The organism is Thermococcus eurythermalis, assembly GCF_000769655.1.
GTDB classification, from domain to species: domain Archaea; phylum Methanobacteriota_B; class Thermococci; order Thermococcales; family Thermococcaceae; genus Thermococcus; species Thermococcus eurythermalis.
Map to the genome: position 1 here is coordinate 671,804 of NZ_CP008887.1, position 57,671 is coordinate 729,474.

A 57,671-nucleotide genomic window follows, 5' to 3' on the forward strand; every position below is an offset into this window, starting at 1 on the left:
AGGTGATGTCTCCTTTCCTTTTCCTTATCTATACAACAAACGCGGTGGGGGTAACAATGGGGTTCAAGAAATACCTCGCACGAAAGGTCTTTGTGTATGTGATAACCCTCGTGTTTGCCGTGACTCTCAACTGGCTCCTCCCAAGGCTTATGCCGGGAAACCCAATCGAGGCGATGATGTCGCGGAGCGGTAGCGCCGCGGGCCCTCAGCTCGTGAAGTTCTACGAAGAGCTCTACGGCTTAAACCAGCCGCTCTGGAAGCAGTTCATAAACTTCTGGTCCAACCTCTTCCACGGGGATTTGGGGTACAGTATGCTGTACAACGCCCCAGTTTCGAGTATAATCGGGCACGCCCTCCCCTATGATATAATCGTCCTCCTGCCTGCAATCGTTCTGAGCTGGCTTGTTGGAAACTGGCTCGGTGCAATCGCGGGTAAAAACAAGAAGTATGACAGGTACACGATGCCGGTCTTTTACTTCCTCGCGAGTATGCCCTACTTCTGGTTCGCGATGATTCTCGTCTACGTTATAGGTGTTAAACTCGGCTGGCTCCCGTATTCTGGCGCCTACGCGCCCGACATGGTTCCAAGCTTCTCGTGGGCGTTCATCAAGAGCTTCCTCAGCCACTGGATTCTGCCCTTCCTGAGCCTTTTCATAGTCATGATAGGCAGCTGGGCGATAGGAATGCGCAACATGATAATCTACGAGCTTGAAGCCGACTACGTCCGCTACCTTGAGGCCCTTGGCGCGAGCGAGAAGCTGATGACCAAGCACGCCTACAGGAACGCTATTCTGCCCCAGGTCACGGGTCTGGCCTTACAGCTCGGAATGATGGTTGCTGGGGCTATTGCGACGGAGATAGTCTTCAACTACCCGGGAATAGGAGTGCTCATAATGAACGCCGCCCTCAACCAGGACTACTTCCTCCTCCAGGGAGCGTTCCTGATCGTCGTCATCTCAGTCCTCGCGGCCAACTTCCTGATTGACATAATTTACGCCTTCATAGACCCGCGCGTCAGGGCCAGCTACACGGAGGGTTGAATATGCCCAGGAGGAAACGGTTCGAGGTCGTTAAAATCGCGTTCAGGAACAGAAAGTTCCAGTTTGGCTTTGGCCTCCTGATGTTTTTTGTAGTGTTCTCTCTCATAGGCCCGCTCCTCACTCCGTTCGCGTGGGACGGCCTCTACTATACAAAGGTCGAGGGCGTTAAAATAGCCTCCTACGGTGAGAAGACCCTCCCGCCGATGAGCAGGGAGGTCATAACGACGTACACGGGCAAGGAGGTCGAGGTTCTCCATATCCTTGGCACGAACATCAACGGCCAGGACCTCTACGCGAGGCTCGTCTACGGCCTGAGGACGAGCCTGTGGATAGCGTTCCTCGCGGCGGTTATAGGAACGGCCCTTGGAATAACGATAGGCCTTTTCGCGGGCTACAAGGGTGGCTGGGTGGACGAGCTCCTGATGATGTTCACCAACATAATGCTCGTTATCCCCTCTATCGTGCTCCTCATCTTGGTCGCGGCATACCTGTCCGCAAGGACGCCGGAAGTCCAGGCGGTCATCATAGGCCTCACCGGCTGGCCCTGGGTCGCAAGGGCCGTTAGAAGTCAGACCCTCTCGCTCAAGAACAGGGAGTTCGTCCACCTATCAAAGCTTGCTGGACTCAGCGACCTGAAGATTGTCTTCACAGAGGTAATGCCCAACATGATTTCCTATGTCTTCATGGCCGGAATCCTGCAGTTCAGCGGGGCAATCCTCGCGAGCGCCACCCTCGACTTCATAGGCCTGGGCCCGACCACAATGGTCTCGCTCGGAAACATCCTCCAGAGGGCAATAGCCTACAACGCGCTCCAGTTTGGCTGGTGGTGGTGGTTCATTCCGCCGGGGCTGATAATCACCCTCATCATCACGGCGTTGTTTTTCATCAACATCGGCCTTGAGGAAGTGTTCAACCCGCGCCTCAGGAGGGAGTAAAATGGCAATGCTCAACGTTGAAGACCTCAGGGTGTACTACTCAACGCCCCTTGGACACGTTAAGGCCGTTGATGGCGTCTCATTCGAGGTGAGGGAGGGGGAGGTCTTTGGAATAGCCGGCGAGAGCGGCTGTGGGAAATCGACGCTCGTCCACTCCTTAATCCTCAGAAAGCCCCCGATGGTGCACATGGGCGGTAGGGCCCTGTTCAAGGGCAGGGATTTGATGACGATGGACGTTAGGGAGTCCCGGAAAATCCGCTACACCGAGCTCTCCATCATCCCCCAGTACGCCATGAACGCCCTCAACCCCACGAAGAAAATCAAGGACATCGTTTGGGACTTGGCGAGAGAACACGGCCGCACAGACCGCGAGGAGGTTGAGAAGCTCCTCCGTGAGAGGCTTGAGATGGTCAAGCTCTCCCCAAAGGTCGCCGAGATGTACCCCGTTGAGCTCAGCGGCGGCATGCGCCAGCGCGCGACAATGGTGGTCTCTACCCTGCTGAACCCCGACCTGCTCATCGCGGACGAGGTCACCTCTGCCTTAGACGTTACCACGCAGCGCGTCGTCATCGAGCTCCTCCACTACTTCATGGAAGAGGGAATCGTCAAGTCAATAATCTTCGTCACCCACGACTTAGCGTTGCTCGACAAGATAGCGGACAGGATAATGGTGATGTACGCCGGCAAGGTCGTCGAAATCGGCCCGACGGAAGAGGTCATCAACGAACCGAGCCACCCCTACACCCAGCTCCTCCTCAACTCCCTGCCGAGAATGGGCGTGCAGTACAAAAAGCAGAAGCTCAAGGGAATTCCCGGCTACCCGATAAGCCTTCTCAACCCGCCGAAGGGCTGCCGCTTCTACACGCGCTGTCCCTACGCCCTCGACAAGTGCCCGCACGTCGAGCCTGGGCTCGCCAAAGTGAGTGAAGAGCACTACGCGGCCTGCCACCTTCTCGGGGGTGAGGACTGATGAGCGAGCTTCTGAGGGTTGAGCACCTCACGAAGACGTTCACCTCCGGCCTAATCGGGGGCTTTGAAATCAGGGCCGTTGATGATGTCAGCTTCACCATGAAGAAGGGGGAGATAGTTTCCCTCGTTGGAGAAAGCGGCAGCGGGAAGACGACCATCGGAAAGCTCATCCTGCGCCTAATCCAGCCGACGGGCGGGAGGATACTCTTCGAGGGCAGGGACGTCCTCCAGATGAGCAAGAAGGAGCTCCGGCGGGACTACTACCGCCAGGTTCAGGCCGTCTTCCAGGACCCCTTTGCGAGCTTTAACCCCCTGTACCCGATAGACAGGTCCTTTGACCTTGTATTTGACTCGTACCTCCCTGACGTCAGCAGGGGCGAGAGGGACGAGGCAATCAACAAGGCCCTCGTCCAGGTCGGCCTCAACCCAGACCAGATTCGCGGAAAGTTCCCGCACCAGCTCAGCGGCGGCCAGCTCCAGAGAATCCTCATAGCGAGGGCCCTGCTGTTGAAGCCGAAGCTCCTCATAGCGGACGAGGCCGTCTCGATGCTCGACGCAAGCACGAGAATTGACATTCTCAACCTTCTCGGCGACTTCAGGGACAGGTACGGGACTTCTATCCTCTTCGTCACCCACGATTTGGCCCTCGGCTACTACATCAGCGACTCTACGATTATCATGTACCGCGGGACAGTGGTGGAGATGGGCGACACCGAGAAGGTCTTCTACAACCCGCTCCACCCGTACACGAAAATGCTCCTTGAGAGCGTCCCGGATTTGAACGTCAAGTGGGAGTTCAAGGGCATAGAGCCGGAGAAGGAAGAGGAAACCGTGTATTCCCTCCAGGGGTGCCGCTACGCCCCCAGGTGCCCCAGAGCCAGGAAAACCTGTTTCAGGTCGCGCCCGGCCCTTCTTGAGGTTGAAAAAGATCACTGGGTTGCCTGTCATCTTTACGGGGGTGAGTGAGGTGCACTCGACGATTAAGGAGATTAGAAAGACTCCTGAGGGAATAATGAAGGCCCAGAAAGCGTTTGAGGACTTCGTGGCCAATCACGACTTCCGGTTACCGAGAGAGATAGTGTATACAGGTTGCGGCAGTTCCCACTTCCTGTCGCAGCCGCTGGCCATGGCAACCACCCGCCTCGGGGGCAGGGGGTTCAGCGCCCCCTGCTCCGAACTTCTCTATTCACGCGAGTGGTACAGCATTGGGAGCCCCGAGCTCCTCGTTGCGATATCCCGCTCGGGGGAGACGACCGAGGCCGTTGAGGCCCTTAGGGTTCTTGATGTCCCCAAGTTCGCACTGACGGCCTACGAGAGCACCCTTTCAAGGGAGGCAGACTACGCCCTTGTCGTCCCGGCCCACGAGGAGAGCGTCGTCATGACTCACTCGTTCCCGGCCTTTTACTTCGCTTACCTCCAGCTACTGCTCCACTCCTACGGGGGGGAGACCCTCGACGCCGGTCACGTTGCAACCCTTACAGAAGAGGTTCTCGGGAACGAGGGCTACGTAAGGGAGCTGGTTGAGGGCTTCGATTTCAGAAACGTTATCTTTCTCGGCTCCGGGATACTCTACCCGATAGCCCTTGAGGCCATGCTGAAGATGAAGGAGATGGCCCTCTTCTGGAGCGAGGCGTACCCGACGTTCGAGGTCAGGCACGGATTCAAGTCAATCGCCGACGACGGAACCCTCGTTGTTCTCCTTGTAACGGAGCCCTTTGACTGGCACGAGAAGCTCACTAGGGAGTTCCAGAACCAGGGGGCGAAGGTTTTCACCGTCGGAAGGCGCGACACCGGGGCGGACTACTTCATCGAAGTCCCCGAACTGGACGAGCTTGCAAGTCCCGTCATCTACCTGCCGATAATTCAGCTCCTCGCCTACTACAAGGCCGTATCGCGCGGTTTGAATCCGGACAATCCAAGGTTTCTCAGCAAGGTGGTCAAGTGGTGATGGTGATGAAGGTTGGCTACGATGGTAAGACTTACATACTGGACGGGGAGCGCTTCCTCATCTACGGGGGGACGCTCCAGTTCTTCAGGGTGCCGAGGGAGAGCTGGCGAGACAGACTGGAAAAAATGAAGAGGCGCAACCTCAATACCGTGGACACCTATGTCGCCTGGAACTGGCACGAGCCGGAAGAGGGGAGCTTCGACTTCACGGGCGAGACGCACCCCCAGAGAGACCTTGTGGGGTTCCTTGAGCTGGCGGACAAAGTTGGCCTTAAGGTCATCATAAGGCCCGGCCCGTACATCTGCGGCGAGTGGAGGAACGGCGGAATCCCGGACTGGCTTATCCAGAAACACCCGGAGATACTCGCCAGGGGCCCCAACGGCCCGCTTCCTGGAGACATCTACTACCCGCCGATTACCTATCTCCACCCGACCTACCTGGAGGCAGTCTCGAAGTGGTATGACGCTGTCCTCCCAATAATCAGGGAGTACCTCTACACCAACGGCGGACCGATAATAAGCGTGTCAATAGACGATGAGCCGTCCTACTGGGAGACAATCTTTCAGCCCTTCCTGACGGACTACAACGAGGTCATAATAAGACCCGGCGGCCTATGGGAGAGGTGGCTGAGGGACAACTACACCCTTGACGAGCTGAGCGAGCGCTACGGGACGCCCGTGGGGGACTACTCGGAAGTCCGCGCCCCCGCGAGCGAAGACGAGCCCCTGCCGAAGATACTCGACTGGCACCACTTCAAGATATGGATGACCAACCGCTACGTGGAAACCCTTTACGACCACCTCAGGCGCTACGTGGACGTCCCAATAAGCATACTCGACCCGTACCTGCTCCTCGCGGCGTGGAGGCACTTCTACCGCTATGTAACTGAGAGGGGCCTCAGCGTCCACCTGTGGACTGAGTTCTGGTACTCATTCTACCGCTCCTTCGACCTCAAGGAGGACAGGCTCGGCCACATCTACTACAAAACTGGAATCTACCGCTTCTACCAGAAGAGGCTCGGAACGCCGCCGCTGAGTATAGAGACCCAGGCTTCGCTCGCCCACACCATCGAGCCGGACGAGGCCGAGCACCTCTACTCGCTGATAGCCGCCCTTGGAATCCACAACATCAACTACTACCTCTACGTCGGCGGTGAGAATCCCAAAGGCTACGAGTCCCACAACGGGGTGACGTGGGACGTTTATTCGCCCCTCAGCCTTGACGGGGACGAGCGCCCTCACGTGGAGCCAATAGAGTGGCTCGGCGAGTTCCTGCTCAACAACCCCGGCTTTGCCGGCTCAGAGCTCCGGCCTAAGGTCGCCTTCGGTACCTACGAGCCGTACGAGGCTCTCTCAACCTTCGGACTCCGGGACGGTCTGACGGAGAGCGTGAACCTCAACGAGTACCTTTTCGGCGAGCGCGGGCTCTTGACGCTCCTGGCAATGAGCAACGTCCCCTTTGACGTCCTAGACCTTGAAGAGGCAAGCGTGGAGGAGATGCTGGGCTACGGCCAGCTCTGGGTTTACTCCCTCGACTTCATGTCCCGTGAAGTCCAGGACAAGCTCGCTGAGTTCGTCGAGAGGGGCGGAAACCTCGTAATCCTGCCGATGCTTCCGTATCTCGACGAGAACATGAAGCCCTACTCGTCCCTGGCAGAGTTCCTGGGCGTCGAGGTTGAGAGGGTTGAGGCGAGGGACAACGTTAGGCTTATCCAGTTCACGAGCGTTGAGAGCGACGGAATAGACAGAATGCTCGTCAGGAACACGGTTCGGGAAGTCAGGGGAGGGGAGCCCTTCGTCTTCCACTACGGGAAGCCCGCGGGAACGCTCGTTAGGAAGGGGAGGGGGAGTGCCATCGTCCTCGGCTTCAGGCTCCAGTACTACACAAGCTACCACGACCTGCACCGGAAGTTCGTTGACAGGCTTTTGGAGATGCAGGGGGTGGACAGAGACTTCAGCGTGACCGACAGGGACATGATAGCGATTCCGCGCGGCAACTACCTCGTCGTGCTCAACCCCCGCGGCCACAGGGTCTTCGGAAAGGTGAAGTATAGGGGAATCGAGGTTCCGAAGCTCCTAGACGGCATCGAGATGAGAAAGCGCGGGGCTCTCTTCATGCCCTTTGGCGTTAAGGTCGGGGGGGTTGAGGTCGTTTACTCGACTGCCACCCTGCTCGGCGGGGACAGCAGAACCCTCCGCTTCAGGAACCACCTGAGCGGTGCAAGCGAAGTCGCGCTGAGGGGCGTTGAGGAAGTCAAGGCGATTGAGGGTAGAATCGTGGACGAGAGCTTTGAGAATGGGGTTCTCAGGGTTGCCGTTGAGCATGGGGACGAGTTTGAGCTCCTAATCTGACATCTCTATTCGTTTTTTCTGTTTTCACTGCCCTACCTGTTACAATTCAAGATTTCTTTTGGGTGGCATGACTCCTTTCAGGAGGATTGAGAAAAGTTGTCTGCCTTATTAGGAATACCAGCATCCATGCGGGTCTTTGTTAGGGACTACCTCATGCCGTGGCTCCTCACCGTGGGCTTCTGGGTTGTGCTCTGGACGATTTCATCAGAGATGAGGGACAACTTAAGCCCCCTCGGCGTCATTGCAGTCGTGGTCCTTCTGGTGCCCTTTCTCATCGCGGCCCTTCACTTCGTCGGGAAGGCCTTAGAAAGGTACGGCTACTCGCGGGAGGACTTAAAGCGCCTTCCAGAAATCATTGAGAAGACCCACGGCAGGCTCTACCTCGCCAAGGAGATTTTTGATATTATTGGAAAAACCCTCGTGTTCTGGGGCCTCTTCTCGACTGTCGTACTGCTGGCTGGCGACCCTGTTAGGGGACTCCTCAACGGAATAGCCCTTTGGGCATACATCTTTGCTTTCTTCATTGTGCTCGTCTCCATGGTTATCTGGGTGATGGTATTCCCGCTTTCCCTCTACAGGCTCATTACCGGCAGGGAGCCAGATAGAGGTTTGCTTATTGAGGTCACAATAAAGCAGAACCTCCTTTATACGGCAGTTCTCGTTACTGTCAGGCTCATCGCGCTTCACTTATCTTACCCCAGCGGTGACGATTTAATTGGTCGGCTCTTTGCCCTTGGCAGAAGTACGAGGTTGTGGAGTTTCTCCTCAAGCTGGCGGGTCTAAACTTCCTCTTTGGCCTTGTGGGTCTCTACGGGTCGAAGAAGAGTAGAGTAATGACTGCGTTAGCGCTTGCACTGATCGTCGTCGCCCAGCTGTGGATTACGTGGAAGATGTTTGCCGGCAATCTTTAAATATTTCGTGTGTGCATGCACTTATAGGTGAGGGGATTTGGGAAAGACGATAACCATAGCCGATGACGTTTACTATGAGCTCGTGAAGATGAAGGGTAACAAGAGCTTTTCCGAGATACTGCGGGAGCTTATAGGCAAAAAAAAGAAGGGCAACCTTGACGTGCTCATGATAGCTTTTGGAACGAGAACCCCCGAAGAGCTTGAAGAGCTCAAGAAGGAATTGAAGGAGGTCGAAGAATGGATGGACTCCTGGACACCAGCGTGGTAATCGAGCTCTTCGGCGGGAACGGAAAGATTGTGGAAGAGCTCTATCAAGAAGGGAACAGGGAATATCATTTACCAACGATTGTCATTTTTGAACTTCACTGTGGTCATCTCAAAGAGAGGGAGGAACTAATGCTTGAGATGATGCCCAAGGTTGAATTCGATGAAAACTCCGCAAAGGTAGCGGGAGCGATTTTCAGAGACCTCATGAAGAAAGGAAAACGACCTCCCCTGAAAGACCTTCTCATAGCTTCCACTGCCATAGCCAACAACGCAACGCTCTACACCTGCGATGAGGGCTTCAAGCGCTTCGAGGAGTACGGATTGAAGGTGAAAATTTTGGAAAAGTGATGTGACTGAATGGAAAAGGAAAAGCAAAAGCCCAACCAGTGCAATCAGGCTCTATGACCCTCTCAGGATTAGCTTAATCACTGGGTCGGCCAATCTGTACTCCCCGTTCTCCTCCTCAATCCACCCCATCTTCTTCAGGTTCTTGAGAAGTTCGTATAACCGTGGTTCGGGAGTTCTCATACCCTTCACGGCGAGGTAGTCTCTTATCAGGCTCCACCTGTTGTAGCCGAGGGCTATCGCCCGTAAAATCTCAGTGTACCTCCTGCTCCTCCTTTCAAGCTCCTCCAGCTCACCGAACAGCAGGCCCTTTGCAACGTTGAGCGTTGCTTCCATCGCCTTTTCGAAGTCTCTCGTTTCAAGGTATTTCACGCCGAAGAGGACGAGCCAGCCAGGGATTCCGTCAATGATTGATACGGCGCGGTTTATGGTGTCGTCATCCACATCGAGGCCGGCTTCTCTAAAGCCTGTTCTCAGGAACTCCTTTGAGGTTTTTTCGTCGAAGGGCCTGACGTAGATTTCGCCCCCGACCCTGCCGTAAAGCGGGCTCTCGTAGTCGTCTATGCCAAGAAAGTCATGGAGCAGGCCAACTTCCGAGCCGGTTAAGATAATCCTGAGGTTTGGCAGAGTGTCGTAGGTGTGGGCAAACAAAGCCAAAAGCTCCTTCCCGCCCCGTGAGCCGTAGAAGCGCAGGTACTGGGCCTCGTCAAAGGCTATTATGAGCCTCCCCGTTTTCTCGCCGACTTCGTTCAGCCCCCTGAAGACCTCCCTCAGCGAGGCCTCTTCCGGTTCTATCTCAAGAAACCGGAGGTTCAGCTTTACCCTGAACCGGGCAAGGGTTCTCTGAAGGGGTCCCCTTTTCGACTGAATTTCTCTTATGAGGTCATCTTTCGTTATGTGCCCGCTCTCGGCGTAGAGCTCCCTGCAGTCTATCAGAATCCCGGGGTTCTCGTTGAGGTAAGCCCTGAGTATCGAGCTCTTGCCCACGCGCCTTATTCCGAGAAGGAGAGTCAGAGGATACCTCTCAACGCTTTTCTCAAGGTCCTTGAACTCCTTTTCCCTGTCGAAAATATCCTCTCTCCTCTCCTTCGGTCTGAGGTCAAACAGCACTTACGCCACCGTAAGTAACTTATGGGGGCATAAGTTATAAGGGTTTCGAAAGGATTAGTTAACTTCTACGCGCCAAGAAAAGTTGAAAAACTGACGGTTCCCCTACTTCTAACCATAATCGTTGCCCAGCCCTGGGTGGTGTGGAGGCTGGGGTTTTTGGATGAGGGGAAACGTTAAGTAAGCGAGAGATCAATTTTTGACATGACAGAGGATGAGAAACGCACTTCCAAGCGGAAGAAGGAGAAGAAAGGTAACATTGACGTTCTGATGATTGCGTTTGGAAGTATGGCCTGGGAAGAAGTTGAGGAACTCAGAAAAACGCTGAAAGAAGTTGAGGAGTGGATGAATGAGTGGAGCCCTCAACATAAGTGCTAGACGTATTTGGCGATTTCTGTAATCTTGTCCGTTAGGTATTTTTCAAATGCCTTTTTGTTTAATACGATGAAAGGTGCAGCATCTGGCCGTGTAACTAGCCGTGAAGTGATTCCAAGTCTGTTCATATCTGCCAACACCTCGGCTACTGCTGTCTCAGGGAGTTCTAATATCTGTAGGAGTTCCTCATAGGTTCTCCGGGCAGTTTGTGCATGCACTATTTCGGAAACTCTAGCAATCACATAATAAGCACTCAGCTTTTGGGCGTAATATGCTAACTGTGGTGGCTCTTTCGTGCGCGAGATAAAGAACTCAAAGAGCTCTCTGGGAGCTTTATAAACTTCCTCAATGGGGTGCCATCTTGAGTCATACAGGTAATCCTTTATTGCAAGTCCAAATCTTTCTAGTTCTTCAAAGAGGCTAAGCGCAAAGTCTCTTAGTGTTGTATACGCTACAAACTTTGTGAATAGTGCTATGGATGGGGAGGTAAGACGAATGTATGAGCTTCTTCCTATATAGATTGATTTCATGATTTTCAGTGGATTTTTCTCATAGGGTTCTGGTTTGTATAGTACTCCGTCGTAGAGTTTCCTCATTGGATTTATTGGATAGCTTATGTAAAAGTCATCTTGGCCTGGATACCTTGTTGATAATGAACCCATCAAGACAATCCATATCTGGGAGCCATAATTTTGAATGAGCCTGCCAAGTTCGTCCTGATATTTACTGATTGTTTTAGTAACAATTGCGTGACCTGCTTCTCTCCCCCGTTCGTTCGGGAATAACACCAACTTTCTGCTGTATCCAGTTCCGACTCGTTGAGTGTTAACAAGTTGTAGTTTCTCAAGGATTGCTAACACTTCCGGTGGAATGTTTACAGTTTGATATTCCCCAGGCATCCTTGCCGCAGGGTTATATCCCACTCGTTTTTCCGCTTGGAGTTCCCCCGAAATGTAGACTCTTCTCAGTGCATCAAACACGTCTTTCTCGTACATCTCCAAGCCAATGTCATAGAGTTCATCTCGTATCTCTTGGAGGATGGAAGAGGCTATGTTTTCTATCTCAATCTCTGGTTCTTGTTGGAGTCCCCCTCTAAAATACGGGTGAGTTGGAGGTATTCTTAGGTCCCGGCGAAGCTCATGTTCAAAGGAAGTCGGATCGAGAACCTTTACAATTTCTCCATCAACCAAAATTTTATCCACGTGTTTTGAAGGGCGAAGGACGATAATGTATTTGTATGTGTACCCATTCATTACCAGCTTCTTGGCATCTCTGGCGACATCCCCGCTGTCTACAATCTCCACTCCTATTGTTATATGGCCCTTTTTACCGACGACGTCGGTTCTTCCGTATCCTCCTTCTGGGATTCTCGCAGGTGTTTCTTCTTGAGCCGTGAATCCATAGAATCGAAGAATCTGCACAACGTCTTTTTGTATTAAGTTATGGTCAGAAAATGTCCATTCAGTCATAGCTGTCACCGTAATTGATGTCTGAGAATTTAATTTTAACTTTTACGATTAAAATGGTGAAACAAGTGAAGGCTGAAATAAAAAAATTCCTCACTCCACCTTCTCAATCCCTATCTTCGCCTGCACTTCGGGCCACTCGACGACGAATCCCTTCGCCTCTCCGAAGACCACCTCGGTTGCCCTCGTCTCCTTCTTTATGTAGTCGAGGTTCTCCTCGAGCAGTTCGCGGTTCTCGTCGGTGGTCTCGATGGTGACGGCAATTCTGTCGTTGACGTCCAAATCAAGGCGCTTGCGCATCTCCTGTATCCTCCTGACGAACTCTCTGGCGAGGCCCTCGGCGAGGAGCTCCCTCGTGAGGGTCTTGTCCACGAAGACCCTTCCTCCCTCGAACTCCTCGCTGACGAAGAAGTCGGGCAGTTTCTCCTCGATGGTCAGGTGCTCCCTCGTGAGGTGGAAGGTCTTTCCTTCGAGTTCAACGTCCATCTCACCCTTCTCGTAGAGTTCCCTTCCGTGCTCGTTTATCCAGTCTATCACGAGTTTTGCGTCGCCCTTGAACTCCGGCCCGACCTTGGCGAAGTTGGGCTTGATGACGAGCTCGCGCTCGACCTTTCCGACGACCACTTCTTTGGCGTTGAGCTGGTCGCGCAGGATTCTGTTGAGCCTCTCAACGGCCTTCTTCACGGTCTCGTCCTCGGTCTCGACGATTATCCTCCTGACCGGGTAGCGGAGCTTTATCTTGGCCCTCTGCCTCGCTGAAGAGCCAGCCTCGACTATCTTCCTTACCGCCTCCATCTCGCGCTCAAGCTCCTCGTCTATGGCTTCCTCGTCGGGCTTTGGCCAGTCGAGCATGTGGACGCTTTCCACGCCGAGGAACGGCCTGAGCATGTTCTGGTATATCTCCTCGGCTATGTAGGGCGTGAACGGGGCCATCAGCCTCAGCAGGACGTCGAAGACCTTCCAGACGGTGTAGTAGGCCGCCAACTTGTCCGGGTCGTCGCCCTCGACCCACATGCGCTTCCTGATTAAGCGAACGTACCACCTGCTCAGGTCCTCGACGACGAAGTTGTAAATGGCTCTCGTCGCTTTCGTCAGCCTGAAGGTCTCTATACCCTCTTCGACGTCCTTTATGAGCCCGTTGACCCTGCTGAGTATCCACCTGTCTTCCTCGCGGAACGGAAGCTCCTCTGGCTTGAGCTTCGTCGGGTCAAAGTTGTCGAGGCTCATGTATGTGGCGCTGAGCACGTAAACGTTCCAGAGTATGTTGAGCATTCTCTTGACCTGAGCCAGGCCCTTCCAGCTGAAGCGGAGGTTCTCCCAGGGGTTGGTGGCCCAGAGCATGTAGAACCTGAATGGGTCCCTTCCCTCCTTCTGGACGACCTCCTCGGGCCTTATGATGTTGCCGAGGCTCTTGCTCATCTTGTCTCCCTTCTCATCGAGGACGTAGCCGTGCATGGCCACCTTCCTGTACGGCACGGTGTCGAAGGCTATGACGCTCGCGGCCTGCTGGGAGTAGAACCACTTGGTGACCTGGTCTTCGCCCTCGACTATGAAGTCGGCCGGCCAGAGCTTCTCAAAGAGCTCCTTGTTGCGTGGGTAGTCGAGCGACGCCCAGCTCGCTATTCCGCTGTCGAACCACACATCAACGACGTCTTTAACGCGCCTCATTTCCTTGCCGTTGACCTTTATGATGAAGGCATCGACGTAGGGCCTGTGCAAATCTTCTGGGCCAAGCTTCTCCTCTATGACCCTGAGCTTCTCGTTGTAGTCCTCCGGAAGTTCTATCCTCTCGCCGTTAACCTCTATGGCCACAGAAAGTCTTACAAGCTCCTCAAAGCTTCCAACGACGTATATCTCGCCGTCCTCGCTCTGCCATATCGGGAGCGGTATTCCCCAGTACCTCTGCCTGCTTATGACCCAGTCGCCCGAGTTCATGACGCCGTTGTCGTACCTTACTTTGACCCACTCGGGATACCACGTAACCTTCTCGTCGTTCTCCTTGATTATCTTGTCCTTCACCTTGCTGACCTTGAGGAACCACTGGTCGGTCGCCCTGAAAATCAGCGGGGTCTTACAGCGCCAGCAGTGCGGGTACTTGTGCTCTATCGTTCCGGCCTTCACGAGGTAGCCCTTCTCCTTTAGGTGCTCTATTATCTCCGGGTCGGCGTCCTTGACGTAGACGCCCTTCCACCTGCCCTCGGTGTAGCGACCCTGGTCGTTGACCGGGCTGTAAACAGGCAGACCGTACTTCTGCCCGACCTCGAAGTCCTCCTCACCGTGGCCCGGCGCGGTGTGAACCAGTCCGGTACCGTCCTCAAGCGTAACGTGCTCGCCGAGGATTACGCGGTGCGCCCACTCGTACTTCTCGCGGAACTCCCTCTGCCTCGGGTACTCGTCGAGAAGGACGTGAACGTATCTCACTCCCTCAAGCTCCTCGCCCTTGAACTCCTCGACCACCTCGCCCCTGACCCCAACCTCAGCAAGAACGCGCTCGACGAGAGCCTTCGCGATTATCCAGTACTCCTCGCCGTTCTCGGTCTCGACCCTAACCCTCGCGTAGTCGTACTCGGGGTGAACGGTAACGGCTAAGTTGGCCGGGAGCGTCCACGGTGTGGTAGTCCAGATGAGGAGATACTCGTTCTCCTTGCCCTCGACCGGGAACTTGACGTAGATGCTCGGGTCCTTCCTGACCTTGTACTCACCGCGAACCTCGTGCTCGGCCAGAGCGGTCTCACAGCGCGGGCACCAGTGGAGGACGCGCTTGTCCTTCTCCAAAAGCCCCTTCTCCCAGGCCTTCTTGAGCGTGAACCAGCCGGACTCTATGTACTCGTTCTTTATGGTCATGTAGGGATTGTCCCAGTCCATCCAGATTCCGAGCATCTTGAACTGCTCGGTCATTATCTTCAGGTTGTTGAGGGCGAACTCCTTACACTTCTTGATGAAGTTGTCAACACCTATCTCGGTCTCGATGTCCTTCTTGGTTTTGAGCCCGAGGGCCTGCTCGACCTTGACCTCTATCGGCAGGCCGTGCATGTCGAAGCCCGGCTGTCTCCTAACGTTGTAGCCCTGCATGGTCCTGAAGCGGATTATCATGTCCTTGATTATCTTGTTCCAGGCCGTTCCGAGGTGTATCGCACCGCTCACATAGGGTGGTCCGTCGAGGAAGTAGTACTTCGGGCCGTTCGCCCTGCTGGCCTTGACCTTCTCGTAGGTGTTGTTCTCTTTCCAGAACGCCTCTATCTTTTCCTCAAGCTTGCCTGGGTTGTATTCTCTAAACTCTGGCTCCTTAATCATCCCAGAACCCTCCAGAAGTGATAGTTACGGCTAACCCAGAAGAGGGCTTAAGCCTCGAAACGGGCGGAGCGAAGGATAAAACACTCCCCCCTCATGGGTATCGGGCCAGAATTGGGAAGCGAGCTTATAAGGTTTTCTACCAACTGGCTTCGGTGGTGGTATGAGAATCGCGGTCGGCTCAACCAACCCAACGAAGGTCAAAGCCGTTGAGAACGTGATGAGACGGATTTATGGCGACGTTGAGGTCTTTGGCGTTGAAGTGGACAGCGGCGTTTCAGACCAGCCTATCGGTCTGGAGGAGACAACGCGGGGAGCAGTTAACAGGGCAAAACAGGCCTTGGAGAAGACCGGTGCCGACCTCGGCGTGGGAATCGAGGCGGGGATATACCCGTTCCCAAAAACGCTGACGGGCTACCTCGATATTCAGGTCTGCGCGGTGGCGAGCCCAGATGGGATGATAACCGTCGGCCACGGGCCGGGCTTTGAGTACCCGCCGGTCGTCATCGAGAAAGTCCTCAATGAGGGCGTTGAAGTGGGAATCGCTATGGGCGAGCTCGTCAAAGACCCTGAGCTCAAGAAGAAAATCGGCGCGATAGGCGTCCTGAGCAAAGGGTTGCTCACGAGAACGGAACTCAACGAGATTGCAGTCCTGATGGCGATGATACCGAGGCTGAACCGTGAGCTCTATTTCGAGAAGGAATAACGGGAGTGTACCCTCCCCGACCGTCCCCCGCTCATTCATCACGGGGGTGTGAGAGGGGAGGGCGGTTACGGTTAGGCTTTCGGGTTTTAAGATTTTATGGAGTTTTAGCCAAGCACTGTCAACGGTAGAGTTTTATAATCCGTCGCGGATAAAAGAATGGGGAGAGTTATGGCGTCTGATGTAAGGGCGATTGAGTTAATGCTTAAGACCGACGAAGAAGCCAGGCGTTCGGTTAGTGAATGGATTGTCCAGCTCGCGAGGAAAATTCATGAGAAGCCCGAGGACATAGTGTGGTTTTTTGAGATGAAACGACTGATGAGGGAAGTTGAAAGGCTGGCCACTACCGTTACTGATGAAGAGCTTGAAAAGTGGGAACGTGAACTGGAGGAGGAGCATGTTGGGATAGATTACAACCTTGAGGAACTTATGAAGATAGGTGAGCGGAGCTTTAAGAAGTTTAAACGCATCGAGGTGAAGTTGAGAGAGTTAGGAGTTGTTTGAGATGGCGGGTAAAATCAAAGTTGTGTTAGATACATCCGTCCTTATTAGTGCGTTGAAGTCTAAGGACCTTCCAAAATCTCCAGCGTGGCATATATTAAAGGCCCTTCAAAGGGGCTATATCGTAAATTTTGTCTCAGATGAAATCATCGAGGAAATGAAAACTCAGGTTCTCGGCATCGGTATGGAAACGGGGTTTACGAGACGTGCATTGCGGATTTTGGCGATGGTTATTAAAAACAGTGTCATGGTTCGTCCTCGGCGAAAGTTCTCCGATGACCATGAGTTCCTAAAGAACCTGGGGGACCCGAATGACGCTAAGTTCTTTGACGTGGCCTACGCCAAGAAAGTGGATTATATTATCTCGGAAAACACGAAGCACATCGTCCAGATGAGGGATGAAGCCACCAAAACTTATCGTTTTGATGGAAGAAAAGTTAAAATCCTGAGGGCGGGAGAATTTGTAAGAGAAGCCTTACGATGAAGCTTTCTCCTCGACCTGTCTCTCCTCCTCGGGCTCGCCCCTTCTCCTGCTCTCGTTCTTGATGACCTGAATGACGTAGTCGATGAACTTCCTGACCTCCTCAAGGTCTTCCTCGGGGATGTCCTGGATTTTCTTGTTCTTGGTCTTGTACGTCAGCAGTTTAAGGAGCGCGAGCCTTCCGAGGGCCGTCTTGGTGCTTATCTCTCCGTTCTTCCAGTCGCGCCATATGGCGTTTGCTATGCCGTAGAACTCCGGGATGCTGTCAAGCCCGGGATCGTCAACGTCTATGACTTCCTTTCCCAAGTACTTGTAGCGCTTCTCCTTTTCTTCCTTTGAGAACTCTCTGGTCTTCTTCTTGATGTAAGCGTGCACCATGGCAACCACCTCCGGAAAATGGTTCGCTCTGATAATTTATTAACCTTTTGTTTCCAAATCTCTCTACCGGTGGTTCCGTATCTCGTTCCAAACGCCTGCCATGATTAAAGCCGCACCGAGGTAGCCCTTGAGGCTCAGGACTTCTCCTATCGTCAGAAAGGCCGATATGTGGCCGAATATCGGCTCGGCAGAGTATATCAGCGCCGCTTTATGGGCCTTCGTGTTCCTCTGGTGCTTCACCTGGAGTGTGAACGCTATAACGGTAGCGAATACCGAGGTGTATAAGATGCCGAGCCAGGGGAGGGGGTTCTTTGGAAGTACGAAAGGTTCAAAGATGAGGGCAAACGCCAGCGAGAGGACGAAGTTCCAGAATATCTGCCAGAATGCCAGGCTGAGGTAGTCTTTCTCCCCGAACTTCTGGATGAGAACTATCTGGAAGGCGAAGCTGAGGGCGCAGAACACTGTGAGCAGGTCGCCGTAGTTGAAGTCCAGGCTCGCCCCTGAAATCAGGTAGAGACCTGCCAGGGCCACCGCCAGCGAGATTACATCCCGTGGCTTGAGCCTATCTCTGAGAATGAAATACGCTATGAACGGTGTAAAGACGACGTAGAGCGAAGTGATGAAGGCTGAATTCGAGGCTGTAGTGTATTTGAGGCCCACTATCTGGAACCCGTGGCCGAAGAACAGAGTGAGCCCAACGATAAACCCCTCCTTGAGTGTCTCCTTCTTCAAGACCTTTGACCTGAAAACGAGGAGCATCAGGAGGGACGCCAGACCGAAGCGGTAAGCTAGAAAGAGTATCGGCGGGAGGTAGTCAAGGCTAACCTTCATCGCGGGGAATGTAAAGCCCCATATCGCCGTGATGCCGAGGAGTATGAGCTCCGAGCGGTTCATCGCGTTCGTTACTGTCCCTGTGTGTTTATAAACTATTTCATCGAAGAAGACAATTCAGATGAATATTGGGTCGTTAAGGCAGGAGAAGCTGAGGAAATCAAAAAGCGCCTGAGTCTTTAACCTTTTCTTTTAAACCTCTGGTTTTGGTGGCCTTTTTAAGGCATTACTGCCAAAGTAATAACGGTGATGTTATGGTCGAGTATAAGGACATGGTTCTAAAGGTTGTTGGAGAGAGGCTCTCCCCGACCAAGATGAAGGTCAAGGCCGGAGATTTTGAGATAGTGATGGACAAGCTCGGTGGAGAGGCTCCTAGCCCAATAGACTACGTTCTTGCCGCCCTCGCCGGCTGTATAAACATAGTTGCCACCCTTGTTGCCAAGGACATGGGGATAAACATCGAAGACCTGAGCGTTGAGGTCGAGGGCGTCTTCAACCCCGGGAAGCTCTACGGCAAGGGGGACCAGAGGGCCGGATACAAGGAGATAAGGGTCAAGGTTAAGGTGAAGACCGACGCGGACGAGGAGACCCTCAAGAAGTGGCTTGAGCAGGTCGAGGAGCGCTGTCCGGTCAGCGACAACCTGGCCAACCCGACCCCCGTAAAAGTCGAGTTCGAGAAGTGCTGAAGGTTCCAGCTCTCCTTCTTTTGTATTCCTCTTGGGTAGCTTGAAAAGTTTGAGTGCGGTTTATTGAACTGACCTCCTCCCCGCCCTAAAGGGCGAGGGTTCCAACGAGTTAACCCCTCGCCAGTGATGGGGAGGTTTGAGGGGTTCTCATTAGGGCAACCCTTGAAAAGGGTTCTTCGAACCCCTCGGGGAGGGTCTTCCCCCCGTTACCCCTCCTCTGAGCATAAAGCCCGCCCAGATTCGGGGTTATGGTTTTCACAACCTTCTTCAAAATGTTGAAAGCACCAACTAAATCCGCGTTAAAAACAAGCCCCGTTGCGGGACACTTAAACAAACCCCTAACAAACCTCGCCCCCTCGTGAGGCTTCCCGCAGACAGGGCAAACCTTAGAAGTGAAAGCCTCACCAACAATCAAAACCTCAATACCATACTCTTCCGCAACTTCCCTAAGACGCTTAATAACCGTATTGAACCGCCACACGTGGGAGAGGAGGAAGTTCTGCCTTTTGCCCCTATCAGAATTCCGAGCTATGCTCTTAGGATAACCAACGACAATTTTAGAAACTCCCAACTCGTAGAGCTTTCTAACCGTTCCTCTTACGGCAGTGTTAATGTAGTGTTTAGCCTGAAGTTTCGCTTTATCGTGCATTCTCCTGAGTTTTCTACTCGCTTTAGCTCCACTCTTGTTGAGTTTTGACTGGTAGTCAGCAATTTTTCTCCTCCAGTAGAAGTCAATGCTTTTAAGCGGTCTTCCATTGACCAGGAAACTCTCGCCATTCTCCACGTAAACGGCCATGAGATTGTTCACTCCCAGGTCAATGCCCGCTGAAAGGCTCCCTTGTGGCGTTCTTGGAACGCTTACCCATTCCCCACCCTCAAGTTTTTCCTCGACAGTAAGGCTAACGTGAGCATACCATTTCCGCTTAACGGGGTCGTAGGTTATCTCTAACCGCCCCTGCTTGCCCTTCAGGTGAATTCTTCCCTTAAACTGGACTTCAAGGCGTTTAAACTTGCCAAGGCCTTTGAAGATTAGTTTGTTCCCTTCAACCTTGTACTGGTCGTTCCTGAGAACGATTAAGGGTTTCCTCCTCCCGTCTTCTTTGAGGTAGAGTGGAGGTTTTGGTTTGAGCCAAGAGGGGAGTTCTCCATTCCTCTTCTTCCTCAGGAGTGAGAAGAAACTCCGCCAGGCTTCAGCGTTTTTTCTCGCTATCTGCTGAACCGTGGCAGAACCGATTTCTCGTTTAAACTCTTCGTAAACGGTTTTTTCAGTTGAATTGAAGTCCACGATTTTGTGTTGGAAGAATTCTTGTCGCCTCAAGTAGTTTACTCGGTTCCAGGCTTTGGCTCCTGAATCGGCTAACTGGTGGAGGATTTTTGCTTGTTCTTTAGAGGGCTGGAGTTTTACTGTTACTGAGCGCTTCATATCAAGGCATGGTATAAATTTTAGGCTTTAAAATAGTTTTGCCTTCCTGCCTAAAGGCCGGTTGGGTGGTTTACTGCATCCCCGCCGTGAACGGCGAGGCTTTCAAAAGAAAAATGTAAGTTCCGGGTTGCTTTCTCACTCGCCAGGCCCATTGACACATGACATGTTCATAGCCAGGAGCATCTCGACGTAGCCTGATTCGAGGTTTTTCTTTATTTTGTCCGCCAGCTCCCTGAACTCCTCAACTGTGAGCGGCCTCTTGGTTTTGAGCCACTTAATCTTGCCATCGTTCTTGTCGAGGACTACCACCTCTTCTTCAGTTATGAGCGGGACGTAGTTCATCTTCACCCCGTACAGCTCCTCGGCAAAGGCCAGCTTCGCCCTCAGAAGCTCAAGGTAGTTGGCAAGGTCTTCCCCCAGAATCTTCCTGAACTCGCGCTCCATCTTTCCACCGCTGAAATTTCAATGCACAGGTTTATTAATCTATCGGGCACATCTGTGTAAAAATGCCCTTTAATTTTTCCGAAACTGAGATAAGGCCGAGGGATGTATCACCACAGGTGAGACAATGAAGATGAAGTATGCCCACCACTTCCACGCATACCAGCCTGGTGACATAGTTTACGTTAAAGATGGAGACGGCTCCGGGCCGATAGAGTATGAGGAAAGAAAGAGCCCCGTAGCGATAAAAATCCGGGGGGAGGAAGTTAAGGGTGAGAACTGGACGAGGGCGATGCTCTACTCCTATGAGCACATAGCGGACACGCTCTCGCGCATGAAGGGCATCAGCGTTGACATAGAGCCCTTCACGTTCCTTATGCTCCTCCACTACCATAAGAGCGCCTTCGAAGACGCCGTTGAGCTTCTGGGGAAGTTTGACGCTGTTCCAACGACCCCGTTCCACCCGATAGTCCCCCACTTTGACGAGTTCGAGCAGAGAATCCTCGCGAGAGTTTCATTCGACTTCTACGCCCCCCTTATTGGAAACGAACCTGTAATCGGCTACTGGCTCCCCGAGGCGGTCATAACACGCCGCAGTGCCGAGCTCATCGAGTCCTCAACCGACAGGAAGCTTGTGTTCCTCCTCGACGAAAGGCAACTCCTCTACGACTTCCCCCAGGCCAAGCACTCCTGCAACCGCTACGGCAACTCCTTTGTCTTCGGGAGGGAGTGGAGCATAAGCGACGCCTTCGCCTTCAACACCCTCGACGTCCCCGGCCTGGTTTCGGCCACCCTCGCCCTCAGGGATGGGCACAAGGAGAAGCTCGGCGTCCCCTATTTGGTCTTCACCGCGAGCGACCTTGAGAGCCTCCTCGGGAACCCCGCCCAGCTCGACCGCTTCACCGCCTGGATGGAGGGACTTGAGAGGAACGGCGTCGAACGGGTCTCGGCAATGGAGTTCGTGAGGAAGAAGCTCACCGGGGGGTTCAAGCGCTTGGACGGCGAGTGCTCCTTTGAGATGGGCGTCAAGGACTACTCAAGCTGGAGCGACTACTTTGACCTGAGCACGGACGGCAAGACGAGCGACTGCCGGTGGCTTGGATACAGGAGGGCAGACGGAAAGGTCTTCGCGAGAGAAGTGAACGGCAGGAAAATCTCTCAGCTCTGGAAGGTCGCCTTCACACGCCTCTTCGAGGAGCTGAACAGGGTGGTGAGGCGGGGAGTCTTGAAGGGCCTCGAAGGGCTTGGGGCCAACGCTGAGGAGTTCCTCGTCCGCTACGCTAGGGTATTCTTTAGGGACTACTACGATTACTTCGGCATGGATACTTCGCTCGACTACGTGCTTGAGCCTGCTGGCGGAGACAGAAATGCCCTGAAGCTCGGAAGGGTTTACTACCTCATGCTCCTCGCAAACCACTCCTGCCCGCGCTTCTGGGAGAACCTCGACACCCGCGTCGCCTTCGGCAACGTCGCGGTAATGACGAAGGCTTTAATAGAACTCATAGACTACTTTGACGGGGATGAGCTCCAGAACCTCTTCGTGGAAGCCTACCTGAAGCTACTCAACTTTGAGAGCCTATATCACATCTGGAACTTCGGGGCGATGCCTTCCCTGGAGGGCTGGGAGACGAGTGAAGACGCCTGGAGGGACGCTCTTAGACCGGAAGTCCCCAACAGCGGCTACAACGTGGTGACGAGGGCCGCTCTATACGTCGGCAGGCGCGACCTTGGGGGCGAACTGAGGGCACTCATTGAGGGCTATAACCTCGACTGGGCAGTGGCTGATACCGGCCACATACCGGGCGAGAGGCACGGCCACTGGGAGAACCAGGAGTGGTGCGAGCACAGGAGATGAGCCTTGTGTTATCTCCTCTTTCCAATCCTGTGGAGGTGGCGGTGTTGGAGGAGAAGAAAAAGGAGTGCCCCGAAGAAGTGCCCTCCGACTGCATTTCCCTGCTGACGAAGCTCGGTGGAGAGGATTGCTTGAAGCTCAAGCGTATACTGGAAGACATTAAAGAAAAGATGGCGAGGAAAGAAACCCTACTGCTGGCCCTTCAGGTTCCACTTCTCTCTGCTCAGGAAGAGATATGCGTCCTCCTCCAGCTCCTTGGGAACGTAGTCTAGCAGGATTTTTGCGTTTTTTATATCTTCCCTCACGTTCTTTCCCAGCGCGACCTGGTTCTTCTCTATGAGCTCCAAGATGACGTCAATGATGTTCTCCTTAACTCTCTTCTCAGCGTAGAGTCTCTTGCCGATGACCCACACCTTCTCGTTCTTCCTGTAGAAGTCCCAGCCCCTCTCGGTGAAGAACTCCGGCCCGGGCTTTATCGTGACCTTCTCCCTTTCTCTCCTGTCCACCTCAAGCATCACGAACGCCTCCCCGGCCCTGTGCCCGGCGTCCCAGCCGAGGACTCTGAACCCTTCCCTTGATAGAGCCCTCTCAAAGCCCCTGGCGCTCCTCTCCAGCTGTGGGAGGAGGACGTCATCAACGAGGTCTGGCTTTGGAAACATTATGGTAACGAGGTGGGTTCCCTTCCTTCTGAGCTCTTCTAGATAGTTCCCCGTTTTCTGAGTTTTTCCAAAAAAGAACTCTTCAGAGGGGTTTTCCAGGAACTGGTGCGCCTTGAAGTAGAAGATTCCGTAGCGCTCCCAGCTCAGGTTGGCTGAAACGTTCCGCCTCGGGTCGACGGGGTCTATAACTATCAGCGGTTTATCCTCCTCGGTCTCCCTCTTCACGGTCTTTAGCGCTATCTCTGGCTCCTTCTTCAGCCAGTTCTCGGGGTCTATTACCTTCTGCCTCAGCATGAAATCCGCTTTCTCCAGGACGTCCAGGAACGAGCCGTACTTGATGATGAGTATTTCGGCCAGGTAGCCGGAGAAGCCCCTCACATAAATCTCGCTCCCGTAGGCGTTTATCCCCTTGAGGAAGCGCTTCAAGAGCCTGACCTCGTCGTTCCTGCCGCTGAGGTTCTCAAGGGCCCACTTCGTGTGGAGTATCGAGCGGTCAACGGCCGTCCTAACCTCTTTCCAGCTTCTGACGTCGTAGCAGGGCACGAGGTCAACGCTCACACCCTTATATTTGGCCCTCACGTAGGGGTGCTCAGCGTAGGCCACTTCATAGCCGTCAAGGCCTTCAGCAATGGCCTTTCCGAGCTCAAGGCCCCTCTCTCTAAGCTCTTCGAGGGGGGTATCGAGGGGAAAAGCAAGGAAAAGGTCAACGTCGTGGTCTCCGGCCAGATAAGTATCCTTGGCTAGGGAGCCAACGAAGTAGGGCTTGACGTCGAGGCCCAGCCTTTCGATTGCTTCTTTTGCGATTTTCCCTAATTCTCTCACCAGCCCTTCAACAAAGGCCCTCTCTTCCTCCGTTGGGCGGATTCTCTGGAGGACTTGCCCTATCACTGCCTTGACGTCCATTTCAACACCTCACTCCGCCAGCTCGAACCTCGCGACGGTCTCGTAGATGGGGCCCTTTGGGGTCAGTGTGCTCTTCTTCAGCTCTATTGCCTCAACCTCAAACTCGCCGAAGTCCTCGTTGGCAAGGTCTTTGAGCGCCATCGCCAGTTCAACCTTATCGCGAACGAACTTGACGCGCCCGATTGTTATGTGGGCCACGAAGTCTTTGTCCTTCTTGAAGCCGAGCCTCCTCATCTCGCGCTCTACGTCATTGGCTATCGCCTTAATGCCTTCGTCGTTCTCGATTCCGGCCCATATTACCCTAACGTAGTTCGGGTTCGGGAAGACGCCGATGCCCTTAACGCGAACGCGGTGCTTTTTGTGCTTCCTCGCTATCTCCTCCAGGGCCTTCTTAACCTCTTCCGCCGTTACCTCGTCAATCTCGCCGAGGAACTTGAGCGTGACGTGGAAGTTCTCCCTCTCGACGAACTTTATTTTCGCTGCTTTGTTTCCAATCCTCTCCTGAGCCTTAATGAGGTTATCCCTCACCTTGTCGCTAACATCAATAGCTATGAACGCCCTCATACCACCACCGAGAAAAGTTGGAGGATGGGTTAAAGAGGGTTTCGAATGACCTGTTCACAGTTCCCCGGAGCGTCACGGCTCGCGTTTAGCCAACATCAGAGCGGTTCCAATTAGTATTGCGATTAAAAGGACGACACTGAAGTATTCCTGGCCGTCCCGCTGTTTTTCGGAATGTATTTTGGGCTGACGGTTTGTTCTCTGTAGTGTCAGCACTTGCAGGGGAGCGTCGGGAGTACTGAACTTCGTGGGGTGGATTTCCACTTTGACAGGTATTTCTCTGAAAGGGATTCCTACTGTGTAGCACTTTTCTGTTCCTTCACTTTGGTTGAGAGGGATTGTGAGTAGTGTCCAGTTCGAGAGTATGAGTGCTGAGTCATTAACGATTCCTGTAACCTTCCCCGAAACGTTGAGGTATATAGGGAAAGTTCCATCAGTATCAAGGACAAAAGTTCCGGTGGTGGTTCCAAGAACGCAAATCTTTTTGTTGCAAGATAAGCCCAGTACTTTCATGCTCCAAAAGTCGTCCCAGTCCTTCTCGTGGGGGCAGGTGTAGGAGTTGAACCACTCGATTCTGCCCTCTGTGGATACCTTCAGAACGAAGTAGTTGGCTATCCACGGCGCGTCGCTTCCACCCCCGTAGACCCCTGCGATGACCGCGTGCTCTCCGGAGCGGAACGCTCCATCAACCCTATCGTAATAGTCTGTGTTGAGAACCTTTGTCCATAGCAGGCTCCCGTTCAACGAAACCGCCCCGATGAGGATATGGGACTTTGGGTCTCCTGGAAAGCTGACGGTTCCGGTTACGATGAGGGCATTGCCGAGGGGCACAGCATCCTCCAGGTAAATGCCAGTTCCTGGGACTGTTTCCTCGGTTCCGTTCAGGAGAAGTTGGTAGGCCCTTATAGTGGCTCCTTTTGGGTCTATAACCCCTAACAGGTTCTCGCTCACAAAAACGACACTGCCATCGGGTAGTACTCCGGCATCGTCTGCACTCATGTTTTTTGCCCAGAGGAGGCCTCCATCACCGTCAATTCTGGCGAGGACACCGCCGACGAGAGTTACTCCTTCAGGGGCAGGTGCGAGGTAAAATTTGATCCCTCCTGAAAGCTCTGCCTCCCAGAGGGCTTCCAGCTCTTCCGTAACCTTCATGAGAGTGCCGTTATCGGTTAAAACGTATATGCCGTCCCCTGAAACCACCGCATCTTCGAGCGTCCAGTCCTGGGCGAGTGCGTGGTTTGGGCAACACAACGGAAGCAGGGTTATTAAGAGAACGATGTAATGGAACCTCGGCGTGTTCCTGTTTCCCTGTTGCATAGCACTTACCCGTTTCTAAAAGTACATGTCCACGCTTATATAATTTTCCCCAAGTTTTAGTAATGAGAAATACTGCCTTTCTGGGTGATAGTGTCTTGGTGGGTTTTGATGGGTCGCCCAAAATGACCGAAGGTGGATAAAGTCTAAAGAGAAAGAGCTCATTCCCTGACAACGACCGGGAACTCCTCCCAGGGGAAGACTATCCATTTGTCCGTCCTGAAGACGTAGAAGTCGGGAACGACCTTCGTCCAGGGCTTCATACTGAGGCAGGCGACCTTAACCTCCTCTGCCCCGGCCTTCTTGACCTCCTCGATGACGACTTCGAGGGTTTTTCCGGTGTCGCTGACGTCATCCACGATGACAACCTTCTTGCCCTCCAGCGAGCCGTGGAGCGGAATCGTAACGACAGGCTTTTCCATCCTCTCGTCTATGCCCTTGTAGAACTTTACGTCTATGACCTTGAGCTCCACATCGCCCAGAACGTGGCTCAGCCTCACCGCTGGAATAAGCCCGCCCCTCGCGATTCCGACTATCACGTCGGGCATGAAGTGCTTTCTCAGTTCTTCGGCGAGCGCGAAGACGGCCCTATCAATCTGCCACCAGGTTAGGTAAACCTTGTCCATAGGAACACCTCCGAATAGCGTGAGTTCTCAACGCCGAACTTAAGCTTTGGGTGAGTGGTAGAAGTTAAAAGATAGGCCTTAAAAAACCTATTTTGGCAGGAGGATGTTAAAAGGTGCTCGGGGGAATGAAATTAGGGGGCAAAGAAAACGGAAGAAACCCTCAGCTGATGACACACTTGCTCCATCCACAGCGCGGGCAGGTGGCGCAACCGCTCTCCATCCTGAGCTCTACCAGCTCTCCGTCTTTCTCGTAGCAGACCGGGCAGTAAGCCACTCCAAGGAGCTCCTTAATCTTCTCCTCGGGAATCTCCGGTTTCTCCGCATGGTGCGGGTGCTCTGGCGTCTTTGGCGTGATGGCCTTTGCCGTGCTCAGGGAAAAGCTGAGCGTTTGTCCTATCTTCTCTTTCCCGTTGGTGCCGTTGAGTATGGCCTCGACGTTGATGAAATTGGCCAGCCAGGGCTCGGCCTCGACAACGGCTTTGAGCTTCTCGACCGCGTACCTGCTCGGTTTGGCCGGGACGCGCTTCCTCTTTTCTCCCTCGACGCTGTAGACCTGCACCGAGAGCGAGCCGTCGCGGTAGACTGTTATTCCCTTACAGCCGAGCTTGTAAGCTAAAAGGTATGCCGCTTTAACGTCCTCCACCGTTGCGTCGTTCGGCATGTTTATCGTCTTGCTCGCGCTGTCGGTGAGCCAGAGCTGTATGTTGGCCTGAGCCAGGATGTGGTCGAGCCAGTGGACGTCCATCGAGGTCACGAAGACCCTCTGCATGTCCTCTGGAATCTCCTCAAGGCCCTGCACACTTCCATAGTTGTCGCTTATCTTCTTCAGTAGCTGCTCACTCCAGAGACCGCGCTTCTTGAGCTCTGCCTCAAAGACTGGGTCAACGTAGTAGAACTCGCCGACGGTGACGCTCTTCTTGTAGACGAGGGCAAAGATTGGCTCGATTCCGCTGGAGGTGTCTGCTATCATTGAAACCGAGCCCGTCGGTGGGCAGGTGGTCACCATGCCGTTCCTGACTCCATAGCGTTTGATTTCCTCGACGAGCTCGTCCCACGGGAGCGTCCATATCTCGCGGTGGTAGAAGCCCTCGACCGGTAGCTCGCCGTCCTTGTAGGCACTCTTCTCGTAGAGCGGGAACGTTCCGCGCTTTTTGGCGGCCTCAACGCTGTACTTGTAGGCGTAGAAGGTGAGATACTCGGTGGCCTTCCTCATGAAGGCGAAGCCTTCCTCGCTGTTGTAGGGTATGCCGAGCTTGAAGAGCGCATCTGCCAGTCCCATCATTCCGACGCCTATTCTCCGGGTTAGCTTCGTGTTGTGGTCTATCTCCGGGAGCGGGAAGCGGTTGACGTCGATGGCGTTGTCGAGGTATTTAGCTACTTTCTGAATCACGTAGGCGTACTCGTCCCAGTCGAAGTAGGGCTTTCCTTCGTCGTCATACTTTACAAATTTGGCAAGGTTGATGCTCGCGAGGTTGCACGATTCGTATTCGTAAAGTGGTTCCTCTCCGCAGTTGTGGCTCAGGAAGCCGTTGCTTATGTAGCTGTGCTTCTCTGGAACGGTGAAGTCGTAAACGAGCTCTTCTCCAAGTACTTCGACACTCTCCACGGTAACGATAGGCTCGTCCCTCTTGGTCTTCTTGAGGCTGAGCTTCTCCATCTTGTAGCCTTCAAAGCCAATCTTCTCCGAGAAGAGCTTCCTGCTGTAGTTGGCTATGACGAGCTCGTGGTAACCCTCGCCTTTGTAAGTTCTCTCCTCGCCGTCTTTGGTGGTGTACCTGAACTCACTCGGGTACGGCCTTTCGTAGAGCTTGGACAGTATTCCGAAGAGCAACAGGAGGTCCTGGACTTCCCTGAGTAGCTCGCGGTCCTTGGAGGTTAGCCTTATCGCCTTGTCGTTATCAACGTAGCCATCGGCACTGAAGAGGCCACGGAGGAAAGCCGCTATCTCCCTCGGCTTTAGCCTGAAGACGATTTCGGGAACGCGCTTGTCGTTGGTTTTGACGATGCTCTCAATCCACTCGTAAGCTTTTCCTCTAACGCCGAGCTTAATCTGATTGCCGTAGCGGTGGGGCTCGGCTTTGATTCCGAAGTGTTTGACAAGTATTTCCCTGACTTTCCAGGCTGTTTCCTCTTCCTTTTCGGCATTGAAGTAGAACCATGCCCTCCTGTCGTTTGTGTTGAGGTATCCGTCTCCAATGAACCAGCCGAGAACGAAGGCTAAGTCCTCCCCTATGCTCTCGCTTCCGAAGTCATCTTCGACTTCAAAGCGCGGGAGGAGTATTTTGTCACCCGGAGTTATATCCTTAACTTCCTTCCAGCCCTCAGGGGTCATGAGTTTGTGGTCAAGTGTTGCGGTTATTTCGTATCCTTCTTTTGTCTTCACCCTCGCGACGGTCTTCCTGCCGACCTTCCAGACGTAGGCGGGAACCGCTACCGGGTCAGCAATCGTCAGCTCAGCTCCGTGAACCGTTTTGTACTCCACTCTCTCTTCTCCCGGAAGGAGAACCTCAACCGCGTAGGCGTAGGGTTCCCCTCCGTCGGTTATGCCCTCTACCGCAACAGCCTCCTTCTTTCCGCGCTCCTTCGCGAGCGTGAAGAGTTCTTCTGCTTTGATGTATCCTTCTGGGGTAAGAATCCTCGTCTCCCCGACCACACACGGGTTAGTAGCCCGTATCGGCCCTCCCTTCGCTTCCGCTAAAACGTTCCTCCTGTTGATGACGTCGAAGAATATAACTCCGGGGTCGGCCTTGCTCCAGGCCATGAACGCTAACTCCTCGAAGAGGCTCTTGGGGTCTATCTCCTTGACCTTCTCGCCGGTCCTCGGGTTCACGAGCGGGTAGCGCTTGCCCTCCTTCAGGGCTTCCCAGAAGTCCTCCCAGATGCCGACGCTGATGTTGAAGTTGCTGAGCACGTTGGTTCCAGTGTTTCTCTCCTTCGCGTGAATGAACTTCTCTATGTCGGGATGCCAGACCTCGAGGATTCCCATGTTTGCTCCGCGCCTTACGCCTCCCTGCTTGATGACGTCGCTGACTGCATCTATGAGGTGCATGAAGGAAACTGGCCCGCTGTTGGAGGTGTAAACTCCGTTTCCCGTGAGGAGGTGAACTTCCTCAACCTGGAGGTCATAGACATGGCGCTTTCCAAGGGGCTCTATCTTAGTTATCCTCGTTGGATACAGTTTTGAAAGCATTTCAAAGTACTTGACTTCCTCTTCATCGAGACCGAGTTCATCTTTAAGCTCAAGCACCTTCCTTATAAAGGCCCTGTGTGTTACCTTCGAGTTGTAAGCTAAGAGCTTGTAGTCCCTCTGTATCTTTGCCCTCATCTCCGGGTTCTTTATGCGGTATATCACGTTGAACGGGAAGGAATACTTCTTGTTCTTCCCGTTCTCTTCGAGGTTATTAATCGCTTCATTGGCTATTTCTGACAGTTTGACTGACTCTTTTAGGGTTTCAAATGCCTTGAGCTTCATGTCCCTCGTCTGAACTCTGAGTGTGTAGACGGTTCTGTGGCCGGGAGCGTTTGGGCTGTACTCCTGTATGCTTGTGACGATTCCAAGGGCCATGAAGAGGAGCTGGGCGTCCTTTATGAACTCCTTTGAAACGGACTTGAAGGCTATTCTGTAGTGCTGGTCGAGCGCGCCATCCCCATCAAAGAATCCCGCAAGGAAAGCGGCCATAACCGACGGCGGGCTCCTGAAGATGGCCTCCGGGACGCGTATGTTTTCAGATTTGTCTTTTGAAAGACTGTTTGCTTCGAGGAACCTGACTATCTTCGTTGAGGGAATGACGAGTGTTATCTTGTGGCTCTCTTCCCTCAGGAACTCCTTTGGCTCGATGCCAAAGAGCTCTTTAAAGTACCTTTTGACCTTCTCCTTTATCCCCGTTTCACTCTGGTTCAGGTAGATTTCTATCTTTGAGTTCTTCCTCTTCCCGTTCTCAAAATAGTGTCTCACGTGTCCGTCTGCGTGTATGATTCCGAGGAGATATGCGAGTTTCTCGTTGAGTATTGATGGCAGGTTCACTTCGTAGCCTTTACTCTTAAGCTCGATGTCCGTCTTCAGCTTGACGTATTCTCCACCTTTCCACTCTGGGGCAAGGATGTAGATGTAATCGCCGACGTTCAGCTCCCTCAGGGGCTTAAGGAGGGGTTTCCCGTTTTCATCAAAGACGAGGAACTTGTGGTCGTTCGTAACCTTGAGCTCGTAGCCATCCTCTGTGACGACCCTAAATACCTCCATTTCTCCGTTGTCATAGGCCTCTACAATGCTCCTAAGTCCCGCGTGGGTGATGATTTTTGGTTTCTCACCATGCACTATTTCCTCTATTGGGATGAAGCCCCTGTCTGTGAGAATCCTAGTGTCTCCCGTGAAACACGCCGCTCCAGCGGTGGAACCGACGAAATCCCCCTCCGGACGGAGTTTTGAGAAATTAAGCCCCGTACCTCCTCCCATCTTCTGTATCATGGCCACGTCGTGCGCGGCCTTCATTATGCTCTCCATGTCGTCCTCTATTGGGACAACGAAACAGGCCGAGAGCATGCCGAGGGGCCTTCCTGAGTTGATGAGGGCCGGAGTGTTGGGCATGAAAACCTGACCTGCCATCAGCCTGTAGTACTCCTCCACCTCGCTCTCGTAATCGTCGAAGGCCCCGTTCTCGAGCATGCTTAGGAACTCGTCTATCGAGACCTTCATCTTGCCCTTCTCCGCCAGCTCGCGGTAGAGGTTCACGAGCCTCTCGAAGTGGTACTTGTTAAGCTTGAAGCGCCCTATTGAGTACTTCCCGTCGAACTCCTCGAAGTGCTCTAAGTAGTACTTGACCCGGCTTAAATCCTGCTCGTGCTTTCCGTTCTTGTCGTAAACGCGCTCGTCGTAGAGTAAATCGGGGATGACCGCGAGGGTGGCGACCCTCTCAAAGAGCTCCTTCGGGCTCTCAACAATCTCCCCCTTCTCGTTCCTTATGAGGTATCTGCTCGCTAAAACGCGGAGGGCGTTGAGGGAGAAGCGCTTGTCTATTTCATCGAGCCTGTCCTTGTTGAGGATTTTCTTCTTCTCCTCGCGGATTTCTGCCTTCTTCTTGCGGTAGAGGATGTAGGCCTTGGCGACGTCGAAGAGGCCAGCTCTCATGAGCTCAAGCTCGACGATGTCTTGAATGTTCTCAATGTTTGGAATCTGCCCGTCGTAGAGCTCGTTCACCCTTCTGACGACTCTCCTGACGACCCTGTTGAGGAGCTTCTCATCGTGGATTCCAACCTCAAGCATTGCCCTCTGGATGGCCCACCTTATACGCTCCCTATCAAATGGCACGATTCTACCGTCTCTTTTCATCACTTTTTCAACAGCCATATAAACACCCCTGACATATCATTATACATAATTTTGTCAATTAGTAAAATCATCAGTGCCCCATTTTCGGCCTAGTCTCCTAATATACCTTACCCTGGTTAACGTTGCCACCATGACGAATTCTGGGTTATCACATTGGATGGTATGGAATGATGTAGAAAAAGCGGTGGATGATTAGAGGGTCTCGTACAGGAGCTTCAGCCTGTACGCGTGGGTAAGCTCTTCCCTCGCGAGGTGGAGAAAGAGGTCGTTGAAGGGCTCTCCGAGGAGCTTTGAGAGTCTCATGTACATCTCGTAGGCGTGTCGCTCCCTCACCACCGCTTCAACCACTAGCTCTTCGAGGCTCTGGGGTTCTGCCCTCTCGTCGCTGAGGACTGGCTCTATCGAGAGCTCCTCGGTGTAGTCCACTATCAGATTTTCGAGTGTTCCCTCGCCCAGGAGCCCCTTCAGGGTCTCCCTGTGCCTCAGCTCCTCCTCCGCTATGAGCATGAATGTGTCCCTCATCTCGGGCCTCTCGAAGAGGGCAAAGGTCTCCCCGAGCTTGTAGAGGTTGTAGAGCTCGTTCTCCTGCCATATGAGCCTCTCGATGAGCTCCCTGGCCTTCATTCTACCACCGCTTTGAGGTAGTCGAGGAGCCCCTTTATGCTCGGCAGGACGAGGTCGGGCTTGACTTCACTCTTCTCGACGTCATTCAGGGTGCTGACGCCCGTGAGAACCATCAATGCCTTCATGCCGAAGCGCTTTGCAAATGCTATGTCCGTGTCAAGCCTGTCGCCGACCATCCAGATTTCGTCAACGTTGCCGAGCTTTGTTTTTACAACCTCACAGGCCGGCTCGTTCGGCTTTCCGATTATGAGGGGTTCCCTGTCAGTTGATGCCTTCAGCGACGCTATTATTGCCCCGGCGCCGGGGTAGAGGCCCCCCTCTGCCGGGTAAGTGGTGTCGGGGTTCGTCCCTATAAATGTCGCCCCGTTCCTGATGGCGAGCGTCCCGTACTTGAGCTTCTCGTAGGTCAGCTCCGGGTCGAGGCCGACGACTACGTGCCTGATTTCCTTCCACTTTCCTTCCCTGCACTCTTCAAGGCTCACCGTCCCCCAGCCGAGGTTTTCCATCTCCTCGTGGAGCCCCTTGCCGCCTATGACAAAGACCTTCCCGGGCTCCATGTGTTCCTTCATGTAGAGCCTCGTCGCCAGCCCGGAGGTGACTATTCTCTCCTCTGGGACGTCTATGCCCATGGAGAGGAGCTTTTCTCGATACATTTTGGGTGTTCTGGTGGAGTTGTTGGTGAGGAAGACAAAGGGGATTCCCTTCTCCTTGAGGTACTCGATTGCCTCCTTTGCCCCCTCGATGCGCTGGTTACCCCTGTAAACGACACCGTCCATATCGAATATTATTCCAATCATGCTTCCACCGGGAAAAATTGGAGGGAGGTATTAAAAGTTCACTGGCCGGCGTCCACTCTTATTGTCAGCTTTACTCCATCAGTCTGGCACTCGTTGCCGGCTTCTTTAGGCAGTTCGAAGGTCATCTCGACCTGTGCGCTCTCATCTGGCTTGAGCATCTGTGGGAGCGTTATTGCCTTTCCGCTGAGTGAGTTGAGGGTTTCGTTGACTTTAATTTTCCTTCCGTTGACTGTGATTGCCCTCAGTGTCAGCCACTTTCCGAGTTCACCCTCTTCGGGTGTTGAGTCTACCTCCTTCTCCGCCGGCGACATCTTAACTTCGTAGTTCCTGACGTTTAGGGTCAGCGTGAGCCTTCCCATATCAACAGTGCCCCTGTTCTTGACGTAGAACGTTACAGTCCTGTTTTCTCCAGGGAGCAGGTTTTCTACCTCAAAGAGCTTCAGCTCGTTGTAGAAGCGCTTTCCGTCTTTGCTGATGGCAACGTCGAGCTCTCCGGTGGTTATGGTGTTGCCTTCGGAGAGCGCCGTGTCCGTGAAGTAAGACCTGGCCACGCCCGATAACGCCAGCATGGCCAGGATTGCGGACACGATGGCCAGGTGTTTCATATTGACTGCACTCATTAGTAACACCGTAGACTATTGAAGAGATCGTTTATATACTTTTCGATACTGCCAAGTAATTGCTCACTCAAGCACCTGTATATTCAGTTTAAGACTTTGGGTGGTTCCGTTTATGGCGTCCAGTATTAGGTTCTTGGCCTCTGTCTCGGCGTAGTTTCCGTCTGGTGGTGCCGGTGGGAGTTCTGGCGGTTCGTCTTTGAAGAGGAGGAACCATAGTTGCCACTTTCCGGGTCTGTTTATGCTGAAGGTGTAGTTCGTCTCGAACTGGGGCGTCCAGTTGCCTTCAATGTCCACTGGAACGTGAGGCAGAGTCACGTTGAACCAGCCGGGCATCGGGTACATCTCGTGGATTATGGTGGTGTTTGTAGTGTTGTCCCAGGTCAGGTTTACGAGCCAGGTCTGGACGTAGTATGTCACGTTCCTGTGTTCGTGGTTGACGATGCCGATTATTACTGTGGCGTTTTCTCCGATGAACAGCTCGGTTGGGTAATCAGCGGCCTTTCCCTCGGGCCCGAGGATGTAGAACTCTGTGAAGGCCTCGCCGGGCTTGGAATGTGTCACCACGTAGGCGAGGGTACCAATGGAGGTCATTATCGCGATTATAAGGACTACCGTCAGGGCCTTGTCGAGCCTGCTGGACTGCTCCCACCCAAGCTCCTCCTTTATCTTTTCGAGCGTTATCCTGGGAACCCAGGGGTAGATTGCGTTCCTCCTGCGGTAGATGGCTATGAGCGCGAAGGCTACGTTGAAGGCCGTCAGGCTGACGAGGATTGGCTTGAGCCTTATGCCCCAGGGCGTGTAGTTGAGGCCGAGGCCTATGAGGGGGACGATGGCTATGCTCAGGCCGAAGCTCAGCGCGAGCCTCTCAAGGTTGTCGAGTTCTTTTTTCTCGGGGAAAAGGGCGGTTATGAAGACGTAGCCCGGGAAGAAGAGCACGAAGGCCAGCCCGAGGGCCTTCCTAAGCAGGCTGTCGGGGTAGAAAGCGATGAGGAAGTCAAGGATGAGCGAGAGCGCGATGATCGTTATCAGGTCCCAGTAGTCTCTCCAGTCCATTCGACCACCGATAACAGGGGGAGTGCTTAAAATGGTTTTCCTTCTAACAGAGTCAGAAATTACCCGCGTAAAAGCAGCCTTTCAAGGTCCCTTAAATCCCAGCAGATTGCGCCATTGGCCCTCTTTTTGAAGCTCTTCGCAATGATTAGAAACTCTTTTTTGCCTTTCCATTTGGTTAAATCTACCTTTTCCTTCAGGTCATTGAGGATGGCCTCGGCATTAACGCCGTCCCGCCACTTCACTTCAACGAACAAGGCCTTATCGCCTTTTATACCGACGAGGTCAATCTCGTAGCTGCCTTTCTTGGCCTTGCCCCATTGGGGCCCTATCTCCTCAAACTCCACAACACCTCTTTGGTTCAGTTCGACCAGAATGTCCCTGACGACTCTCTCGAATATCCTGCCGAAATATGTCGAGAAATTGGCCTCTATCTTCTTTATTAGAGCATCATAGTTTTCAGTTTCAACCAAACCCTGGTTTTTTCGTATGAACGTGAACCAGAAGTTTAGGAAGTAGTCACTAATAATATAGCGGGACTTTTTGGCCCTCTTTTCTAGAACAGGCTTTTCTCTCGAAATCAAGTTGAAATAATCTTCAAGGGATTTCAGGTATTTCGTTATGGTCGTTGGTTTCTGTGAAATTGCGTTCGCTATCTCCACGAGTGTGTTTCTGCCGCTTGCAATTGCCTCGAGTATAGAGAAGTATATTTTGTGGGCCCTCCCGAACTCCTCTATGAGAAGGGCCTCGCCCTCGCTCTGGAGGATTGATGAAAACCTGAGCATCTGCTCCAGAAAATCAAAGAAATTCTCTTCTTTGAAGAGCTCAAGATATTCGTAGTACTTCGGCACGCCGCCAAAAACACCGTAGAACTTTATTTTTTCCTCAAAGTCTTTCACACCCATGTCGTCGAGCATCTGAAAGACCGTGCCAGGTTTTAATGGTTTGAGGTCTATGTAAAGGTCGCTCCTCCCGTACAGCGGTGACCTCCGGAGGAGGAACACTTTTCGCATCATCCCGATGTAAGAGCCAGAAAGCACTATGAAGAACTTTTTGTCCTCCTTATACCTGTCCCAGAATTTCTGGAAGTCATGAACTATGGAGGGGTTTATCTTCAGGAAGTTCTGAAATTCGTCAAAAAACACGGCTGTCCTATCCTGTGTCCGGAACAGGAAGTTCATGAAATCCTCAAAACTTTCGAATTTGGGAGAATAGCCGAGTTTTTCTTCAATCTCCTCCCGAAAATCCTCCAGCAGAAGGCGCTCCTCCTTAACCGAGACAAAGAAGTCAAGGTACGGGATGTTTTTCCTTGAGAAAAATTCCTTAACAAGTCTTGTTTTCCCAATTCTGCGCCTGCCCGTGATTATGACCAGCGAAGACCTGGTATCAGTAAGGCCAAAGCTTTTTTCCAGAGCTTCAAGTTCCCTCTCTCTGTTATAGAATTTCATTCATAATCCACCAACAGGATTATCCTGTTTTAGGATATTTATATTTTTCGATTGGTATCCTGCTTTCTGGGAAAATACCAAAGTCACCCGCTCAGGACTTCGTAGACTTTCTTCATCACCACTATGGCGAATATAACGAGAAGGAGCTCGACGAGAGGCTTCAGGTTTTCCTTCTGCTCCCTGCTCAGGAACAGGCCGCCAACCTCCAGTGTTATCAAAAGCCCTATCAGTGCCAGGGTTAGGAAAACGTCGATACTTCTCGTCGCTAACGCGGATATGAGAACCCACGCTGACAGGAAGAGCAGAATGTAGTCCTCTACATCCATTCCCTAACTCCCCCGAGCTTTCTGGCCTTTATCTCGACGCCGTAGTCCTTCTTCTCAAAGTTCTCCACGCCTATGAGGTTGTCCATTTGTGAAAGGTGGAGTTGAAAAAAGAGTATACGAGATAGGAAGGAGACTTGCGAAAAAACATGAAGTTTATTGGTATGGCCTAGACTGGAGGGATTTAACAGAGATCAAGCTTCACAAGGTCGGACGATGGTTGTCTCTCTACTCTGGAGGCAGACGTTCCATTAGGGGGGCGGTATACTTTGCAGTGAAGCTACTTTCCAAATTTAATGGGAGTTATGATATCGTAGACTGCCAGCAATTTCCGTATCTCTCTTGCTTCTCAATTAAGTTTCACTCGGCCCTAAAAAACATCCCTCTGGTGGTCACGTGGCACGAAGTTTGGGGAGAATACTGGATGGAGTACCTGGGAAGTTTGGGAGTATTTGGGGCTCAAATAGAAAAATTAACGAGTAAACTGACGACAAACAATATTTCTGTCTCTAAACTAACTCAAAAGAGACTGAGGTCTTTGGGAGTGACGAGCGAGTTTATTCCGAACGGTATTGATTTTGAGAAAATAAGCAAGGTGAAAAAAGCAGAGGATGAGTACGATGTGGTCTTCGTGGGACGTCTGATTAAAGAGAAAAATGTTGAGTTGCTCTTAGAGGCACTAGTGGAAGTGAAGAAAAATATGCCAGACATTAGTGCTCTCATAGTAGGAGACGGGCCGGAAAAGTATCAGCTGGAAAAATTAGCCTTTGACTTAGGGCTGTCTGAAAATGTGAAATTTGTGGGATTCCTTGAGTCACATGATGAGGTAATCTCATACATGAAATCATCAAAAGCCTTCGTTCTCCCTTCAAAAAGAGAAGGCTTTGGTATAGTGGCTCTGGAAGCAAACGCTTCCGGCCTGCCTGTAGTGACAGTGAACTATCCAATGAACGCTGTCGAGGGTTTAATAATACACGGGTACACTGGCTTCGTATCGCAACCCTCTCCGACCTCCCTAGCAAAATATATTGAAATATCGCTCTCTCGTGGAAAAAAGCTTAAAAGAAACTGCATAAAAAACGCCAAACGGTATGACTGGAGCAACATAGCCGAATTAACAGAAAAATTTTATGAGAGGGTTCTAGATGGGCGTTGAAGTTTCAGTGATTTTGCCAACCATGAACGAAGAAAAGGCAGTTGCTAAGATTATAAGCCAGATAAAAGAGACCCTCGAGCAGATGGGGATATCTTACGAGATCATAGTTGTGGACAAGAGCAGTGATAGGACTCCAGAAATCGCAAGAAACCTGGGTGCAAAGGTTGTTCGGCAGAAAAGAAAGGGCTACGGGGATGCATATTTAGAGGGCTTCGCGGTTGCAAAGGGGAAGTACATTGTAATGATGGATGCGGACGGGAGCTATGACCCAAGGGACATCCCAAAGTTTCTGGAGATGCTGAAAAATGAAGATGTTGATTTTGTCATGGGTACGCGGTTGAAAGGCGAGATCAAACCCGGGGCCATGCCCTGGTTGCACCGCTACGTGGGAAACCCTCTCCTGACGAAGATCCTGAATTTATTTTTCAAGGCAGGAATTTCCGACGCCCACTGTGGATTCAGGGCGATAAAACGGGAGGCCCTTGAGAAGCTTCCCCTAAAATGTAGGGGCATGGAGTTCGCGAGCGAAATGGTGATAGAGGCGGCAAAGGCCGGTTTAAGGATTGCGGAGGTGCCTATAACTTATTATCCAAGAATTGGGGACTCAAAGCTTCACTCGTTCAGGGACGGGTGGAGGCACCTGAGGCTGATGCTCCTCTATTCGCCCTCTTATCTATTTTTACTTCCGGGGCTGTTTTTGGTTATCATTGGTTTTGGTCTCATAGCTTACGCTTACAATACGGATCCGTTGAGAATGCACACTATGATCTTGGGAAGCCTTTTGACAATAGTGGGCTTTCAGGTGATAAATTTCGGAATATCTGGAAAGGTCTACGCCGTCAAAGAAGGGCTGGATAGGCCTGACAGAATAACTAAGTTTTTCATGAGGTATTCAATTTTGGAGGAAGGGCTCATACTCGGTGGGACACTGTTTGTTGCGGGCTTGACTTTGGGCGTAAGGATATTCCTGAAGTGGAGGGAGGCAGGATATGGTGAGCTGTTTGAGGTAAGGTCAGCCATAATTGTCCTGACTCTGATAGCGCTGAGCATCCAGCTTATATTCTTCTCCTTCTTTATAAGCTCTCTAATGTTGAAGGAGGGCTTTGAGTGAGGGTTCTGATAGTTTCTCCCTACTTTTACCCGGAAGGGGGTGGGCTGGAGAGGTACGCATACGAAATGGTCAAAGAGCTGAGTAAAGAGAATGAAGTGGTCGTCGTGTGTTCCACAAAGGAAGCAGATAGGCACGAGAAAATTGGAAAAATCGAGGTTTTGAGGAAAAAACCTGACTTTATTCTCTCGAACACTCCGATTAGGCTTTTTCTCCCCTTTGAGCTCCTGAAAATGATGAAAAGAGAGAATTTCGAGCTTTTAATTGCCCATACTCCAGTTCCTTTTTTTGCCGATGTGGCATCCTTTGTTGCCACGCTTTTGAAGAAGCCAGTGGTCATTGTTTATCACTCCGGAGAGCTCAAAAAGGGCTCATGGGTGGATCTTCTCGCAGGGCTTTATGAGAGGACTGTTGAAAAAATAACGCTGAAAAACGCCAGATTGGTTTCGGTTTCTAGGTACGTTCAAAGGGTTCTGTGGAAAAAGGGGTTTTATTCGAAGGTGAAATACCCGAAAGTTAGTGAAGAGTTCCTTCTCGCCAAGCCCGATTTCAAAGGGGAAGGGAACGTTATCCTCTTCGTGGGGCAACTGGGAAAGTTCCACAGGTGGAAGAACCTAGACTTACTGTTACGGGCATTAGTTCTAGTCAAAAGGGAGATTCCCAACGTTAGACTTATCATAATCGGAGATGGAGATTTGAGAGGATACTATGAAGAGCTGTCCAGGGAACTGGGCCTTGAGAGCAACGTTAGGTTCCTTGGCTTTGTGAGCAAAAAAGAGCTGATAGAGAACTACAAGAAGGCCAGGCTTCTGGTTCTGCCTTCGTCTAAAAGCGAGGCCTTTGGAATGGTAGTCCTGGAAGCGTTGGCTTTAGGGACGCCAGTTATAACGAGCAAAGCAGGGGAATTTCCAGTAATTGTCGAAGAAAAAAAGAATGGCCTCCTGGCCGAATTGGACGAAAAAGACCTTGCGGAGAATATTCTGCTCCTGCTGAACGACGAAAAGACAAGAAGGAAAATGGCGATAATCGGAAGGAAAACGGTTAGACGCTTCACTTCCTGAACTTCCAGAGCCTCAGGTCACTCGGAACGACGTACTTTCCTATTGCACCATTTTCCTTGGCATGAATCAACAAGTACGGACCCGCTGAATATATCTCCAGTTCCCCTATTTCATGGGGGTTTTCCCTAAAATTGACCCAGCTCTCGAAAGTTATGATCCAGTCGGGGTTTAGTTCTATGGCTCTTTGTATATTCCTGTCGGCCCATTTCCAGTTCTCGAAGCCTAAAAGGGCTGGGTGTGGAGTTCCGGCAAAAAATTCATCTGGATTGGCGTTTTCTTTTAGAATTCTGAAAACTTCCCTGTCGTACCAGTAGCCGTAGTCTTGGATGCCCTTTGCCCTTATATCACTGAGCTTTAGGACGGCAGCGTTGAAAAATAAAAACTGGACAATTAGAAACACGGCAACCCATCTTTTAATCGTTAAAATGTTTATGGCTTTAATCTTAGGCCTTAACTCTTCGTAAAGCTTGATTATTCCATGGCCAGCGGAGATGCTCATCAAAGCTAAAGGTCCGAAGGTATAGCGCTCGAACGGGCCGTTGAGCAGGAATCCGTTCACGCCATTTAAGGTTAGTATCGAGGGAAGGACAACCCACAGGAGATTTCTATTCTTTGAGTCTTTTAGGACGGCATAAACGAAACCAATGACAATCAGAGGATAACCTATTAAGAATTCAAGCCAGCTCCTCAGTGCATGGCTTAAAATTCCACTCAACCCCCAGCTTAATGTATCTCGCGTGTTGTACCCCAATGGGCTTCCGTAGAAGTTGATCGACGCAATAAACAGCAGGTTCAAGGCTACTGGGAGCGCTGAAGTTATCAGGATTTTTGGGAAATCTTCTTTTTTTCTTTTCCATGCGTACATCAAGAAGAAGGGGTACGTTGTGAGCCAGGTTTCCCTTGCACAAAACGCCAAACCTGTGAAGAAGGCCGACAGTAAGGGCTTTTCGTGGAAATAATAAATGGCCAGAAGAATAAAGAAAGCCCCCCAGGGTTCTAGAGTGTATCTCGCACCATACCGTAGGGTAACGAATGACAGCAGAAACATTAGTGAACCCAAGAATCCGGCCCTTTTTCCGTAATGCCTTTTGCCTATTTCGTAGATTAGGAGCAGATCCAAGAGTGTTATCAAAGAAGTTGCAATCCTCGGAAGAAAGACCTTCAAGTCAAAGCTTTCGAACGCCATAAACGGGGACGTCAGGATAAAAACGAGCGAAGACCTTGGGGAAAACTCAAACTGCAGGGCTTTTCTTGAGATGATTAAGTATAACATCTCGTCCTGAAAGAGCCTCAAAGTGAAGAGGGGAATGAAAATTAGGAGGAACCAGAGCAAGATTAGTTTATTCTTCTCTTTCATCCTCCTCACCGTCTGTTCTCAGAATTATGAACCCATCTTCCGTTTCACCGATTATCTTGACTTCCTCAATGTTTCTCTTTTTGACTCCCTTTTCTTTTTTGAAAAGTCTGCGTATTTGTTTTATTTTTAATATCCCAACAGCAGTCCCTATGATTAACACCGCCACCGCTGGATAAACTGTCAGGGTGTCCCTTGAGAGGTACATCAAGAGGGCGAGGAGGTAAACACTGATGGCTTCCCTCACGTCTTCCCTATCCCATCTGGGCTCCAGATATTCAACCCATTCGTTTAGGACGCCAACGAGGAGAAGGTAATAGACTACAATAGCAACATCATTGGCGTAGTTTTCAGCCCCAAATGCAAGGATAACCGCTGCAATTATCAGCCCTATTACAGCGAAGAACACGAACTTCTGTCCTATTGAGAATTCCTTGTATGTTTTAGTTATCAACTTCCAGTACTTTTTAAGCAGAAGCACGGTTCCAAAAAAGAGCGTTATTACGGTTATAACAAACAGGAACCACTTTGCGTTGGGCTTTACCGTTATTGACGTGCTTATCTCTTTCGTTTCCCTGCCCGCTGGAGTTATGTAGAACTTTAAAGTATACTTCCCGGGGGGAGTTATCATTGGGAGCTTGGATTCGTGGAATATGTGAATAGTTTTCCCTTCGCTGTATTCACGCCAGGAAGGATGTTCATAAGAGAAAACCTTGACTCCAAAGTAGTAAACTTCGAGCCTGATGTCTATTTCGTTAACTACTCCCTTCTTGTTGGTTATGTAGAAGTCCGCTCTGATTGTATCTCCAGGGTGGTAAGTTTTGTTTAGAAGGATTTCGACTTTAATGTCCTCATCGTCAATCAGGAGCCTTTGGATGTTTTCCGTTTCGTTTGTTGGGGTTTCTTCTTTGGTTTCTTGGGGGATCGTAGCCTTGGTGCTTTCTGGTGTTTCAGTTTTAGTTTGGCTTGTACTTGTCTCTGCCTTTGGTTTTTCTATTGGCTTGGCCTCGGTAATGGTTAAGTTATCAAGATAAACCGTCCCGGTGCTGTTTATCACAATAACCAGGGCGGAGAATCTGGCCTCTTTTGAAGGCAGGGCAACCATTTCTACTTCTTTCCACTCAAAAGAGCTCTTTCCTATGAACGTAAGGTTCTTTGCGAAGAGAAACGTTTTATTTTCATTGAAATAAGCTATCTCAGCCAAAATGCCGCTGGCGTTTTCGGCTTTTATTGAGAATGAGTACTTTAGAGTTGTATTAATAGGGATTAGTGGTGAAACTAGGGTACTAAATCCCCTTCCTACGGAAGTTGCCTTTAGAATTGTGTCATTGTTGATTGTCAAATGTTCTACCTTAACCCCGTTGCCTTGCCATTCTTTGCTTTCCTCTACGTTAGCTGAAACGGAGGTGAGCAGTAAAGAGATGAAAATCAGAAGGATTAACTTTTTCGTAACGATCACCTCCTGAAGATTCTGCTCTTGACGTTCTCTGCTAACCTTTTGAACTTCTCTTCCAATCTCCCTGCCCACCTGTCGCCTTTCTCTCTCCTCCAGTCGTAGAAGATATAGAAGATGCTCAAGACAAAGGTTGTTAAGGAGATTATCAGCCCCCTCTCAAACCAGTCTTGGGGAGTGTACCTTAGGACTATTTCAAGATCTCCTGTCTGGTTGATCCAGAAGCCGTTTATGACTCCGTATACTGGAACGGGCTTGACTTTCTCGACGAGCTTTCCATCCTTGTAGACCCTCGCCTCCCACAGCGGGTCATAGGACTCGGCGAAGGTCAGGAAGAACGGCTTCGTGGCGTTGACTTTGACCTTCCAGAGGGTCGGGTTGATTTTTGTGTAGTTTTGGACTGTGGCGGGAGTTTCGTTGACGTTGAAGATGTCCTCGAGGGTCTCGTTGTTGTCTGTTGAATAGAGCCAGACGACATCTAAGATGGCATCCTTTGATACAGGAGTGATTTTTAGTTTATACTTTCCTTCTCTCAAGTAAAAAGTTGGGGTGTATCTGAATGTTAGATTCTCTGAGCTTAAAATGTAGCTGTAGTTCCCTATGGATACATTAAATGTGCCTATACCCTTTAATGCAATCTTGTAGGTGCTGTTCTTCACTATTTCCATGTCTTGCCAAGCTTCCCCATCGTCTTTGAATTTTATGAGTTCTCCGTTGCTTGCGTTGAGGTTTTTAATGGTATCAGCATTAGAGTTGTAAAGGTCTGATTCAGCTTCAAATATGTAAATTACTGTCTTGTTCTGGAGTAATCGCTTAACTTCTTCCTTTGCTTTATAGTACTCGTTCTCTGGTACCAATGCAAATAAATTAACTGCATTGAAGCCTCTGACGTTTTCGAGAACTATTTTATGTTCTCCTTTTTCAAGCTTGAATGTGCCTAAATCCTTCCAAACAAATTTATTTAGCTGATCCTTGGTTTTGATATAAATCGGAGTTCCATCGAGATAGACCCTTATTGCTCCGCCTTTCTGGTTCTTAAAGTAGCGAATGAAAATCTTGTAATTATCGGTTTTATCGACTTTGAAGGGAATTTCGAGGGTGACTGGCTTAGTGTAGTTTGTTATGTCATAAACTTTCACATCATCTACCCAGATCACGTTGGGCAAAGGTTTATCTGTTTCATGACCGTGCCATATTTGGAGTTGGAGATACTTGGTGTTTTCATTTTCGGGCTGGTAATCAAAAGTTACAGTTTTCCAGTCGAAGGTGCCGCTTCCAACAGTTTTAACATATCTAGTCAATATTGGTGTACTATCCTTGTCAAGTTCAAGAACCTTTATGTGCACCCCATGCGCATTGTATCCTTTAATCCTAAGTTCAAAATGATAAACATGACTCGAGCTTATATGTATGAGAGGAGATTTGACGGTTTTCCAGCCCCAAGTTGAGTTATATAGCGTTGTTACTAATGTGCCATTCTGCAGTGATAGAGTCTGTATAGAATTCCACTGTATTTGGTCAGTATAATTTGCCCACGCTGATAACTCTCTCTTATCTTGAAATGTCCAAATTGCTACCAGCGTTTTATTTGAAATTGTGTTGGAGGATTTTTGAAATTCTGCATTAGTCATGACTAGCCCCTTGGAATAATCAAAATCCCAACTCCAAGGTAAAGTTTTTTCTTTTGATACTGCCCTCTGAAATGTTGGAGATGAGATTTCTGGAACATACCTCCATCCTTTGTTATATGTAGTTACCATTCTGTCTGCATAAATTGCTGGAGGATATATTCTGGTTGAAGGTGTAGCGAATATCGAAAAATCTTCTGGAGAATCTAGTACAACACTACTTGATATCTTTAAAATTTTGCTATTCCTATTGGTCTCGGAGTAAAAAACAAGTCCTAACTCTTGAAGGTCTCTAAAGTTTGCAGGATGTACAATTGATTCATATACCGGCAAACCCTTGTTTGTTATGACAATAATAGAACCGATTCTTATTCTACTAGACGTATTGTTAAAAATTTGAAACATCGTTAGATAATTGCCGGTATACACTTCCCTAAATCCAAGCTGTCTTAACTGCCCTATCTTTGATTTAATATCCTCCGGATTGATAGCAGAGCTATTTAGATCATAATGCAATATCAAATATTTTATATTAATAGAATAATACAACTTTGGTAAGTCTGTTCCTTTATATCCCGATAATGGATATACAAAGGGAAACGGAGTCAGCGGCCCATAATAGTCAAAAAAGTATATATTCCTGTGATAATACACAGGTAGATTTGAATTCCTCATAGCGAAAATTCCCGCTGGTGGCCCTTCTAATCTTGTAGTGTTTAGCCATACTGGTCGCGCAGTTGAAAATGGAGGCACCCAAAGAGCGTGGTAATTAATGTTGTTCTCCATAAGCGAGTTTGCAATAGTGTAATCGGTGGGAATCTTTGCTGGCGTCCAGTATCCGTTCATATCTCCTGTAAAAATTGGCCACGCGGAAATTGATGAGATAACAACGATGGCAACAAGTACACTTGAAAATATTTTCTTATCAAGCCGCAACATAATTTTATATAAAAATATAGAAGTCATCATACTTAGTGCCAGCAATGCGGGCATATAGTTTATTCTACCCTGCCTTAAAAGTCTCAAAAAGTACATCATTATTGAGCTTCTCCATAAAACCTCGACCCTGAATATATTCAGATCCTCAGATGTAAAGGGTAGATACACAAGGTAAATTGTGATGGGCAACAATAACATTGAATTGTTTGCTACAACTTGTTTTTTAGGTAGTATATATGATAACAATGTCAGGAGCATTATAACTAAGAATAGATACATTAAAGAGTCCCAATATATTAATGACCAAGAATATACGCTAAACCTAGAAGCGAATACATTCACTGTCTTTTCCAACAACATGTAGCTATAATCAAAGTTTTTAGCAGGGGCAACTTGTGCGGGCATGCTTACTGAATACAATATTGGGGCAATAAATTTGCCCAAGCTAAATAATATGAAGAATCCCCCATAATATATGATTGATTTAAAGAGAGACATCAGGGAGGTACCATTTTTGTTAGAAACCAGATACCACATTATTGTAACCAAGTATATAGGGATGATAACTGCAATATATCTGTAACTGGCCACCAAAGCTAACAATGTTGCTCCGATTATTGCATACCTTAATTTTTTATGTTCGAGAAGGGTTTTTAAAAAATACAGGTATGTAAGAGGTAAAAGAGCATGTTGAAATTTTAAACTTATATTATGCTGATACACAGCCACCCAGGGGTTTATTACGTATATTATGGCTCCTACGATGCTCGCAATCTCTACTTTAAAATCCTCTTGAGAAATCAGAAATGTGTTTTTGATGAAATATTTCAAAAGACAATAAGCAAAAATAAATCCTAAAGGAAACTGAAGACCAAGTAATAATATTTCAAATGACCTAAAGGATAAATGGAAGATATTTTTGCTAACTAATATTAAGAAGTTGTATAGGTAAACCTTTGGGAACTCTTCTAATGGGAATAATCCTACCTGGCAATCCCAGGCAAATTTATACATTGGCCAAAATTTCTCATAACTAATTGCCTCCAGTTGCTCGGAAAGTATTACGTATCCTTGATAAAGCAAAAGTGCTCTAACACTTACCAAAAAGAGGGATATTGCAACGATAAATAGGATTATGTATCTTTGATGTTTCTTAAGCATAGCATCACCTTTGGAATATCTTTATCTTTTTTAATTCATTTATTAGTTCATCAAATGACAGATCCTCTGCTTGAATGACTTTTTTCCCAGTATCAACTAAAAAATTTGTGCACTTCTCGTCATAACTTATTCCCACATATGGGACACCTACTTTATATGCAAAAACAAGCGCATGATATCTCATCCCAATGATTACATCTAAATGTTTAATTATTGAAAGCATAATACTAGGAGGATAGTAACTTATAACTTTGCATCTCTGCTTGTATCGTTCGGGAAGCTGTGAGATTATTCGCATAGCAAACTCACTATCTGAAACTCTGCTCACGTATGCTGGTCCAAATGGCAAAAATATAATATATGCATTGGCATTATCAACTATCCACTTTATGACTTCGGGCAATACTCTAACTACCTTCTCGTTTGCGACCTTACTATCAGTATACCTTACTGAGATTCCAACCAATGTGACCTCATAGTTGACTGGCACTCCCTCGTGAATTAAAATTTCCCTCCCATACTGAGGAGACGCTGGAAGGAGGAAGGGAAATAGCGTTATGTCCTTGGTTATCATAACTCTGTCAGGTTTAACTCCAAGGGAAAGTATATTATTTAAGGATTGATAATCTCTTACAGATATTATGTCTGCAACACTTAAGGGCAATTTCGATATTTCTTTAACAAATCTTTTGGTACTCTTTGAATAACCTATTCCTGCAAATATTAATCGTTTTTTGAACAATGTCCTTGCGAGGAACCCCAATATTGAACTAAACACTGTCCCTATTCCAGATTCTTGTGAATATATACTTCCTCCTCCGATAATGATAGTATCCGCACAAAGGAACGAAAGCAAAATCCGAATCACATCAAGAAAGTATATTGGAAATATTGAAGGATACTTATGCTTATAAGTTACCGAAATAAAACTTGGATTTTTAGTTGGGATATATACAGAATTCACGTTCAGTTTATGGAGATATCTGAGCAATATTAGTAGCATTGCTTCGTCTCCTAAATTTCCATCTCCATAGTTCCCAATAATCACAACTCTTTTATCTCTGATAAATTCTGGAGGAATTACTGTATTTAGGCCTGTTATCATACTATATCTAAGGTCGCTGTTTTTCTTATGTTTCATTAAGTAATTTACTAAATGCTCTTTCATATATTGCCACCCAATAAAACTTTTTTGAGAGCTGACGACATCTTATACTGAGCTTGCGATATTCTTTTTTACTAAGTCTCCCCTTTGATAGGCTCCTAATGATATTCTCAAGTTCCTGTCTATTGGAGTATACAACTCCACATTTATAAAATAAAATTTCCTTGTAGAATGGAACTGCCCTCGATATTATTACTGGAAGCCCACAGGATAAATACTCAATAACTTTTAATGGAAAACCATACTTAACATGACTCACTTTTGTGTTATAGGGAGCGATTCCTATCCATTCTTGTGAAAGCAGTATTTTCAAAACTTTGTCATGCTCAAGTTTTCCGAGAAACTTCGTCGTGCAACTTTCTGAAATGTCCTTGAGATGTGTTAGTTGTGGTCCGTCTCCTATGATATATAGTTGAACCTTATAATGGTTAGCAAGTTCTATTACCTCTTGTAGATCAAATTGATTTCCAACTGTTCCTACAAAAACAAGAGGAAATATCCCTTTTGATATATTTTTTCGGATTCCTTTTGGAATATCCCAAATCCCATTGGGAACGTATATAACCTTTTCTGGAGGTGCCCCCTCAAGTATCCTACCTCTAATCATTTCATGCGAGACACACCATATATAATCCGAAAACTTTACTGCTATTTTATCAATAAGCTTGTAGATCCCATTTAGCAATAAGTTTTTGAACCGTCTCGGACTATAATCTAAAGAATAAAACACTACAACGGACTTATCCCGCTTCTGAAGTATTTTCAACACTATCCCAATTATGACACTCAATGGATCTGCACCAATATATACTTTCCAGTTATATCTGGATGCAAGTGTACTCCCAAATATAATATCGGCCAAATAGCTATTTACAACATTACCACCGGATATTGCAGAGATATTGTCATTATGTAATACCATGTACGGCAAATCTGTGTGCTTGTTTAATGGCAATAGGAGTGCAACAAATGTTATGTGATTCTCTTTGAGATACCTAATCAGCTGATGTGACGTTCCTGGTATGTTTGTATAATGGGTAACAAGCAAGACATCAACATTATTTTGAGAATATATACCCCATCCCCCCAGCTAAATATTCCAATCCTTTTAAAACAATTACGCCAAAAGCCAAATGTGGTTTACTCCAAAATCTCTTTCTCTTAAAAAACAATCCGAATCTGTAAAACAAACTTATCTGTTTGCTTCCATACTCTCTATATTTTGCTTTGTACATTTTAGCTGTCTTTCCATAATAATATTTCTTTTTAAGCCATTTTAATAATGAGAAGTTTTCCTCGTGGTGGAGAATATACGATGAGATTCTCGCCTTTACATTATATCCAAGTTTCTCAATCTTCTGAGGAAGTGTAGACTCCTCAAAGAACACAACGTCTTCATCGAAACCACCAACTTGTAAAGCTAGGTCTTTTCTAAAAAAGCGCGCGGACTCTATCTCTGTTCCGGCATAAAAACTTCTTTCAAAATCTCTAACCTTGACCCAATAACTATTACCAACAGAGCGTTCGGGGATTATTATGCCACCAATTTTAGGATCTGATTCAATCAGTATGACACCCTCCTCTATAACCTTTGGAGTTAATTCCATGTCGGAATCAATAAATAGAACATACTTTCCGTTTGCATTCTTTAGTCCAACATTCTTCGCTTTTGTTCTCTCGCTCTTGATTTGGATGACCTTTGCATTGTATTTTTTGCATATCTCAACTGTTCTATCTCGAGAAAAATTATCAACAACAATAATCTCTACATTTTTGTAAGTCTGGTTTTTAATAGATTCCAAACACCTTCCAATCGTTTTTTCCGAATTATACGTTGGAATAATAACTGAAACCAACGGCATCTCTTCTTTCCCCATTTCACTCACCAACTGTGGATTTTAAAATCTCTTCAAACCTCTCTGCACTCTCGTCCCAATCAAACCTTTTTGCCCATTCCAAAGCATTTTCACTTAATCTTTTCCTAAGGGCTTCATCTTCATACAATTCTTCAAGTGCTTCGCTCATAGCCTTGGGATTTGGTTCACACAGCAAACCGTTGTAGCCGTGCTTTATTGAGTCTCTAAGCCCCGGAACGTTGTATCCAACAACTGGTGTTCCTAGGGCATTTGCCTCAATTACCACCCGTCCCCACCCTTCTCTTATCCCTGGAACCAACAGCACATGGGCTCTTTTCATGAGCTCAATTTTCTCGTTCTCCGGGACGAAGCCTTTAAAATCAATATTATCCTGACCATACCGTTTTTTAAGCTTTTCCATGAGCTCTCCCCTGCCAACGACCCAGAGCTTGCCTTTATCGAACATTTTGAACGCTTTTATAGCGTCTTCAGGCTTTTTGGTTGGAGTTAGTCTGCCAACAAATATAGCTGTGAATTCTTCTTCCTTTTCAGGAACTTCTTCTAAGATGTTCCCATCCAATCCATTGTAAACTATCTCGACATCTTTAAACCCTAATCTCTCTAAATCTGCCTTCGTGGATTCAGAAACGGTTATAGTTTTTATATTAACGTAATGCCTCAGCCAGTATGGCTCCAAAAAGTGCTTTCCAATAAGATTAATCGGAAAAGGGGTTTTATAATCCCAAAACTCAACTGCCAGTTGGTGTATCAGCGCTATGATCGGCTTGTCAACGTATTTAGGGGTTAAGAACGGTCGCGTGTTTATTTCATCAATAACCAAATCAAACTCATCTTTATTCTCCCTGTAAAATCTCTTTGCATGCGAGTAAACAGTGTCAAAAAGCCCAACTATTTTTCCTTCCCTGACTATTTCAATCCCATCAATCTCGTCCCTTCTTTCTGCCCCTTTAAAGTGTGAGGTAAAGAGAGTGACTTCATAGCCTTTCTTGACAAGCCTTTTTGCTATTTCATGAGTATATACCTCTGCTCCTCCCGCTTCTGGATGTTGTATATCCTTCCAGTTGAGCCAGAGGATCTTCATTCCCTATCACCGTTGTAGTAATGTAATATGTTTTTCCTGTAAAATACTGCCATCGTGTCGACAAACATCCGTGCTATCTCTCTGTAGTTTATGGAGGAGTTAAAAGTATTGTGTTCGATTTTAATGGGTATCTCGTGAATTCTGTAGCCGTACATATTTATTACAGTTAAAAGCTCCACATCGAAAGCATATTTTTTGACCAGAACTTTTGAGAAGGCTTTCTCTAAAACTTCCCTTTTGAACACTTTCAATCCAACTTGGGTATCTGTGACGTCCAAATTTAGCAGAACTTTTACCAAAGTTCTGTAGAGAATGCTGAAGAGTCTGCGTTTTTCAGAATACTTTACTCTAGCTCCTGGCAAATATTTAGAGCCAATGACAACATCGTATCCATTATCTAGAGCTCTTAAAAATCTCCGTATTTGGGATGGGGGTATATCGAGGTCAGAATCAAAGAACACGATTATATCCCCACGACTTTTTTCAAAACCTTTTTTGAGAGCGTATCCCTTCCCCTTATTCTGGGGGTAGCTTACTAGCTTAACCTCTTTATAACTATCACACAGCATTTTAGCGACTTCTTCGGTATCGTCATTTGAACCATCGTTGATCATGATAATTTCGTAGTCTAACCCCTTCAGCTCCTTCATTGTGGTTTTTACTGCATTTTCCAGTCCTTTTCCCTCGTTGTATGCGGGCATTAACACCGAGATTAGAGCCATTAAACCTGCCTCCATGCAGATACGAGCAACGTACTAACTGTGATCAAACCAATGGCAATTAGTGTGTTTATTATTGTGAGAATATCTCTGGTTATGGAGAGCACTCCTATCTCCACTATTAGCATACCCAACACATACCAAGCTACCTTTGTCTTGTTTATGGACAGCATGTAGTTAATAGTTACACTCGCCATTGCAAAGAACATCATCGCCAGCCCATACCTCCAGAGATAAGGGGCAACGCTGAGGTATTTTTCGCCGTAGATGAAGGTGATTATGAATTCTGGGAAGAGTGCATAGGCCAAAACGATGCCCCCTGAGATTAAAGATACTAGGGCCAGTCCCCTGAGTAGAATATGAAAGTGTCCTTCTCCTCTCTCATGGTTCTCTGCCGCTTTGGGAAATACCACCATGCTCACAGCTCCGGGAGCAAAGAGGGCTATCTTACCTAGAACAGAGATTGCAGAGTAGTTTCCTGCCTCTGTAGGAGATAAGTAGTGCTTCACGAGAATAACGTCAATGTTCCACATAGTTGTGTAGGCAAATATTGCCAAAAAAGCTGGCACACTGTACTTTATGATGTCCGTGAGCTCCACCTTATGATTATCGCCGTCTCTATAGCCAAACAAGTCTCTCAGAAAGAGCAGCGTTATCAGAAATGCCCCAACGTGTGCCAAGAAAACTCCCAGCACACCGCCCAGAACACCATAGCCGAGCAACACAAGGAGAACACCGAAGATGAGCTTGAAGAGCGCCCATGATGAAACGCTCACCCCCAGAGCGACAAACCTCTGGAGTCCTCTGAGGATTCCCTGGTGGGCGGGGAGCACTAGTCCAAAGGGTATCGAGGCGAAAAGGGCTATCACATAAACCCTGTTTTCAATGTGTAAAAAGCTGGATATAAAGGGCGATAGCAGAATCAGTACAACATACACTCCAATGCCTAAAAGTGAAAGGCTTTTGGTGGCCTTGATTAAAAGGGCCTTGATTTTCCCATATTCGTTGTTCACCTTATACACTGCGGTGAATTTGGTCATGGATGCGTTTACAGTATTGGAAAGCACCGAGAATATGTAGAACAGCGATAGAAGGCTGAAAAGCTCGCCGTATTCCTGCGGAGTTAATAGACGACCCATCAAGAGCTGATACAGGTAGTTGAAGAAGTTGGACAGTGTCATGGCCACCATCATGATGAAAGCGTCCCTGTAAAATCCATATCTAAGGGCACTGAGCTTTGTTGTCAGGTTCATTATTGAACCTCCCTGTTTGGGGTAATCTTTACCAGTTAGTTAAAACCAACTCATAATTTTAAAACCTTTTCCTTGTCCCGCAAGGTTATGAAATCGACTGGATATTGAAGTTTGGTGAAATTTTTATTTTGAAACCCGATGTGGTTTATGAATTAACTTTTTAACAGGGGATGATACTATTGGGTAAGGGATATTTATGAGTGAGCGCTGTCTATTGGGTCAAAAAGTAGCTTTAGGCGTAGTTGTCACAATCGCGCTAATAGTACGGTTGCTCTCGATTAGGTTCAAGTATCTTCTCGGTTATGACCCCTATTTTCATTTAGCTTACATCGAGGAAGTTCTGAAGGCCGGTGAGTGGTTCAACTTTTTCACGATTGCCAACGGCCCGTGGGGATTTCAAGTTAAGGACTTCCATCCCCTTGGGCTCTGGATGACTCCGGCTTACGTTTATAAGGTTTTAAGCGTCTTTGGAATTTCTCTCCAAACGGCATTTAAAATAACTCCCGTGATTTTTGGGGTTTTAACGGTAGTCTTCCTTTATCTTGCGCTCCTTAAGCTCTATGATATAAAGAGAGCATTTTTTGCATCACTGTTTCTAGCCCTAAGCTTTGGGCACATCTTCCGGTCAATGGCAAATTATTATAGGGGAGATAACTATATGCTCTTCTGGTATTCGGTAGCTTTGTCTGGTATCGCTCTGGCACTCAGTGCCGATAGAAAAGAGTGGGGATTCAAGAGGTTCGCTTTTTATCTGATCCCTGCCCTTGCGAGTGGTTTTGCTGCAATCTTCTGGCAGGCGTATTATCCAATCTTTGTGTTCCTGCTGGCAAATGGTGTTTTCCTAGCTACTGGAGCTTTCATCCTAGACAAAAAAGAAAACCTGCTTGATGCTTTCGCTTTGATTCTCTCAACAGTACTCGGGGCGGTCATCGCAAATTTCTTGGGTGGGAAATTCGGCTACGGCATGTTTGGGTACACCAAAGGGATTGGGAAGTCCCTTGCGACAGAGCTGGGGGTTGAATTTGGGCTGATAAAGGACGCATACCTTTTGGTTCACCTCTATTACCTCGTACCGCTTTCGCTGGCTTTTGTGGTGCTCCTTATACTACTTTTAAAATTCGTGAAGGATAAAAAAGCACGGATAGGTATTATAATTGGCCTGTCTACTTTGTCCTTCCTCGTGATCATCACTAAGTTCCCGGCATTGAGGGGGCTGTTCAGTGTTTTCGGTATGTTCGAGGGCGTCCCGATAATGGAGACAAGGCCCACGACCTTCCAGGACCTGTGGAAGGCGTTTTCGATAAGCCTCTTCTTGAGCCCGCTATTCCTCCTGCGCTTTCGTCCAAAGCACGTGAAGGCGGAAGACTTCCTTCTCTTGGGGCTGATAATGCCGAGTCTCTACCTGCTCTCCATTTGGGTGAGGTTTGTTTCAATAGGCTCACTGGCGATAGCCATTATGGCCGGAGTTGGGTTGGCGGAGGCCCACAATGTGGTAATGCCCCGACTTAAAGACAAGAGGGCGTATGGGGCCGCTTTGGCCCTTCTGATGTTACTTCCGGCGATAAACGGGGCCTTTGCGTTCAAAAATGTCCTGGACACGAAGCCCTTTATGAACGAAGCATGGGAGGACGCCCTAACATGGCTAAAAGACAACTCGAACGAGAACGACATCGTCTTAGCCTGGTGGGATTACGGTACGTGGGTAACCTACTATTCTAGAAGAAGCCCCGTGGCAGAGATAGCCCCCAATTCAGATGTTGCCCTCTACTACCTGGGAAAGAGGGATGAGAACTGGGCCGTGAGCCTAGGAGTCGACTACGTCATCGTGAGCTACTATGACTTCCTCAAGTTCGGGGCCATCGTCGAGACGGCAAACGGGCATCCAAAGTACAACATCACCGAGAAGTACGGAGTTTTAGTCATGCCACTCACCTCCAGCGCAGGGGCGTTGATATTCCAGAAAGGAGGCCATACTATAATAGCAAAGCCTGGAGAGAGGTGGGATGTGCAGGTCAATCTCAACGGGCAGTTAATTGCACCAAAAGAAGTCTATGTCGAGTACGGGCAGAAGACCTTAAAGCCCGAGCTCTCAATCTCGAACTCCAATACTTATCTCTACATAAACTTGAACTATAAATACGCAATATTCATGAATGAGGAGACGTTCAATACAACTCTCGCGAAGCTCTTCATAAGGCCTGAAAAGCCCTACGAGCTGGTTTATTCAGACGGTGGATTGATAAAAGTCTTGAGGCTCAAGCACCCGAACGTCCGGGTTGAGAAAGATAATGGTATAATAATCTTCCACTTTGAAAACGCGACCGGAACGAGGCTGGGAATCTGGGGCTTCTTGGACAACGGAACCCAAGTCTTCAACAAATGGTACGACGTAAAGGGGAAGGAAGAGTTCGAGCTTCCCGAAGAGGTCAACGGGACAGTCATAAGGTACGCTTATGCTATGGATAAGAAAGTCATTGACAGAGGGATATTTAGAAGAGGTTGAAATGAGCACCCGCCCCGCTGGTTATTATGAGGGCACTGCCGACGGCCCTCTCTTTGTATTCAGGATAGAACCGGATTATAGCAAAGTTCATGCCTAGCATTGAAAGCTGGAACGTCAGGTTTAGTGCTGAAACAATGGCGCTCGCAACCCCAACGTCCTCAGCGGGATAAAGCCTCGCGGCGATTGCCCAGAAGAGGAAACCGGCAACGGTGGTTGTTAGGGATGATAGCCTCAGGAGTCAGAGCATCTTCTGGCCTCCTTAGACCTTATTTTGGGGTTAGTATTTAAAGCTTTCACTGGCTCTTTCCGCTGTCCTTCAAACGAATCCTCACGACCTATTTTCGGTTTTAGCTGTGGATGTGGTTAAACTTAACATTTTGCTTTGCATTTGCGTTTGCGAGTCGCGATTTCTTATCCCACTTATATGTCGCGTCAATAATTGACGCTGATGCTTCGAAGTGGTGCATATATCCGAGCCCTTACTGCGTTTCATTCCTGCAGATAGTGCAACGCGAAGATATTCTCGGTCAAAATTTTTGCAAAATGCAAAAGGACTTAACTAAACCTAAATAGATCTCCATTAAGGACAAGTTTTTCTGGAAAATAGGCTCTCTGCGGGGTCTTTGAGTTAACTTAACTCTTAAGTTAACTGCAAATACAGTTGCAGAGGGTTGCAAAACAGGTGCAACACTAGTCTATTTGGTCTACCTTTTAAGTTTGAACAAGCAATAAATTGCAAAGCTTTGCAGTTACTTCCTAGTCAACAGCATTAAGAGTTCGTCAATCATCTCTGCTCAATGGAAACTCATCTTCAACCCCTAATTACATATTGGTGGAAGACGTGTTTAACTCTTTCATCAACGTATGGTGAAACTAATCCCTTAATTTTGCTTATTCCCCCGCTCAAGAGCTTGGCGTTTTCTATGCGCTTAGCGTTCCAAGCATCAAGCTTTTTGAGCTGGACTCTACCGATTGCACCGGCTATGTTTGTCATCCTTAAATTGTAGCCGAGCTCCACATGGAGATACCTCTCAACTTAGCCATGGTTTCTAATTAAATCTGCCCTCCTGGCTAACTCGTCATTATTGGTTACGACCATCCCGCCCTCGCCGGTGGTCATGTTTTTGGTTGGGTAGAAGCTGAAGGCTGCAATATCTCCATAGGTTCCTACCTTTTGGCATTCTTACAAACGACCTCTATCCTAGGGCGTTCAACGAGGACTGGGAACTCGTTCCAACACTAGTTAAAAAAGGTGCTTCTATTGGAGCCCACGCAACTATAGTCTGCGGCGTAACGTTTGAAGGACTTCGTCTGCTACTGCGGAAGGCCCCCAAAGAAAAGGTGGGTGAGGATGAAGAGGGAATACTCTTTAAGTGCTCCCGCTGTGGAAAGGAAGTTAAAATTAGAAAAGAAGACTATGGGAGATATCTCAGGGAGAAAGATTTGTGAGAGTGCTGAACAATGGATAGAGGTGGAAAGTTGGAGATTTCTAGTGAGGAGCTATTAAACCTACTTGGAGACGAGTTTAAGAGATGGAGGAAATCCCAGATGAGAAGTACGAGGAATATTACAGGAGAGTTAAAGACCCCGAAATGAAAAGGACTCTCATGATATTTAAAGCAATTAAGGAGGAGGAAAAATGATCCCAATTGCCAGACCTTTGATTTGCGAAGAAGAAATAAATGTGGTAACTGAAGGTTTTGAAGAGCGGAATGCTTGCAAGCGGAAAGGAAGTTGAGGCTTTTGAAAAAGAGTTCGCCCAATACTTGGGAGCAAAACATGCTATTGCAGTGACCACCGGTACCACGGCTTTGGATGTTGCCTTAAAAGTCCTCAAAATCGGCCCCGGCGATGAGGTCATCACAACGCCCTTCACATTCATAGCCTCTTTAAACTCAATCCTCTTCCAAGGAGCAAAGCCCGTTTTTGCAGACATAGATCCAAAGACGTTCAACCTCGACCCAAACGATGTTCTTGAAAAAAATAACAGACAAAACCAGAGCAATTCTAGTAGTTCACCCCTACGGCCAGCCTACTAACATGAAGACCTTTAAAGAGATTGCCAAGGACTACAAGCTTTATCTAATTGAGGACTGCGCCCAACCCACGGTGCAGAGTTTATGTCATGTGCGGGCCGAGAAAAATGTCATCTTCGACTTTTACTCCACGATAAACGCTCACTCCGTTCTGGATTTTAGCGTTGTTGCCTATCTCGACTCCGACGTCAATGTAAACGTCCTTCCCTATGTTGCAGTTCCTGCCTATTTTGGCGCCCTTCCTTATGTGGGCGAAGTGCCATATTCTAGTCCCTTCCCCAATTTCAACGTCATCTTCAACAACAGCTAAGGGATGAACGAAATACTTTTGAGCCATTTGGGACACCAAATTTTAATAAAGCAGGAAAATTATAAGCTTTTGGTGGCTATGGGAGAAACGTTAAGAATAGCGTTTGTTTACGATGTGATTTATCCATGGGTAAAAGGAGGCGTTGAAAAAAGGATCCATGAACTAGCCAAGCGGCTTGCAAAGAAACACGAAGTTCACGTATTCGGCTACAAGCTCTGGAATGGAAAAGAGGTTATTGAGAGAAGTGGAATTTTTTATCACGGGACGATAAGAGCTAAGAAAATTTACAGTAATGGAAGAAGGGCAATAACCCCT

General features: G+C 49.0%; 50 protein-coding genes and 4 pseudogenes (2 of these 54 running past the window's edge). 25 read left to right on the top strand and 29 right to left on the bottom strand.

Features of this window, described 5'->3' with window-relative positions; translation table 11 throughout:
- The 11 genes from TEU_RS03530 to TEU_RS03575 all read left to right on the top strand — a co-directional run.
- On the top strand, nt 1-6 hold the 3' end of the coding sequence (locus TEU_RS03530; protein WP_050002481.1) for an ABC transporter substrate-binding protein. The gene continues 1,860 nt to the left of window position 1, outside the view; 6 of the gene's 1,866 nt are visible here — the last part of the coding sequence; the start codon falls outside the window, past its left edge; the stop codon is at nt 4-6.
- Between the two features lie 50 nt (nt 7-56).
- The gene (locus TEU_RS03535; RefSeq protein WP_050002482.1) at nt 57-1,040 is read left to right on the top strand and encodes an ABC transporter permease; all 984 of its coding nucleotides are present in this window, start codon (nt 57-59) and stop codon (nt 1,038-1,040) included.
- A gap of 2 nt (nt 1,041-1,042) precedes the next feature.
- Entirely contained in the window at nt 1,043-1,975 is a 933-nt protein-coding gene (locus TEU_RS03540; protein WP_050002483.1) for an ABC transporter permease, read from the top strand.
- A gap of 1 nt (nt 1,976) precedes the next feature.
- On the top strand, nt 1,977-2,945 hold the full coding sequence (locus tag TEU_RS03545; RefSeq protein WP_050002484.1) for an ABC transporter ATP-binding protein: 969 nt from the start codon (nt 1,977-1,979) through the stop codon (nt 2,943-2,945).
- On the top strand, nt 2,945-3,910 hold the full coding sequence (locus tag TEU_RS03550; protein ID WP_050002485.1) for an ABC transporter ATP-binding protein: 966 nt from the start codon (nt 2,945-2,947) through the stop codon (nt 3,908-3,910). The genes TEU_RS03545 and TEU_RS03550 overlap by 1 nt, the downstream gene beginning before the upstream one ends.
- The gene (gene glmD, locus TEU_RS03555; protein ID WP_320407206.1) at nt 3,903-4,892 is read left to right on the top strand and encodes a glucosamine-6-phosphate deaminase; all 990 of its coding nucleotides are present in this window, start codon (nt 3,903-3,905) and stop codon (nt 4,890-4,892) included. The genes TEU_RS03550 and glmD overlap by 8 nt, the downstream gene beginning before the upstream one ends.
- Nucleotides 4,893-4,897: 5 nt before the next feature.
- A complete protein-coding gene (glmA, locus tag TEU_RS03560; protein ID WP_050002486.1) occupies nt 4,898-7,243 on the top strand; it encodes an exo-beta-D-glucosaminidase in 2,346 nt (781 codons plus the stop codon).
- A 126-nt stretch (nt 7,244-7,369) separates the two neighbouring features.
- Nucleotides 7,370-8,026 (top strand): hypothetical protein, encoded by a 657-nt coding sequence (locus TEU_RS03565; protein WP_227738762.1) that lies wholly within the window; start codon nt 7,370-7,372, stop codon nt 8,024-8,026.
- A complete protein-coding gene (locus TEU_RS11850) occupies nt 7,996-8,154 on the top strand; it encodes a hypothetical protein (protein WP_227738763.1) in 159 nt (52 codons plus the stop codon). The genes TEU_RS03565 and TEU_RS11850 overlap by 31 nt, the downstream gene beginning before the upstream one ends.
- Before the next feature lie 37 nt (nt 8,155-8,191).
- Nucleotides 8,192-8,422, top strand: a complete 231-nt coding sequence (locus TEU_RS03570) for an antitoxin VapB family protein (RefSeq protein WP_050002487.1) — start codon at nt 8,192-8,194, stop codon at nt 8,420-8,422.
- Nucleotides 8,392-8,769 (top strand): type II toxin-antitoxin system VapC family toxin, encoded by a 378-nt coding sequence (locus TEU_RS03575; protein WP_050002488.1) that lies wholly within the window; start codon nt 8,392-8,394, stop codon nt 8,767-8,769. Before TEU_RS03570 ends, TEU_RS03575 begins: the two co-directional genes overlap by 31 nt.
- A gap of 51 nt (nt 8,770-8,820) precedes the next feature.
- On the opposite strand, the gene TEU_RS03580 is transcribed toward TEU_RS03575, so the two are convergent.
- Nucleotides 8,821-9,876 carry an AAA family ATPase gene (locus TEU_RS03580; protein WP_050002489.1) on the bottom strand — a complete coding sequence of 352 codons (1,056 nt, stop codon included), beginning with the start codon at nt 9,874-9,876 and terminating at the stop codon, nt 8,821-8,823.
- Nucleotides 9,877-10,077: 201 nt separating this feature from the next.
- On the opposite strand from TEU_RS03580, the gene TEU_RS11780 reads away from it, so the two are divergent.
- Entirely contained in the window at nt 10,078-10,251 is a 174-nt protein-coding gene (locus TEU_RS11780) for a hypothetical protein (RefSeq protein ID WP_169741387.1), read from the top strand.
- Here the strand turns inward: TEU_RS11780 and TEU_RS03585 are convergent.
- Entirely contained in the window at nt 10,248-11,726 is a 1,479-nt protein-coding gene (locus tag TEU_RS03585; RefSeq protein WP_144244809.1) for a hypothetical protein, read from the bottom strand. The two genes, TEU_RS11780 and TEU_RS03585, sit on opposite strands and share 4 nt — an antisense overlap.
- An 81-nt stretch (nt 11,727-11,807) precedes the next feature.
- Entirely contained in the window at nt 11,808-15,008 is a 3,201-nt protein-coding gene (gene ileS / locus TEU_RS03590) for an isoleucine--tRNA ligase (RefSeq protein WP_050002491.1), read from the bottom strand.
- 160 nt (nt 15,009-15,168) lie between these two features.
- On the opposite strand from ileS, the gene yjjX reads away from it, so the two are divergent.
- From yjjX to TEU_RS03605, 3 genes are all read left to right on the top strand, one after another.
- Nucleotides 15,169-15,711 (top strand): inosine/xanthosine triphosphatase, encoded by a 543-nt coding sequence (yjjX, locus tag TEU_RS03595; RefSeq protein WP_050002492.1) that lies wholly within the window; start codon nt 15,169-15,171, stop codon nt 15,709-15,711.
- Nucleotides 15,712-15,867: 156 nt separating this feature from the next.
- Complete coding sequence (locus tag TEU_RS03600; protein ID WP_144244810.1) at nt 15,868-16,212, top strand: hypothetical protein; 345 nt, start codon at nt 15,868-15,870, stop codon at nt 16,210-16,212.
- 1 nt (nt 16,213) lies between these two features.
- Nucleotides 16,214-16,693, top strand: coding sequence for a putative toxin-antitoxin system toxin component, PIN family (locus TEU_RS03605; RefSeq protein WP_050002494.1), 480 nt, complete (start codon nt 16,214-16,216; stop codon nt 16,691-16,693).
- Here TEU_RS03605 and TEU_RS03610 read toward each other — a convergent pair.
- Nucleotides 16,685-17,068 carry a hypothetical protein gene (locus TEU_RS03610; RefSeq protein ID WP_050002495.1) on the bottom strand — a complete coding sequence of 128 codons (384 nt, stop codon included), beginning with the start codon at nt 17,066-17,068 and terminating at the stop codon, nt 16,685-16,687. The genes TEU_RS03605 and TEU_RS03610 overlap by 9 nt on opposite strands.
- Before the next feature lie 63 nt (nt 17,069-17,131).
- Nucleotides 17,132-17,962, bottom strand: coding sequence for a DMT family transporter (locus TEU_RS03615; protein WP_050002496.1), 831 nt, complete (start codon nt 17,960-17,962; stop codon nt 17,132-17,134).
- A 191-nt stretch (nt 17,963-18,153) separates the two neighbouring features.
- Between TEU_RS03615 and TEU_RS03620 the strand changes: the two genes are divergently transcribed.
- Nucleotides 18,154-18,585, top strand: coding sequence for an OsmC family protein (locus TEU_RS03620; RefSeq protein WP_050002497.1), 432 nt, complete (start codon nt 18,154-18,156; stop codon nt 18,583-18,585).
- 109 nt (nt 18,586-18,694) lie between these two features.
- Here TEU_RS03620 and TEU_RS03625 read toward each other — a convergent pair whose 3' ends face one another.
- A complete protein-coding gene (locus tag TEU_RS03625; protein ID WP_050002498.1) occupies nt 18,695-20,008 on the bottom strand; it encodes an RNA-guided endonuclease InsQ/TnpB family protein in 1,314 nt (437 codons plus the stop codon).
- A gap of 135 nt (nt 20,009-20,143) precedes the next feature.
- On the bottom strand, nt 20,144-20,452 hold the full coding sequence (locus TEU_RS03630) for a hypothetical protein (protein WP_050002499.1): 309 nt from the start codon (nt 20,450-20,452) through the stop codon (nt 20,144-20,146).
- Between the two features lie 124 nt (nt 20,453-20,576).
- Between TEU_RS03630 and TEU_RS03635 the strand changes: the two genes are divergently transcribed.
- Together TEU_RS03635 and TEU_RS11610 are read left to right on the top strand one after the other, a co-directional pair.
- Nucleotides 20,577-22,304 carry a hypothetical protein gene (locus TEU_RS03635; protein WP_050002500.1) on the top strand — a complete coding sequence of 576 codons (1,728 nt, stop codon included), beginning with the start codon at nt 20,577-20,579 and terminating at the stop codon, nt 22,302-22,304.
- Nucleotides 22,305-22,348: 44 nt separating this feature from the next.
- Entirely contained in the window at nt 22,349-22,573 is a 225-nt protein-coding gene (locus TEU_RS11610) for a hypothetical protein (protein ID WP_144244812.1), read from the top strand.
- Here TEU_RS11610 and cca read toward each other — a convergent pair.
- From cca to TEU_RS03690, 11 genes are all read right to left on the bottom strand, one after another.
- On the bottom strand, nt 22,490-23,863 hold the full coding sequence (gene cca / locus TEU_RS03640; RefSeq protein ID WP_050002501.1) for a CCA tRNA nucleotidyltransferase: 1,374 nt from the start codon (nt 23,861-23,863) through the stop codon (nt 22,490-22,492). The two genes, TEU_RS11610 and cca, sit on opposite strands and share 84 nt — an antisense overlap.
- Nucleotides 23,864-23,872: 9 nt before the next feature.
- A complete protein-coding gene (thpR, locus tag TEU_RS03645; protein ID WP_050002502.1) occupies nt 23,873-24,427 on the bottom strand; it encodes an RNA 2',3'-cyclic phosphodiesterase in 555 nt (184 codons plus the stop codon).
- Between the two features lie 72 nt (nt 24,428-24,499).
- A complete protein-coding gene (locus TEU_RS03650; RefSeq protein WP_050002503.1) occupies nt 24,500-25,741 on the bottom strand; it encodes a hypothetical protein in 1,242 nt (413 codons plus the stop codon).
- 158 nt (nt 25,742-25,899) lie between these two features.
- On the bottom strand, nt 25,900-26,364 hold the full coding sequence (locus TEU_RS03655; RefSeq protein WP_050002504.1) for a phosphoribosyltransferase: 465 nt from the start codon (nt 26,362-26,364) through the stop codon (nt 25,900-25,902).
- A 160-nt stretch (nt 26,365-26,524) separates the two neighbouring features.
- Complete coding sequence (locus tag TEU_RS03660; RefSeq protein WP_050002505.1) at nt 26,525-31,708, bottom strand: adenosylcobalamin-dependent ribonucleoside-diphosphate reductase; 5,184 nt, start codon at nt 31,706-31,708, stop codon at nt 26,525-26,527.
- 174 nt (nt 31,709-31,882) lie between these two features.
- Nucleotides 31,883-32,314, bottom strand: a complete 432-nt coding sequence (locus tag TEU_RS03665) for a ferritin family protein (protein ID WP_050002506.1) — start codon at nt 32,312-32,314, stop codon at nt 31,883-31,885.
- On the bottom strand, nt 32,311-33,111 hold the full coding sequence (locus tag TEU_RS03670) for an HAD-IIA family hydrolase (RefSeq protein ID WP_050002507.1): 801 nt from the start codon (nt 33,109-33,111) through the stop codon (nt 32,311-32,313). Before TEU_RS03670 ends, TEU_RS03665 begins: the two co-directional genes overlap by 4 nt.
- Nucleotides 33,112-33,149: 38 nt before the next feature.
- Nucleotides 33,150-33,731: a TasA family protein gene (locus tag TEU_RS03675; protein WP_050002508.1), complete on the bottom strand. Its 582-nt coding sequence runs from the start codon at nt 33,729-33,731 to the stop codon at nt 33,150-33,152.
- Between the two features lie 63 nt (nt 33,732-33,794).
- Entirely contained in the window at nt 33,795-34,784 is a 990-nt protein-coding gene (locus tag TEU_RS03680; RefSeq protein ID WP_050002509.1) for a DUF1616 domain-containing protein, read from the bottom strand.
- A gap of 59 nt (nt 34,785-34,843) precedes the next feature.
- Entirely contained in the window at nt 34,844-36,229 is a 1,386-nt protein-coding gene (locus TEU_RS03685; protein WP_050002510.1) for an ATP-binding protein, read from the bottom strand.
- Between the two features lie 83 nt (nt 36,230-36,312).
- Nucleotides 36,313-36,555, bottom strand: coding sequence for a hypothetical protein (locus TEU_RS03690; protein ID WP_050002511.1), 243 nt, complete (start codon nt 36,553-36,555; stop codon nt 36,313-36,315).
- A gap of 88 nt (nt 36,556-36,643) precedes the next feature.
- Between TEU_RS03690 and TEU_RS03695 the strand changes: the two genes are divergently transcribed.
- Genes TEU_RS03695 through TEU_RS03705 form a run of 3 tightly spaced genes read left to right on the top strand, consistent with a single transcriptional unit; the run spans nt 36,644 to nt 39,877 of the window.
- The gene (locus TEU_RS03695; RefSeq protein ID WP_144244814.1) at nt 36,644-37,708 is read left to right on the top strand and encodes a glycosyltransferase family 4 protein; all 1,065 of its coding nucleotides are present in this window, start codon (nt 36,644-36,646) and stop codon (nt 37,706-37,708) included.
- Nucleotides 37,698-38,819, top strand: a complete 1,122-nt coding sequence (locus tag TEU_RS03700; RefSeq protein WP_050002512.1) for a glycosyltransferase family 2 protein — start codon at nt 37,698-37,700, stop codon at nt 38,817-38,819. The genes TEU_RS03695 and TEU_RS03700 overlap by 11 nt, the downstream gene beginning before the upstream one ends.
- Nucleotides 38,816-39,877: a glycosyltransferase family 4 protein gene (locus TEU_RS03705; RefSeq protein ID WP_050002513.1), complete on the top strand. Its 1,062-nt coding sequence runs from the start codon at nt 38,816-38,818 to the stop codon at nt 39,875-39,877. The genes TEU_RS03700 and TEU_RS03705 overlap by 4 nt, the downstream gene beginning before the upstream one ends.
- Here the strand turns inward: TEU_RS03705 and TEU_RS03710 are convergent.
- The 9 genes from TEU_RS03710 to TEU_RS03750 all read right to left on the bottom strand — a co-directional run bounded on the left by TEU_RS03710 (nt 39,867) and on the right by TEU_RS03750 (nt 52,507).
- Nucleotides 39,867-41,234 carry a glycosyltransferase family 39 protein gene (locus tag TEU_RS03710; protein ID WP_050002514.1) on the bottom strand — a complete coding sequence of 456 codons (1,368 nt, stop codon included), beginning with the start codon at nt 41,232-41,234 and terminating at the stop codon, nt 39,867-39,869. The genes TEU_RS03705 and TEU_RS03710 overlap by 11 nt on opposite strands.
- Complete coding sequence (locus TEU_RS03715; RefSeq protein WP_227738764.1) at nt 41,218-42,759, bottom strand: hypothetical protein; 1,542 nt, start codon at nt 42,757-42,759, stop codon at nt 41,218-41,220. The genes TEU_RS03710 and TEU_RS03715 overlap by 17 nt, the downstream gene beginning before the upstream one ends.
- The gene (locus tag TEU_RS03720; protein WP_050002515.1) at nt 42,687-46,412 is read right to left on the bottom strand and encodes a glycosyltransferase family protein; all 3,726 of its coding nucleotides are present in this window, start codon (nt 46,410-46,412) and stop codon (nt 42,687-42,689) included. Before TEU_RS03720 ends, TEU_RS03715 begins: the two co-directional genes overlap by 73 nt.
- Nucleotides 46,413-46,416: 4 nt before the next feature.
- Nucleotides 46,417-47,580 (bottom strand): polysaccharide pyruvyl transferase family protein, encoded by a 1,164-nt coding sequence (locus TEU_RS03725; RefSeq protein WP_081947194.1) that lies wholly within the window; start codon nt 47,578-47,580, stop codon nt 46,417-46,419.
- Nucleotides 47,543-48,499 (bottom strand): glycosyltransferase, encoded by a 957-nt coding sequence (locus TEU_RS03730; protein WP_227738777.1) that lies wholly within the window; start codon nt 48,497-48,499, stop codon nt 47,543-47,545. The genes TEU_RS03725 and TEU_RS03730 overlap by 38 nt, the downstream gene beginning before the upstream one ends.
- A gap of 136 nt (nt 48,500-48,635) precedes the next feature.
- The gene (locus TEU_RS03735; protein WP_050002518.1) at nt 48,636-49,454 is read right to left on the bottom strand and encodes a glycosyltransferase family 2 protein; all 819 of its coding nucleotides are present in this window, start codon (nt 49,452-49,454) and stop codon (nt 48,636-48,638) included.
- A gap of 1 nt (nt 49,455) precedes the next feature.
- Complete coding sequence (locus TEU_RS03740; protein ID WP_050002519.1) at nt 49,456-50,535, bottom strand: glycosyltransferase family 4 protein; 1,080 nt, start codon at nt 50,533-50,535, stop codon at nt 49,456-49,458.
- A complete protein-coding gene (locus TEU_RS03745) occupies nt 50,532-51,236 on the bottom strand; it encodes a glycosyltransferase (protein WP_265100832.1) in 705 nt (234 codons plus the stop codon). The genes TEU_RS03740 and TEU_RS03745 overlap by 4 nt, the downstream gene beginning before the upstream one ends.
- Before the next feature lie 20 nt (nt 51,237-51,256).
- The gene (locus TEU_RS03750) at nt 51,257-52,507 is read right to left on the bottom strand and encodes an oligosaccharide flippase family protein (protein ID WP_050002521.1); all 1,251 of its coding nucleotides are present in this window, start codon (nt 52,505-52,507) and stop codon (nt 51,257-51,259) included.
- 196 nt (nt 52,508-52,703) lie between these two features.
- On the opposite strand from TEU_RS03750, the gene TEU_RS03755 reads away from it, so the two are divergent.
- Entirely contained in the window at nt 52,704-55,010 is a 2,307-nt protein-coding gene (locus TEU_RS03755; RefSeq protein ID WP_050002522.1) for an STT3 domain-containing protein, read from the top strand.
- Nucleotides 55,011-55,793: 783 nt separating this feature from the next.
- Here the strand turns inward: TEU_RS03755 and TEU_RS03760 are convergent.
- A pseudogene (locus TEU_RS03760) lies at nt 55,794-56,193 on the bottom strand (DegT/DnrJ/EryC1/StrS family aminotransferase); the annotation flags it as partial.
- Here TEU_RS03760 and TEU_RS11615 point away from each other — a divergent pair.
- Nucleotides 56,181-56,459: pseudogene (locus tag TEU_RS11615) on the top strand (N-acetyltransferase); the annotation flags it as partial. The pseudogenes TEU_RS03760 and TEU_RS11615 sit on opposite strands and share 13 nt — an antisense overlap.
- 190 nt (nt 56,460-56,649) lie before the next feature.
- Nucleotides 56,650-57,130, top strand: a pseudogene (locus TEU_RS03765) (DegT/DnrJ/EryC1/StrS family aminotransferase); the annotation flags it as partial.
- 1 nt (nt 57,131) lies between these two features.
- Here TEU_RS03765 and TEU_RS03770 read toward each other — a convergent pair.
- Nucleotides 57,132-57,383, bottom strand: a pseudogene (locus tag TEU_RS03770) (DapH/DapD/GlmU-related protein); the annotation flags it as partial.
- Nucleotides 57,384-57,434: 51 nt separating this feature from the next.
- Here TEU_RS03770 and TEU_RS03775 point away from each other — a divergent pair.
- Nucleotides 57,435-57,671, top strand: the beginning of a protein-coding gene (locus tag TEU_RS03775) for a glycosyltransferase family 4 protein (protein ID WP_050003928.1). 900 nt of this gene lie beyond the right edge of the window; 237 of the gene's 1,137 nt are visible here — the first part of the coding sequence; its start codon is at nt 57,435-57,437; the stop codon falls past the right edge of the window.

Coding starts and splice junctions, on each gene's coding strand:
- TEU_RS03535 (WP_050002482.1), top strand. CDS start 57: ATGGGGTTCAAGAAATACCTCGCACGAAAGGTCTTTGTGTATGTGATA.
- TEU_RS03540 (WP_050002483.1), top strand. CDS start 1,043: ATGCCCAGGAGGAAACGGTTCGAGGTCGTTAAAATCGCGTTCAGGAAC.
- TEU_RS03545 (WP_050002484.1), top strand. CDS start 1,977: ATGGCAATGCTCAACGTTGAAGACCTCAGGGTGTACTACTCAACGCCC.
- TEU_RS03550 (WP_050002485.1), top strand. CDS start 2,945: ATGAGCGAGCTTCTGAGGGTTGAGCACCTCACGAAGACGTTCACCTCC.
- glmA (WP_050002486.1), top strand. CDS start 4,898: ATGAAGGTTGGCTACGATGGTAAGACTTACATACTGGACGGGGAGCGC.
- TEU_RS03565 (WP_227738762.1), top strand. CDS start 7,370: ATGCGGGTCTTTGTTAGGGACTACCTCATGCCGTGGCTCCTCACCGTG.
- TEU_RS03575 (WP_050002488.1), top strand. CDS start 8,392: ATGGATGGACTCCTGGACACCAGCGTGGTAATCGAGCTCTTCGGCGGG.
- TEU_RS11780 (WP_169741387.1), top strand. CDS start 10,078: ATGACAGAGGATGAGAAACGCACTTCCAAGCGGAAGAAGGAGAAGAAA.
- ileS (WP_050002491.1), bottom strand. CDS start 15,008: ATGATTAAGGAGCCAGAGTTTAGAGAATACAACCCAGGCAAGCTTGAG.
- yjjX (WP_050002492.1), top strand. CDS start 15,169: ATGAGAATCGCGGTCGGCTCAACCAACCCAACGAAGGTCAAAGCCGTT.
- TEU_RS03600 (WP_144244810.1), top strand. CDS start 15,868: ATGGGGAGAGTTATGGCGTCTGATGTAAGGGCGATTGAGTTAATGCTT.
- TEU_RS03605 (WP_050002494.1), top strand. CDS start 16,214: ATGGCGGGTAAAATCAAAGTTGTGTTAGATACATCCGTCCTTATTAGT.
- TEU_RS03610 (WP_050002495.1), bottom strand. CDS start 17,068: ATGGTGCACGCTTACATCAAGAAGAAGACCAGAGAGTTCTCAAAGGAA.
- TEU_RS03615 (WP_050002496.1), bottom strand. CDS start 17,962: ATGAACCGCTCGGAGCTCATACTCCTCGGCATCACGGCGATATGGGGC.
- TEU_RS03620 (WP_050002497.1), top strand. CDS start 18,154: ATGGTCGAGTATAAGGACATGGTTCTAAAGGTTGTTGGAGAGAGGCTC.
- TEU_RS03625 (WP_050002498.1), bottom strand. CDS start 20,008: ATGAAGCGCTCAGTAACAGTAAAACTCCAGCCCTCTAAAGAACAAGCA.
- TEU_RS03630 (WP_050002499.1), bottom strand. CDS start 20,452: ATGGAGCGCGAGTTCAGGAAGATTCTGGGGGAAGACCTTGCCAACTAC.
- TEU_RS03635 (WP_050002500.1), top strand. CDS start 20,577: ATGAAGATGAAGTATGCCCACCACTTCCACGCATACCAGCCTGGTGAC.
- cca (WP_050002501.1), bottom strand. CDS start 23,863: ATGGACGTCAAGGCAGTGATAGGGCAAGTCCTCCAGAGAATCCGCCCA.
- thpR (WP_050002502.1), bottom strand. CDS start 24,427: ATGAGGGCGTTCATAGCTATTGATGTTAGCGACAAGGTGAGGGATAAC.
- TEU_RS03650 (WP_050002503.1), bottom strand. CDS start 25,741: ATGCAACAGGGAAACAGGAACACGCCGAGGTTCCATTACATCGTTCTC.
- TEU_RS03655 (WP_050002504.1), bottom strand. CDS start 26,364: ATGGACAAGGTTTACCTAACCTGGTGGCAGATTGATAGGGCCGTCTTC.
- TEU_RS03660 (WP_050002505.1), bottom strand. CDS start 31,708: ATGGCTGTTGAAAAAGTGATGAAAAGAGACGGTAGAATCGTGCCATTT.
- TEU_RS03665 (WP_050002506.1), bottom strand. CDS start 32,314: ATGAAGGCCAGGGAGCTCATCGAGAGGCTCATATGGCAGGAGAACGAG.
- TEU_RS03670 (WP_050002507.1), bottom strand. CDS start 33,111: ATGATTGGAATAATATTCGATATGGACGGTGTCGTTTACAGGGGTAAC.
- TEU_RS03675 (WP_050002508.1), bottom strand. CDS start 33,731: ATGAGTGCAGTCAATATGAAACACCTGGCCATCGTGTCCGCAATCCTG.
- TEU_RS03680 (WP_050002509.1), bottom strand. CDS start 34,784: ATGGACTGGAGAGACTACTGGGACCTGATAACGATCATCGCGCTCTCG.
- TEU_RS03685 (WP_050002510.1), bottom strand. CDS start 36,229: ATGAAATTCTATAACAGAGAGAGGGAACTTGAAGCTCTGGAAAAAAGC.
- TEU_RS03690 (WP_050002511.1), bottom strand. CDS start 36,555: ATGGATGTAGAGGACTACATTCTGCTCTTCCTGTCAGCGTGGGTTCTC.
- TEU_RS03700 (WP_050002512.1), top strand. CDS start 37,698: ATGGGCGTTGAAGTTTCAGTGATTTTGCCAACCATGAACGAAGAAAAG.
- TEU_RS03710 (WP_050002514.1), bottom strand. CDS start 41,234: ATGAAAGAGAAGAATAAACTAATCTTGCTCTGGTTCCTCCTAATTTTC.
- TEU_RS03720 (WP_050002515.1), bottom strand. CDS start 46,412: ATGCTTAAGAAACATCAAAGATACATAATCCTATTTATCGTTGCAATA.
- TEU_RS03725 (WP_081947194.1), bottom strand. CDS start 47,580: ATGAAAGAGCATTTAGTAAATTACTTAATGAAACATAAGAAAAACAGC.
- TEU_RS03730 (WP_227738777.1), bottom strand. CDS start 48,499: ATGGTATTACATAATGACAATATCTCTGCAATATCCGGTGGTAATGTT.
- TEU_RS03735 (WP_050002518.1), bottom strand. CDS start 49,454: ATGGGGAAAGAAGAGATGCCGTTGGTTTCAGTTATTATTCCAACGTAT.
- TEU_RS03740 (WP_050002519.1), bottom strand. CDS start 50,535: ATGAAGATCCTCTGGCTCAACTGGAAGGATATACAACATCCAGAAGCG.
- TEU_RS03745 (WP_265100832.1), bottom strand. CDS start 51,236: ATGCCCGCATACAACGAGGGAAAAGGACTGGAAAATGCAGTAAAAACC.
- TEU_RS03750 (WP_050002521.1), bottom strand. CDS start 52,507: ATGAACCTGACAACAAAGCTCAGTGCCCTTAGATATGGATTTTACAGG.
- TEU_RS03755 (WP_050002522.1), top strand. CDS start 52,704: ATGAGTGAGCGCTGTCTATTGGGTCAAAAAGTAGCTTTAGGCGTAGTT.